This window comes from Photobacterium ganghwense, from assembly GCF_003025595.1.
Taxonomy (GTDB): Bacteria; Pseudomonadota; Gammaproteobacteria; order Enterobacterales; family Vibrionaceae; genus Photobacterium; species Photobacterium ganghwense.
The window spans coordinates 980,416-1,037,759 of record NZ_PYMI01000002.1; the positions used below are offsets into that span (position 1 = coordinate 980,416).

Annotated in this window: 60 protein-coding genes and 1 pseudogene (1 of these 61 running past the window's edge); 48 read left to right on the forward strand and 13 right to left on the reverse strand. The window is 46.1% G+C overall.

Going from position 1 to position 57,344, the window contains the following annotated elements; translation table 11 throughout:
• The 3 genes from C9I92_RS10205 to C9I92_RS10215 form a co-directional block, all read right to left on the reverse strand.
• Window positions 1-548, reverse strand: partial view of an alpha/beta fold hydrolase gene (locus C9I92_RS10205; protein ID WP_047884421.1) — the 5' portion only. 250 nt of this gene lie to the left of the window's left edge; 548 of the gene's 798 nt are visible here — the first part of the coding sequence; its start codon is at window positions 546-548; its stop codon lies off the left edge, out of view.
• A gap of 256 nt (window positions 549-804) precedes the next feature.
• Window positions 805-1,173 (reverse strand): YgiW/YdeI family stress tolerance OB fold protein, encoded by a 369-nt coding sequence (locus tag C9I92_RS10210; RefSeq protein ID WP_047884420.1) that lies wholly within the window; start codon window positions 1,171-1,173, stop codon window positions 805-807.
• A gap of 271 nt (window positions 1,174-1,444) precedes the next feature.
• Window positions 1,445-2,338 (reverse strand): CPBP family intramembrane glutamic endopeptidase, encoded by an 894-nt coding sequence (locus C9I92_RS10215; protein ID WP_248827367.1) that lies wholly within the window; start codon window positions 2,336-2,338, stop codon window positions 1,445-1,447.
• A 203-nt stretch (window positions 2,339-2,541) separates the two neighbouring features.
• On the opposite strand from C9I92_RS10215, the gene cobU reads away from it, so the two are divergent.
• The 4 genes from cobU (at window position 2,542) to C9I92_RS10235 (ending at window position 5,886) form a co-directional block, all read left to right on the forward strand.
• Window positions 2,542-3,075: a bifunctional adenosylcobinamide kinase/adenosylcobinamide-phosphate guanylyltransferase gene (gene cobU / locus C9I92_RS10220; RefSeq protein WP_047884419.1), complete on the forward strand. Its 534-nt coding sequence runs from the start codon at window positions 2,542-2,544 to the stop codon at window positions 3,073-3,075.
• 82 nt (window positions 3,076-3,157) lie between these two features.
• Window positions 3,158-3,781, forward strand: coding sequence for a histidine phosphatase family protein (locus C9I92_RS10225; RefSeq protein WP_107193840.1), 624 nt, complete (start codon window positions 3,158-3,160; stop codon window positions 3,779-3,781).
• A gap of 11 nt (window positions 3,782-3,792) precedes the next feature.
• A complete protein-coding gene (locus C9I92_RS10230) occupies window positions 3,793-5,271 on the forward strand; it encodes a cobyric acid synthase (RefSeq protein WP_047884418.1) in 1,479 nt (492 codons plus the stop codon).
• 81 nt (window positions 5,272-5,352) lie between these two features.
• Window positions 5,353-5,886 carry a GNAT family N-acetyltransferase gene (locus C9I92_RS10235; protein WP_084712502.1) on the forward strand — a complete coding sequence of 178 codons (534 nt, stop codon included), beginning with the start codon at window positions 5,353-5,355 and terminating at the stop codon, window positions 5,884-5,886.
• Window positions 5,887-5,955: 69 nt separating this feature from the next.
• On the opposite strand, the gene C9I92_RS10240 is transcribed toward C9I92_RS10235, so the two are convergent.
• Both C9I92_RS10240 and C9I92_RS10245 read right to left on the reverse strand, forming a co-directional pair.
• Window positions 5,956-6,918: an amino acid ABC transporter permease gene (locus C9I92_RS10240; RefSeq protein ID WP_047884417.1), complete on the reverse strand. Its 963-nt coding sequence runs from the start codon at window positions 6,916-6,918 to the stop codon at window positions 5,956-5,958.
• A gap of 6 nt (window positions 6,919-6,924) precedes the next feature.
• Window positions 6,925-7,746 carry a transporter substrate-binding domain-containing protein gene (locus C9I92_RS10245; RefSeq protein WP_047884416.1) on the reverse strand — a complete coding sequence of 274 codons (822 nt, stop codon included), beginning with the start codon at window positions 7,744-7,746 and terminating at the stop codon, window positions 6,925-6,927.
• A 735-nt stretch (window positions 7,747-8,481) separates the two neighbouring features.
• On the opposite strand from C9I92_RS10245, the gene C9I92_RS10250 reads away from it, so the two are divergent.
• Together C9I92_RS10250 and C9I92_RS10255 are read left to right on the forward strand one after the other, a co-directional pair.
• Window positions 8,482-9,198: a methyltransferase family protein gene (locus C9I92_RS10250; protein ID WP_047884415.1), complete on the forward strand. Its 717-nt coding sequence runs from the start codon at window positions 8,482-8,484 to the stop codon at window positions 9,196-9,198.
• Between the two features lie 198 nt (window positions 9,199-9,396).
• Window positions 9,397-9,828: a GNAT family N-acetyltransferase gene (locus C9I92_RS10255; protein ID WP_047884414.1), complete on the forward strand. Its 432-nt coding sequence runs from the start codon at window positions 9,397-9,399 to the stop codon at window positions 9,826-9,828.
• Between the two features lie 121 nt (window positions 9,829-9,949).
• Here the strand turns inward: C9I92_RS10255 and cspE (C9I92_RS10260) are convergent, their stop codons facing one another.
• Entirely contained in the window at window positions 9,950-10,159 is a 210-nt protein-coding gene (cspE, locus tag C9I92_RS10260; protein ID WP_047884413.1) for a transcription antiterminator/RNA stability regulator CspE, read from the reverse strand.
• A 603-nt stretch (window positions 10,160-10,762) separates the two neighbouring features.
• Window positions 10,763-10,963: pseudogene (locus C9I92_RS10265) on the reverse strand (amino acid ABC transporter permease); the annotation flags it as partial.
• 296 nt (window positions 10,964-11,259) lie between these two features.
• Here C9I92_RS10265 and C9I92_RS10270 point away from each other — a divergent pair.
• On the forward strand, window positions 11,260-12,921 hold the full coding sequence (locus tag C9I92_RS10270) for a site-specific integrase (RefSeq protein WP_047884412.1): 1,662 nt from the start codon (window positions 11,260-11,262) through the stop codon (window positions 12,919-12,921).
• A gap of 191 nt (window positions 12,922-13,112) precedes the next feature.
• On the opposite strand, the gene C9I92_RS10275 is transcribed toward C9I92_RS10270, so the two are convergent.
• Complete coding sequence (locus tag C9I92_RS10275) at window positions 13,113-13,532, reverse strand: helix-turn-helix domain-containing protein (protein WP_053061760.1); 420 nt, start codon at window positions 13,530-13,532, stop codon at window positions 13,113-13,115.
• 492 nt (window positions 13,533-14,024) lie between these two features.
• Here C9I92_RS10275 and C9I92_RS10280 point away from each other — a divergent pair, with 492 nt between their 5' ends.
• The 15 genes from C9I92_RS10280 (at window position 14,025) to C9I92_RS10345 (ending at window position 27,443) form a co-directional block, all read left to right on the forward strand.
• A complete protein-coding gene (locus C9I92_RS10280; protein ID WP_047884411.1) occupies window positions 14,025-14,261 on the forward strand; it encodes a hypothetical protein in 237 nt (78 codons plus the stop codon).
• Window positions 14,262-14,377: 116 nt separating this feature from the next.
• Complete coding sequence (locus C9I92_RS10285; RefSeq protein WP_047884410.1) at window positions 14,378-16,486, forward strand: cobaltochelatase CobT-related protein; 2,109 nt, start codon at window positions 14,378-14,380, stop codon at window positions 16,484-16,486.
• Window positions 16,487-16,599: 113 nt separating this feature from the next.
• A complete protein-coding gene (locus C9I92_RS10290; RefSeq protein WP_047884409.1) occupies window positions 16,600-17,856 on the forward strand; it encodes an AAA family ATPase in 1,257 nt (418 codons plus the stop codon).
• Between the two features lie 23 nt (window positions 17,857-17,879).
• Window positions 17,880-18,053, forward strand: coding sequence for a hypothetical protein (locus C9I92_RS25420; protein WP_157038309.1), 174 nt, complete (start codon window positions 17,880-17,882; stop codon window positions 18,051-18,053).
• Window positions 18,050-18,259: a hypothetical protein gene (locus tag C9I92_RS10295; RefSeq protein ID WP_047884408.1), complete on the forward strand. Its 210-nt coding sequence runs from the start codon at window positions 18,050-18,052 to the stop codon at window positions 18,257-18,259. Before C9I92_RS25420 ends, C9I92_RS10295 begins: the two co-directional genes overlap by 4 nt.
• Entirely contained in the window at window positions 18,256-21,612 is a 3,357-nt protein-coding gene (dnaE, locus tag C9I92_RS10300; protein WP_047884407.1) for a DNA polymerase III subunit alpha, read from the forward strand. Before C9I92_RS10295 ends, dnaE begins: the two co-directional genes overlap by 4 nt.
• 182 nt (window positions 21,613-21,794) lie before the next feature.
• Entirely contained in the window at window positions 21,795-22,235 is a 441-nt protein-coding gene (locus C9I92_RS10305) for a hypothetical protein (RefSeq protein ID WP_047884406.1), read from the forward strand.
• 128 nt (window positions 22,236-22,363) lie between these two features.
• Complete coding sequence (locus C9I92_RS10310; RefSeq protein WP_047884405.1) at window positions 22,364-23,311, forward strand: hypothetical protein; 948 nt, start codon at window positions 22,364-22,366, stop codon at window positions 23,309-23,311.
• A gap of 70 nt (window positions 23,312-23,381) precedes the next feature.
• Window positions 23,382-24,320, forward strand: coding sequence for a 5'-3' exonuclease H3TH domain-containing protein (locus tag C9I92_RS10315; RefSeq protein WP_047884817.1), 939 nt, complete (start codon window positions 23,382-23,384; stop codon window positions 24,318-24,320).
• Window positions 24,317-24,538 (forward strand): hypothetical protein, encoded by a 222-nt coding sequence (locus C9I92_RS10320; RefSeq protein WP_047884404.1) that lies wholly within the window; start codon window positions 24,317-24,319, stop codon window positions 24,536-24,538. The genes C9I92_RS10315 and C9I92_RS10320 overlap by 4 nt, the downstream gene beginning before the upstream one ends.
• 2 nt (window positions 24,539-24,540) lie before the next feature.
• Window positions 24,541-25,575: a recombinase RecA gene (locus tag C9I92_RS10325; RefSeq protein ID WP_047884403.1), complete on the forward strand. Its 1,035-nt coding sequence runs from the start codon at window positions 24,541-24,543 to the stop codon at window positions 25,573-25,575.
• 50 nt (window positions 25,576-25,625) lie between these two features.
• Entirely contained in the window at window positions 25,626-26,048 is a 423-nt protein-coding gene (locus tag C9I92_RS10330) for a hypothetical protein (protein ID WP_047884402.1), read from the forward strand.
• A gap of 96 nt (window positions 26,049-26,144) precedes the next feature.
• Window positions 26,145-26,453, forward strand: a complete 309-nt coding sequence (locus tag C9I92_RS10335) for a hypothetical protein (RefSeq protein ID WP_047884401.1) — start codon at window positions 26,145-26,147, stop codon at window positions 26,451-26,453.
• Between the two features lie 68 nt (window positions 26,454-26,521).
• The gene (locus tag C9I92_RS10340) at window positions 26,522-27,112 is read left to right on the forward strand and encodes a hypothetical protein (protein WP_047884400.1); all 591 of its coding nucleotides are present in this window, start codon (window positions 26,522-26,524) and stop codon (window positions 27,110-27,112) included.
• Window positions 27,113-27,158: 46 nt separating this feature from the next.
• Window positions 27,159-27,443, forward strand: coding sequence for a hypothetical protein (locus C9I92_RS10345; protein ID WP_047884399.1), 285 nt, complete (start codon window positions 27,159-27,161; stop codon window positions 27,441-27,443).
• Window positions 27,444-27,568: 125 nt separating this feature from the next.
• On the opposite strand, the gene cspE (C9I92_RS10350) is transcribed toward C9I92_RS10345, so the two are convergent.
• On the reverse strand, window positions 27,569-27,778 hold the full coding sequence (gene cspE, locus C9I92_RS10350; protein ID WP_047884398.1) for a transcription antiterminator/RNA stability regulator CspE: 210 nt from the start codon (window positions 27,776-27,778) through the stop codon (window positions 27,569-27,571).
• 1,053 nt (window positions 27,779-28,831) lie between these two features.
• Between cspE (C9I92_RS10350) and C9I92_RS10355 the strand changes: the two genes are divergently transcribed.
• On the forward strand, window positions 28,832-29,944 hold the full coding sequence (locus C9I92_RS10355) for a response regulator (RefSeq protein ID WP_047884397.1): 1,113 nt from the start codon (window positions 28,832-28,834) through the stop codon (window positions 29,942-29,944).
• 32 nt (window positions 29,945-29,976) lie between these two features.
• Entirely contained in the window at window positions 29,977-32,403 is a 2,427-nt protein-coding gene (locus C9I92_RS10360; protein ID WP_047884396.1) for a sensor histidine kinase, read from the forward strand.
• Window positions 32,404-32,531: 128 nt separating this feature from the next.
• Here the strand turns inward: C9I92_RS10360 and C9I92_RS10365 are convergent, their stop codons facing one another.
• The 4 genes from C9I92_RS10365 to C9I92_RS10375 all read right to left on the reverse strand — a co-directional run bounded on the left by C9I92_RS10365 (window position 32,532) and on the right by C9I92_RS10375 (window position 34,253).
• Window positions 32,532-32,792 carry a hypothetical protein gene (locus C9I92_RS10365; protein WP_146149684.1) on the reverse strand — a complete coding sequence of 87 codons (261 nt, stop codon included), beginning with the start codon at window positions 32,790-32,792 and terminating at the stop codon, window positions 32,532-32,534.
• A 188-nt stretch (window positions 32,793-32,980) separates the two neighbouring features.
• Window positions 32,981-33,382 carry an H-NS family histone-like protein gene (locus tag C9I92_RS10370; protein WP_047884394.1) on the reverse strand — a complete coding sequence of 134 codons (402 nt, stop codon included), beginning with the start codon at window positions 33,380-33,382 and terminating at the stop codon, window positions 32,981-32,983.
• Window positions 33,383-33,648: 266 nt separating this feature from the next.
• Window positions 33,649-33,810: a DUF3927 family protein gene (locus tag C9I92_RS25885; protein ID WP_169776015.1), complete on the reverse strand. Its 162-nt coding sequence runs from the start codon at window positions 33,808-33,810 to the stop codon at window positions 33,649-33,651.
• Window positions 33,807-34,253: a tellurite resistance TerB family protein gene (locus tag C9I92_RS10375; protein ID WP_047884393.1), complete on the reverse strand. Its 447-nt coding sequence runs from the start codon at window positions 34,251-34,253 to the stop codon at window positions 33,807-33,809. Before C9I92_RS10375 ends, C9I92_RS25885 begins: the two co-directional genes overlap by 4 nt.
• Window positions 34,254-34,412: 159 nt before the next feature.
• Here C9I92_RS10375 and C9I92_RS10380 point away from each other — a divergent pair, with 159 nt between their 5' ends.
• From C9I92_RS10380 to C9I92_RS10495, 24 genes are all read left to right on the forward strand, one after another.
• Window positions 34,413-34,742 carry a hypothetical protein gene (locus C9I92_RS10380; protein ID WP_047884392.1) on the forward strand — a complete coding sequence of 110 codons (330 nt, stop codon included), beginning with the start codon at window positions 34,413-34,415 and terminating at the stop codon, window positions 34,740-34,742.
• A 328-nt stretch (window positions 34,743-35,070) separates the two neighbouring features.
• Window positions 35,071-36,123 carry a metallophosphoesterase family protein gene (locus C9I92_RS10385; protein WP_047884391.1) on the forward strand — a complete coding sequence of 351 codons (1,053 nt, stop codon included), beginning with the start codon at window positions 35,071-35,073 and terminating at the stop codon, window positions 36,121-36,123.
• Complete coding sequence (locus C9I92_RS10390) at window positions 36,120-38,039, forward strand: AAA family ATPase (protein ID WP_047884390.1); 1,920 nt, start codon at window positions 36,120-36,122, stop codon at window positions 38,037-38,039. The genes C9I92_RS10385 and C9I92_RS10390 overlap by 4 nt, the downstream gene beginning before the upstream one ends.
• On the forward strand, window positions 38,039-38,896 hold the full coding sequence (locus C9I92_RS10395; protein ID WP_047884389.1) for a hypothetical protein: 858 nt from the start codon (window positions 38,039-38,041) through the stop codon (window positions 38,894-38,896). The genes C9I92_RS10390 and C9I92_RS10395 overlap by 1 nt, the downstream gene beginning before the upstream one ends.
• Window positions 38,897-38,900: 4 nt before the next feature.
• A complete protein-coding gene (locus C9I92_RS10400) occupies window positions 38,901-39,470 on the forward strand; it encodes a RuvC family protein (protein ID WP_047884388.1) in 570 nt (189 codons plus the stop codon).
• A 142-nt stretch (window positions 39,471-39,612) separates the two neighbouring features.
• On the forward strand, window positions 39,613-41,874 hold the full coding sequence (nrdA, locus tag C9I92_RS10405; protein ID WP_047884387.1) for a class 1a ribonucleoside-diphosphate reductase subunit alpha: 2,262 nt from the start codon (window positions 39,613-39,615) through the stop codon (window positions 41,872-41,874).
• Window positions 41,875-41,967: 93 nt separating this feature from the next.
• Window positions 41,968-43,074, forward strand: coding sequence for a class Ia ribonucleoside-diphosphate reductase subunit beta (gene nrdB, locus C9I92_RS10410; protein WP_047884386.1), 1,107 nt, complete (start codon window positions 41,968-41,970; stop codon window positions 43,072-43,074).
• 18 nt (window positions 43,075-43,092) lie between these two features.
• Entirely contained in the window at window positions 43,093-43,821 is a 729-nt protein-coding gene (locus tag C9I92_RS10415) for a nucleoside triphosphate pyrophosphohydrolase family protein (RefSeq protein WP_047884385.1), read from the forward strand.
• A 224-nt stretch (window positions 43,822-44,045) separates the two neighbouring features.
• The gene (locus C9I92_RS10420; RefSeq protein WP_047884384.1) at window positions 44,046-45,107 is read left to right on the forward strand and encodes a thymidylate synthase; all 1,062 of its coding nucleotides are present in this window, start codon (window positions 44,046-44,048) and stop codon (window positions 45,105-45,107) included.
• Between the two features lie 13 nt (window positions 45,108-45,120).
• Window positions 45,121-45,561 (forward strand): phosphatase domain-containing protein, encoded by a 441-nt coding sequence (locus tag C9I92_RS10425; protein ID WP_053061758.1) that lies wholly within the window; start codon window positions 45,121-45,123, stop codon window positions 45,559-45,561.
• A complete protein-coding gene (locus C9I92_RS10430) occupies window positions 45,554-46,675 on the forward strand; it encodes a dihydrofolate reductase (protein ID WP_053061757.1) in 1,122 nt (373 codons plus the stop codon). Before C9I92_RS10425 ends, C9I92_RS10430 begins: the two co-directional genes overlap by 8 nt.
• Before the next feature lie 64 nt (window positions 46,676-46,739).
• Window positions 46,740-47,189 carry a hypothetical protein gene (locus tag C9I92_RS10435; protein WP_146149685.1) on the forward strand — a complete coding sequence of 150 codons (450 nt, stop codon included), beginning with the start codon at window positions 46,740-46,742 and terminating at the stop codon, window positions 47,187-47,189.
• Window positions 47,186-47,761 (forward strand): 3'-5' exonuclease, encoded by a 576-nt coding sequence (locus C9I92_RS10440; RefSeq protein WP_047884382.1) that lies wholly within the window; start codon window positions 47,186-47,188, stop codon window positions 47,759-47,761. Before C9I92_RS10435 ends, C9I92_RS10440 begins: the two co-directional genes overlap by 4 nt.
• A gap of 158 nt (window positions 47,762-47,919) precedes the next feature.
• Window positions 47,920-48,528 carry a hypothetical protein gene (locus C9I92_RS10445; RefSeq protein WP_047884381.1) on the forward strand — a complete coding sequence of 203 codons (609 nt, stop codon included), beginning with the start codon at window positions 47,920-47,922 and terminating at the stop codon, window positions 48,526-48,528.
• 238 nt (window positions 48,529-48,766) lie between these two features.
• The gene (locus C9I92_RS10450) at window positions 48,767-49,612 is read left to right on the forward strand and encodes a hypothetical protein (protein WP_047884380.1); all 846 of its coding nucleotides are present in this window, start codon (window positions 48,767-48,769) and stop codon (window positions 49,610-49,612) included.
• A 63-nt stretch (window positions 49,613-49,675) separates the two neighbouring features.
• On the forward strand, window positions 49,676-50,383 hold the full coding sequence (locus C9I92_RS10455; protein ID WP_047884379.1) for an N-6 DNA methylase: 708 nt from the start codon (window positions 49,676-49,678) through the stop codon (window positions 50,381-50,383).
• A 19-nt stretch (window positions 50,384-50,402) separates the two neighbouring features.
• Window positions 50,403-50,747 carry a hypothetical protein gene (locus C9I92_RS10460; RefSeq protein WP_047884378.1) on the forward strand — a complete coding sequence of 115 codons (345 nt, stop codon included), beginning with the start codon at window positions 50,403-50,405 and terminating at the stop codon, window positions 50,745-50,747.
• 12 nt (window positions 50,748-50,759) lie between these two features.
• Window positions 50,760-51,155: a hypothetical protein gene (locus C9I92_RS10465; protein ID WP_047884377.1), complete on the forward strand. Its 396-nt coding sequence runs from the start codon at window positions 50,760-50,762 to the stop codon at window positions 51,153-51,155.
• A gap of 530 nt (window positions 51,156-51,685) precedes the next feature.
• On the forward strand, window positions 51,686-52,402 hold the full coding sequence (locus tag C9I92_RS10470) for an RNase H family protein (RefSeq protein ID WP_084712500.1): 717 nt from the start codon (window positions 51,686-51,688) through the stop codon (window positions 52,400-52,402).
• Between the two features lie 113 nt (window positions 52,403-52,515).
• The gene (locus tag C9I92_RS10475) at window positions 52,516-52,803 is read left to right on the forward strand and encodes a hypothetical protein (protein WP_047884376.1); all 288 of its coding nucleotides are present in this window, start codon (window positions 52,516-52,518) and stop codon (window positions 52,801-52,803) included.
• 130 nt (window positions 52,804-52,933) lie between these two features.
• A complete protein-coding gene (locus C9I92_RS10480) occupies window positions 52,934-53,170 on the forward strand; it encodes a hypothetical protein (protein ID WP_047884375.1) in 237 nt (78 codons plus the stop codon).
• Between the two features lie 2,531 nt (window positions 53,171-55,701).
• Entirely contained in the window at window positions 55,702-55,944 is a 243-nt protein-coding gene (locus C9I92_RS10485) for a hypothetical protein (RefSeq protein ID WP_047884374.1), read from the forward strand.
• A gap of 122 nt (window positions 55,945-56,066) precedes the next feature.
• A complete protein-coding gene (locus tag C9I92_RS10490; RefSeq protein WP_047884373.1) occupies window positions 56,067-56,417 on the forward strand; it encodes a hypothetical protein in 351 nt (116 codons plus the stop codon).
• 435 nt (window positions 56,418-56,852) lie between these two features.
• Window positions 56,853-57,257, forward strand: a complete 405-nt coding sequence (locus tag C9I92_RS10495; protein WP_047884372.1) for an NUMOD4 domain-containing protein — start codon at window positions 56,853-56,855, stop codon at window positions 57,255-57,257.
• Window positions 57,258-57,344: the final 87 nt, after the last annotated feature.

Consider the following 57,344-nt stretch of genomic DNA (forward strand, 5'->3'; position numbering starts at 1 on the left):
CGCTTAAATTCTTTTTGGCACAGCTTTCTGGCTTCGTTAATAAACAGATGCCGTGATTCTTTCTGCGCTTTCTGTGGCATCACAATGTACGCGAACAAGCGGTAGAGCCACATATACGGAATGATGTGTTTGCAAAGATTCCCCGCCTTCACTAAACACTGTGATCGAATATCCAGCCGGGTGACAGCGCCACCTAAGACCATGGTTTTCACTCGGTCTGGTGACAATTCGGCTAACTTACGGATGATGATGGTGCCAAGTGATATCCCGACGAAATGGGCCGACTGAATTTTCAGGTGGTTGAGGACATGCACAATGTCTGTCGTGACCGTTTTGAAGGTATAGGGATTTCTGACAACGTCCTGGAAGAGATTGTTAGAACGACCGTGACCGCGCAAATCGAGAAGCAACAGATTGAAATGCTGGCGGTAGGCTTTGAGCTGCTTAAACCAAATAGCCGAGCTGCCTCCGGCACCATGAACAAAAACCACCCACTCCTGGCTGGTTGGATGACGGTAAGTTTTGTGAAACAGTAGGGTACTTGACATCATTTTCCTTCAATAAGTCTGTTGTCGAACTGCATACAACAGGCAGAGGGAGTCTATCACGCTTTCTGGTTTGCTGGTGTCAGGTCGTTTTTTGCTTCTGTCAAAATGTGAGGGGACATCAAGAATAACTTGGGTTTGTTAGCGTGCTGGGGCGAAAATAAGCAGCATCTGTAGCGCGAACGTATGTCTGTTGTTGCAAGAAACGGGAAACAAGAAACAAGCAAGCCCGGTGTGGTGCACCGGGCTTGCTTGTCGCTTACAAAATTTCGATTTTATCGACTTCAATTTCCGGCGTTTTACCACCTTCATATTCACCAAACAATCGGACTTTGGTGTTCGCATCGATTTTCTGTGGCAGATGGATGTCGTCGTCCAGATCAACCTGAATCTGTTGAGTCCCGTCGCTGAAAAGGAACTTCTCTGCGCTAATCTGCTTAATGAGATGGCCTTCGACCACTGCATTGTGTTCCGTAAACATATTGGATGATTCCAGCAAAGACGCGACAGTCACTTTTTCTATCGGGCCGGTGTACTGTACCTGCGTGTTGTGAGCGTTGTTGTCCGCCCATACAGCGGCAGAAGAAAGCAGGGCGGCAGTTGTCATCATCAATACTGTTTTTTTCATTGTTAGTTCTCCGTTTGGTGTATGACTGTATTACACACCATGCGGGCTGAATCCATGATGATCCGGTTGTTCAGCTTCCGTTCATTTTTCCATGAGTTATCATCAACATCGTTATTCATAGTGAGTCATTGAACGTGAAAAACGCCACAGAGGCGACATGTAATAAAGTCGCTTCTGTTGCATGTGGTTTCTACTGTGTAGTTATGACAGCATCTTTTTTGATAGCACCGTTAGACAGTACGGTTGTGAGAGCGTGCCTAAGCAACGTTTTTTATTGCCAGTGGATAGGTAAAAAACACCAGATGAACCAGATTAAAGGCAAAATGAATAAGTACGGCCCAGTGCAACCGACCGCTCCAGTAATAACAGAGGCCGTATAACACCCCAGCCAGTTAGCCAGCAGGATAAACAGTGGACCGCCGGAAAAATGGGCGAACCCAAACAACAGGCTGGCGACCACAATACCGACAGGGGCGCTGAAACGTTGAATTAACAGGCGCTGGATATACCCCCTGAACAGGGCTTCTTCTGCGACACAGGTCAGAAAGAGATTGTTCAGAACAAACAGCCACAGCCATTCAGGTAATGAAAACTCGGGGGCAACCAGTCCTAGTCCCCACGCCAGTGCAGGCAATGCGGCAAACAGGCAGACAAGTATCCAGCGCTGAGACGTTGATGGCACGATACGTTGTCCAAGCATTCCCGGCACCAGTAATAGAAGCGCAAAAAATAATAGCGGCTTATCCAGATTCAGGTGCATGTTGAACGGAACGCTGGCTGGCCCCGTTATCGCTTTTTCCACGACTCTCAGGTTCATGAAGCCGGGAACCAGATGCAAGGCCAGCGACAGTCCCCAGAGAATCACAGCAATATGAATGGCAATACGGATGCCTGCCGGAACAGGTCGTCTGAACACTTGGTGGCTACACGCAGCCAGTCCGATTCCGGTGAGACTGAACAGCAGCGCAGACAATGAGATCTTGCCTAATACCACTGCAAGTATGCCTGTTACAGTGAGCAGAAAAGGCCAGCTCAGCGCGAGTAGTATCTTGCTGGTCTTGGGCTGTAATTCGGTGGGTTGAGGCTGGATAAAAGCCGACATGATGGCAGTGGCCAGGAAGAGCCAGATCAGGCCATATGGCCATAGTTCGTGAGCATAAAACATAAATAGACGTGTTCCGATACGCGAGCTTATTTAAAGGTTTGTTTTTGTTATATTGCGCTGTTTTGTTCAGGCTGCAGGAATATACATCAGTTAATCATTTAAGACTCAACAATCATGGCAGGATTTTGATGAAAAAATGAAGCTGTAAGGTAAACTCCTTAACATTCGTCTTAGTTATTCTGCAAGCGGGAAAGACAACAGTTTTGTTTAGAGTAAACACTGAGTTAGTGCTGGGCGGAGCCCGGAGCGGGAAAAGCAGTCATGCTGAATATCTGGCGCAGACTTCCGGCCTCGATGTCATTTACATTGCGACGGCTACCGCGGGCGATGAGGAAATGGCTGCCCGTATCGCTCATCATCAACAAACAAGACCCAACCATTGGGCGTTGGTGGAAGAGGCGGTCGATCTGGCGGGAGCGATAAGGCGGCACAGTTTGCCGGATAATTGCCTGCTGATTGATTGCCTGACGCTGTGGTTGACGAATTGTCTGTTTAACGATGAGTTAGCACTCGATTGGCCGGGCCAGAAAGCGGCGTTGCTTGCTGCGCTGGCTGAGGCGCAGGGAAGAGTGATTCTGGTGAGTAATGAAGTCGGACAGGGAATTGTGCCTATGGGGGCGATGTCGCGTCGATTCGTTGATGAAAGTGGCTGGCTGCACCAGACTATAGCCCGACAGGTGGACAGAGTGACATTTGTGACAGCAGGTATCCCTCAAATATTGAAAGGCGAGGCATAGCCGTATGGCATCGCATGGAACTGCATGGCATACCTCTATTTTGGGCCGGCTGTGAAAAATAGTTACAAAGACTGGATCTGGTATGGATAAAGGCATTACAACGCGGGTCGATATTTTGCGCCACGGGTTGCCGGAAGGGCATCGTTGTCTCCGGGGACATACGGATTTTGCGATCACCGCCACCGGGCTTGAGCAAATGACTCTGGCCGTCGCAGGGCTGGAAGATATTGAGCAGGTTGTCTGCTCACCGCTGCAACGCTGCAGCCATTTTGCACAAACTTACGCTCGCCGTTTTACGCTGCCGTGTCAGGAAAGCGAATTATGGATGGAAATGAATTTCGGAAACTGGGACGGCCAACCCCATGACACACTCTGGCAGTCTCACGGACAACACCTGACAGATTATTGGGAGAACCCGTGGCAGTCTACACCGCATGGTGGTGAATCACTGCGTGAATTTGACGGCCGGATCGCGGACGCCTGGAAGCAGCTATTGGCTGATCATGCCGGAAAGCGGATTTTACTGGTGACCCATGCCGGAGTGATGAAACAGTTAATGCGCATTTTGCTGGAGATGCCAGAAAACGCCGGTTATCTGCAGCGGATTGAATTACCGTATGCGGCTCGTTACCGCGTCACAAACTTTACGGATGCCAACGGGCAGGAGTGGCCACAACTTCAATGGCCCAAAGAACAACAATTTTGAGTGAGAAACAGATGCAACCGACTACTCGAGCCCTCATGGTGCAGGGAACCACGTCTGACGCCGGAAAAAGTGTACTGGCCGCCGGGCTTTGCCGTGTACTTGCCCGAAAGGGTATTCATGTCGCGCCTTTCAAGTCGCAAAATATGGCGCTGAATAGTGCGGTGACCCGTGATGGCGGTGAAATCGGCCGGGCACAGGCAGTACAGGCACAGGCATGTGGCATTGAGCCAACCGTGCATATGAATCCGGTACTGCTCAAACCCAATACCGATATTGGTGCTCAGGTTATCGTGCAGGGCAAAGCACTGGCCGACATGGACGCGGTAGGGTATCACGGCTATAAGAAGGTCGTGATGGGACCCATCATGGAGTCATTTGGTCTGCTGCAACAAGAGTTTGAAACGGTCATCATTGAAGGCGCTGGTAGCCCTGCAGAAATTAACCTGCGCGAAAACGATGTTGCCAATATGGGTTTTGCAGAGAATGCCGATGTGCCGGTCATTATTGTCGCAGATATCGACCGCGGCGGTGTGTTTGCACATCTGTATGGCACGCTGGCGCTGCTCTCGCAAAGCGAGCAGGATCGGGTTATTGGTTTTGTTATCAACCGTTTCCGCGGGGATATAAAACTGCTGGAGTCCGGGCTCGATTGGCTGGAGCAGAAAACCGGTAAACCTGTGCTGGGTGTATTGCCTTATCTGCACGGTTTGATGCTGGAAGCTGAAGATGCCATTGATGTGCAGCAATCAGCACCAGCTGAACATCAATTGCAGGTTGCTGTCCCTGTTTTGACCCGGGTTAGCAATCATACTGATTTTGATCCTTTACGCATGCACCCTCAGGTAAATCTACGATTTGTAGGCAAAGGGCAGCAAATTCCGCCATCTGATCTTATCATTATTCCAGGGACTAAAAGTGTTCGCAGTGATCTTGCGTTTTTGAAATCTCAGGGATGGGACACGCAAATTGCCCGCCACCTTCGCTTGGGAGGAAAAGTTATGGGCATTTGTGGCGGCTATCAGATGCTCGGAGAATCCATCTCAGACCCGAACGGTATCGAAGGTGAGTCAGGCATCAGTGCCGGATTAGGCTATCTTCAAACTTCCACCGTGTTAGCACCAGAAAAACAACTAAAACAGGTAAGCGGTACGCTGACCATGCCCGGACAACAGCCGGTGGCCGTGCGCGGTTATGAAATTCATGCCGGAGTAACGGAGGGTGTGAAGGAAGACGCGCCAGTTCGTTTGGCTGATGGGCCGGATGGTCAGTTTGGGCTTGATGGTCAGGTGTTTGGTACTTATCTGCATGGTATTTTTGAGCAACAGTCAGCCTGTGATGCCATTTTGAACTGGGCCGGATTAACCGCGACGCAAACCCCGGACTTTGACCAGCTTCGGGAACAGGGCATTGATCGTGTTGCGGACATGTTGGAAGCACATATGGATCTTGCCAGGTTGTGGCCACAATGGGCAGACAGATTTCAACGTTAAGGGCGCGTAAATACAAAGAAATGTGACACCGGGCTAACATGTCCAGGGAAGGCTAGCCAGCTCAGACAGAGAGGGACGAGTATGATTCTAGATATATCACCGAGTATCAGAACACCACGATTGTATGTTCGGCCTTGGCACGAGGGTGATTTACCTAGCCTTCACAGGATAATGTCAAACCAGTCTGTTCACACTTATACGGGGGATGCCCCCTGGACAGAAGAGAAAGCGCGCACTGAGCTTGAATGGTATCAGGCAAATAAAATGGGCTGGAAATGGAAAGGCGGCTATTTTAACTGCCCCCTTGTATTGGTGGACTGCGATACCCTGATTGGTAAAGTCGGGCTGAATCCTTACGACGAAAGTGAGCAGGTTGCTCAAATTGAGTGGACAATCAGTGAGGAACACTGGCACCAGGGATATGCAACTGAAATTGGCCGGGCGATTCTGGAATACGCTTTCCGTGAGGGTGGATTCAAACGAATTGTGGGCTTTACGACCAGCCGGAATATGTCTGCGCGGCAGGTGATGAAAAAGATCGGCATGGTGCATATCGGCGATCAGGAGCACAACAACCGGAAACTGTGCGTTTTTCAAATACAGCGGGAGTCGTAGGACTCCCTTTTTGTTTAGCTTGTGTTTTTTCGCATGTTAACGCTTCACCGTCAGCTTAACGCTTTAGCGTCATTGTAGTAAATGGCGTCGGCTATGATGCTCTAACTTGCTGAATAACAATGAAAGACTGAAACACAACAGAAAATAGCCCGCGCCAACCAGCAGCCATATTTCGAAAATTAGCCCGGACGAGTTCGCGATTTCACTACCAACAAACGTCAGTTCCTGAATGGATATCAACGAGATGATCGACGAATCCTTAACCAGCGAGATAAATTGGCCTGCCAGAGGTGGTACGATCCCGCTTAATGCCTGAGGGAAAATGACATCTCTGAACTGTGACCAGCGTGACAGCCCCAGAGAGTTTGCCGCTTCCCATTGTCCTTTATCAATAGCGTCTATTCCCGCCCGGACAATTTCTGCAATATAGGCCGCAGAAATCAGGCCGACACATAACACGCCGGAAAAAAGGTTTTCCCACAGAGCGGGCGGGCCAAACAACCCGTTCTGTACAAGGTTAACGGATGAAGGAGACTGTCTGAGTATCGACTCAAGTCCCAATAGCGGAACCAATTGGCTGGAAATGAAAAAATAGAAGATAAAGACAAACACCAACGGCGGAATGTTTCGCACCAGTTGGATATAAGCTTGTGCTGGCAAGCGAAACAGCCAGAACGAAGAGCGTCTCGCCAGTCCCAGCAGCAAGCCTAATGAGGCAGCAAGCAGCATTCCCCATAAACTTAAACGCAGAGTGGCGATTAACCCCTGAAAAAAGTAGGGCAGTTCACCATTTTTCCCGTTAGTGAGAATCAGGTTAAAGGCTTTGTCCCATTGCCAGTGGTAATGGATACCAATGGCCGAACGATACCAAAGCCAACCCAAGATAGCCGCCAGAAACGCCAGCAGCAACCAATCCAGACGGTTCAGAGGAATCCGCCGTGAACGTCTTCGGCTCTTTTCCTCTGAGCCCTGGGAAGTCTGATGGACGACTGACTGTTGGCCAGGAGAAATCTTTTTGTGATTCACTGGCATGGCGAGTTATTGCCCTTCGGCAACTTGATCCTGCCAATCCAGCGTTGTGAACCAGAAGTCATGGCGTTCTTTGAGCCAACCATCTTCATTGCGCAGCAGAATCCAGTTATTGAAGAAATTGAGCAGGTCAAATTCACCATGGCGAATAGCAAACGCTTCTGAACCACGGCTCAGGCGCTCAGTGAAAGGCAGGTATAATTTATTGCCGTACTGAATTGTCATCTGTTCAGGTTTCGGTGAAGAGGCGAGTACGGCCTGCGCATTTCCGTTTAGCACTTCCTGAAAGGCTTGTGCATCATCATCAAACTGACGTAATTGTGCTTTTGGGAAGTACTTCTTAGCAGTCTGAACGGTAAAAGCTCCACGTCGTACCGCCAATGTTACACTGCGTTTGTTGAAGTCATCTAATGTGGTTTTACCTCCGGCTATATCCCGGTTGGCGGCCAATTGTACCCCGGAGTGCGCATAGGGTGTGGTGAAGAGTACGCTCATATTTCGCTCAGGGGTAATTGACATACCACCAATGATCACGTCAAATTTGCCCGCCAGTAAGGCCGGAATAATTCCATCCCAGGCCGTTGGGATGAATTCCACTTTCAGCCCGGCATCTTTGGCAAGGCGTCGTGCAACATCGACTTCAAATCCAATCAATTCTCCCTGTTTGTCTCGCATAGCCCAGGGAACAAAAGTCGATAAACCGACCCGTAATGTACCGCGTTCTTTTATTTCGGTCAGCGTGCTCTTTTCAGAGGGAGAGTTTGCGGCCGAAGCCAAAGTGGGGGCAAGCAGTGAGGTTATGGCCACCATCATTAACAGAAATTTTTTCATGCTTCCTTTTTCCTCAGTATCCTTTTCGTTGGTCGAATTATGGCTTTGTTGTTTGTTGTTTGTTTTGTTGTGTTTGGCTTGGCGCTATATAAGACTTCAAACGGCATCGTGGTTTAGGTAACAGTACTGCGCCTAACTGTGCAGCGCCTAACTGCGCAGTGTCTTACAGTGGTTAGGTCAAAATGGCCATTACATAAACAGTAGACGAATTCTAGGGTTAGGTAAGGTAAATTCATTTAAAATCATGGCGTTGCTGGAGAATGGGTGTCATAAGTAAGAGCTGACGTAGCGCCAGTTGCCCAACTAACAAGGTATTGAGCGCCGACAAGACCAATATAACCAACAAGGTAAATAACACCAACAAGATAAGCAAATCATTTCTTAAGGATGTTAAGCCGATGATCTACGCCTTAGATATGTTTTTCAACATGGTTGCGGCGACAGCTTAAAACGAAGGGGAGAAATTTTCTTTCTTATATGCGAATCAGTTTGAAGAGGGGAGAAATTAGTTACCTGATTTGTTTTGCCCCAATCAATTAAGAATAATCGATACCTACAATGGACTTGTCTGTTAATTGGCCTAAATTATCTAATGATTCTGTATGTATTTAGTTGGTTAAAGCTCTAACCCATCGGTGGGTTAGAAAATTGGGTGCAGGTTAACCTCGTTGTGACGTGTGGCACCTGAACGGAGCTTTAGAGGCACACATAAATCCACTTCATTTTGGGGATGATATGTCAGCAAAGGCTAATGAAGAAGCAGCTCAAACAGTATCCCCCCGTCATTGGTTCGGATTAGTTGTGGTATATCTCTTAATCCCTCTAATTTTACTGATATGCGGTGGGGACCTTGGCTGGTGGCAGGCGTGGCTATTTTCTATTCTGATCTTGGCCGCCGGTATCGGTGGACTCATGTGGGCGGAACAACGACATCCTGGATTAACAGCTGAAAGACATAATATTGAAAATATCAAAAACGCAAAAGCCTGGGACCGAGTGCTTGCTCCAATGATGGCGGTGAGTGCCGGGTTTCCTATGGTCATCGTGGCGGGGCTGGACCACCGCTATAACTGGTCCCCCGAATTTGCTCAATGGCTCATCGTAATTGGCTTTATTTTGATCTTGCTCGGATACGCTTTCGCTTCATGGGCATTGGCTGAGAACCGCTTTTTCTCAAGTGTTGTGCGCATTCAGACGGATCGAGGCCATGTGGTGTGTGACAGTGGCCCATATCGGTTTGTTCGGCATCCGGGTTATGCCGGAGTTATCTGTGCATCGTTCGGCATTGTTCTTGCTTTGAACTCGGTATGGACACTGATTCCTGCGGCGGTTGCATCAATCATCACGGTGATTAGAACTTTACTCGAAGACCAGACTTTACAGGAAGAGTTGCCGGGTTATCGAAGCTACGCCCGACGCGTGCGCTATCGGTTGATTCCAGGGGTATACTGAAATAGATTGAGTAGTGATCTTCCAGAGCAGAGATTGAGATCCAACAGAAAGAGTTACGCGCTGCCTTACTAAGCTGAATTTTTTCGGCCCCAAAGTGAGTCAGAGCCTACCACATAAGATTAAACTGCGTAATGGTTTGGCAATAATATGTCCACTCGCGGCTGTACATGAATTTCAGCCAACTCTAGAGAAAATATTATGACTGTAGAAAATGTGCTTCCTGAGTATTACGCAGAAATGCTTGATGTTTGGGAAGACTCAGTCCGAGCAACTCATCACTTCATATCAGAAGAAGATATTGAGTTTTTTAAGCCGATAATCATCGAACAGGCTTTTCCTACTGTCATATTGAAATGCGTAAAGAGTGAAAGTGGTTCAATTTTAGGCTTTATAGGTACCTATGATTCAAAGGTTGAAATGCTTTTCATCTTAAACGAAGCCAGAGGTAAAGGCGTTGGGAAGGTGTTGCTGAGATATGCTATTGATCAGCTAGGAGCGACCAAAGTTGACGTGAATGAAAAAAATTTATTGGCTGTGGGCTTTTACGAACAGATGGGTTTTAAAGTAACTTCCCGTTCACCAGTTGATGATGTGGGTAAAGCGTTTCCAATTCTGCGCATGGCATTGTAAGGCTAGGTTTGTCGTAAACAAACTTGCTAGAAGCAACTCTTAAGGCTAATAACTTTCTCAGTGCAGCGTTGCTGATTGTTAGTTGGCGTAAGTGGGTTATCCACTTACGCCAAAATCTCAATTATAGAGCAACAACGTTAGCTGCTTGAGGGCCTTTTTGACCTTGCTCTACATCGAAAGATACTTTTTGGCCTTCAGAAAGAGTTTTGAAACCTTCTGAAGCAATTGAACGGAAGTGAACGAATACGTCAGCACCGCCGTTGTCTTGAGTAATGAAACCAAAACCTTTCTCTTCGTTAAACCACTTTACGATACCAGTTGACTTAGACATATAGTGTCCCTTTTATTTTGAAATTAATAATGTTACTTCGATTCTCTGAAGATTGAATTATTTAATGTGACGATAAAGCTAAGGGAAACACAGAGGATAACAACATTAACGAAGAAATTCTTAGGGTTTACTTTTACTTGGAGTTTCATTAATAAGTCTGAACATCAGAGCAGGTAAGATAATACCCCATTACATAGTAAAGTAAAGGTATATTTTAACTGGTCTTTAAAAATCTGATTCAGACATGCTAAACAGTAGGATTCTTATAGCATTCACTTCTCTAGCTGAAACGAGTCGATCAGACATGTGTTGCGAATAGCCACCAATCAGTAGATACGATTTAACTTAATCTCATATCGCTTTTCATACTCTTCTGGCAGCCGCTGATTATTGGGACCATATTCTACTAAGAAACTAACTCGCTTCTGTCCAGTTTTGAGTTACTACGCCTCCTGTTTGCCTGAGTTTAATGATATGTTACAGGGTAACTTGTGGTGGCTTGTCTCGCAAATCGACGAGAGGAGTGCGTCGTTTTACGAATTGTTCTCATCTATAAAATCATTGGAATAAATGAATAGCAAAAAGTGAGATTACCAATGACTGTTAGTGACTGCCACCATTCTGGCCTGCTTTAAGCCTATGTTCTAACCATGCAGCCAGTGCTGAAAGTAAAAGTGTCGCGCACAAATAGATGGCCGCGACGGTAAACCAGATCTCAAACGGCATGGCGGTATCAGCCACAATATTGCGTCCTTCGGTGGTCAGGTCAAAAATGGCCATATAATGACTAATGGAATGGTTTTTGTTTTCAACCTCATTAATCTGAATAAAATCAATGTGTTAATGTTTTTTTGATATTGCTAAACCGACGAAACCCGTCGGTTTGTCGGTTTGTGAACGGTGTTTTTTGTGATTTTTATCACAATTCCCGTCGGTTTGACTTTCTTTCAATACCCTATTTCTCCTTCTTTTGGCCTTTCCAGTCAATTTTGTGCCTATAACCTTCATTTTGTTAGTTAAAGTCCTCCGGATTACAGCCTTCCAGTCAGTTGTTTTACGCTATTGGGTTGCGGTATTGATAGCCTCGGAGGACTACTGAAATGAAAAACAAAGAGCTGTTATTCAGCATCACCCCTAGAGGAAATGGCAGGTTTACAATTCGCTCTAGTTACTACCGTCTTCTTGGAGATGAGGTATGCGGCCGGATAGGTGAATCCAAGAAAAAGGAAGTATCTTTCACCTTGGCCGGAACAAGCGAGAAGGCTACCGCTATCGCAATCGAGGCCACCCGAATCTTTAGACGGGTTCGTGAAGTAACCGAAAAGTTGAGTAGTCTGGATGCCGACTCAGAGAGCTTCACTTCTATCTTTGACTTTGCCGTTGTCTACTGCAAAACCGGCATTCACGATCTTGAAGAGCTTAAAGACTCAGAGTTCAGAGCTGTCTTTAAGCAAAAAGCCGTTACCGCTCTTAAACAAGCGATATCCGAAGAGGCCGAAGAGGTCGTTAGCATTCGAGATATAGAGGTAAAGACCGCAATCAGCACTTTTGGTGATTTGATAAGAGGTTACTTTGCCAGTGAAAGGGACTCGGGAGAAATTGCTCACGTAACAGTAAAGCAGAATTACGGACACGTGAATAAATTACTGGATGTCCTCGATGAGAACACGCCCTTAGAGCACCTTTGCAAAAAGACTATCCGAACCATTATGGGGAAGCTGAAAGTCTATCCAGCGAGAAAAGAAGCGTATCACGGGGATATTCCATTCGAGATAATTGTTGCCACCGAGGCTGGCCGGTATACCGCCATTAACGAAACAACCTACAGCTATGTCTTGAGTTTCCTCCGGAGAGCACTCGGCTGGGGATATGATGAAGGTCATATGTCGGTTGATTTGCGAAAAGCCTGTTCGGAGAAAAGCAAATCAAGGAACGGGGTTCATAAAAGCAAGGGCGCTTTTACTATACCCGAAAGCGAGATCGACACCGCCTCTACGTTCTTGTCTCAAAGCAAGAAGGTAAAGCCGTTTGATTCAGAAATGTTGGACGCCATTTACCGGACTCACTTTTTCCGTAGCAAAAGACGAAGAGGGCATATTGCTCGTTACGGCTATTACCCGTTGCACTTTTGGCTTTATCCGATTTGCCAGTTCACCGGTATGCGCAGTCGCGAAGTCGCCCAGCTATCAATAGATGACGTGGTGTGTGTCGGGAGCATCTGGTGCTTAGTGGTTAACGATGCCAAGTTCTACCAGCGCGTGAAGTCCGTAAATGGGCGCAGGATTATTCCCGTGCATAATATGTTGCTCGAATTGGGTTTGCTGGATTATGTAGAGTGGCGGAAGAATCTGAAGGGGGTGCCGGAGATTTACGACCCTCTGCTGATGACTCCTGTGGTTGATAAGTTCATCTTCTCGAATGCAGGAAAGAACCTGGATGTGTCCAGAGCCATTAGAAAAGAGGCAGACATACCTTACGGGAGACAATACACCTGCCATTCATTCCGGCACTTGTTTATTGATGTTATTCGGTCGAAGAACATACCTGAATGGAAAATAGCACAGATAGTCGGCCATGATGGGAGAACCAGCGGCGAGGTAGCTCTGACAACGACCAAGTATGGTCACAGGGCGCTGAGCGTTGCGGAGCTGCAAAAGATCGTCAACTTATATGAGTCTCCGGTCGATGTGTCATTTCTTAATTGGGAGAGATTCAGGGACAATTTGCTACAGGATTGGAAAGAGTATCGGCACGTAAGATGAAGGCACCAAAATTACCGAAATGTATGGTTGGCTAGTAGGGGCAAAGACCTAGTTTTGCAGCGCTAGATACTAAAAAGCACCGTTTAAACGGTGCTTTCTTGTATGGAAGGGCTTGTAGAGGTAGAGAGTTGATGAAGCTCTAATTAGTTGTCGATCGTTAACTGATAACAAAGTGAAACTATTCGGGAAAATTAATCCAGCCCTTTAACGAACTCATCAAAGAAATCTTGCATTTCCTTCAACTTCTCCTGAGTAAGTTCGACATCCACTTTGCCAGCTCTAATCAGTGAGTTTTCAAAAGCATTAGCGGCATGTCTGCCGATAGAGTTAACGTTTGTTTTTCTTTTAATCCAGTCAGCAAGATGAGGCTCATCTTGCTCCAGAACAAGCATCATTAAATCGGTTTCATCAACCTCCAGACTTCTAGCAAGAGCAGGGACACGAGCTTTGTTCAGCTTAGATCTACCACTTTTCAGCATTGTGATGTTGTTTGCGTTAGCATAACCAGCCTCTTTAGCAATGGTGATCTGGCTCTTACCGCATTCCTCAATCGCTTTAGTAAGGAATTGAGCGACGATCGCATTCGGATTTTGCTTGTCTGTTGGAATCATAACGTTATCTCGTTCTTTAGTTAGTTCATTATGTTCGGTGGAGTCGCTTCATAAAGCGCGTCAATACGCATCCGCCGCAACTCACCAACTTCCATAATCTGCATTTTACTAATTTTATTAATTAATTCTTTCAGCGTAGTGTTAGTGCAGTTCTAACTCATCGCTTATTTATCATTATGTTTCTTATAATACCACATGGTCAATTCTGTATGGATATACAGTGTTTGTTCTGTAGCTCAGTATTCATGGGTTTGTGATCTCGTCATGTGAGATGTTTTATTTTTAAGTATATGAAAAATATGTATTTAATTTAATAATCTCCATATGTTTTGCAACTTTAAAGCAAGGAGCTGCTTTGAAAAAAAATGCAAAATATATGTTCCTTGCTCATGATTTTTTCCTGTTGACTCAATTATTGCTAGGCATATATCATGATGTGTCTAAGTAATTAGTTAGTTAGTATCCTTGTTTCAGACAAAGGCAACATCAGCGATGAACGAAAACAACAAATCAAGCTACTTTGATTTAGGTGGAGTATCGGTTGAGTTGATGGAGAAGGGAGGAAAGCTGATGCTTGTTCTATCTGGCGCGGTGACCCCTGTTTCCGAAGATCTTGATGATACTGTATTGGAAATTGTTACCTCAGAAGATGGCAGCCCGTATATGCGACTGGCCGACCGAGAGGAATCGTTAGAGCTTATAGCTGACCGAGTATCCATGTTGCACTAAACCAAAAGCAGCTAGTTGACCTCATGTAACCTTTGACTGGTGCGGCGCAAGTATTCCTTGCCTGCACCATTTTTTTATCATTTCCATAAATAAACACTCGTTAAAAGTATTTGGCTATGGCAATCGTAAGAAAAGAAATTATCCAAATGCGTGAATCAGTAGCGAAGGTTGTTTCGCTGCTGTCACGAACCTCTGTAAAAGTCTCTATGTCCGGAACTCGCGCTTATGTCGAGAACGATATGGAGGGCAAAACAGTTCGCGTGAATATTCCTGCTCTGCCTGACGACGCTAGTGATTTAGCCATTATGGCAGTCCGAGGCTTCGTCGATCACGAGGTCGCGCACATCCTATTTACTGACTTCAAAACGCGATGCTCAATTCCAACAGCGTTGGAGCCAATGTGGAACTCGGTGGAGGATATCTTTATCGAGCGGAAGATGAGCCAGGTATTCACCGGTTCTCGCTCAAACCTGAGCAAAGTTCGTCACCACCTACTTGAGACAGTCTTTGACAACGCCTACAAGAAAGCCGTGGACTCTGGCATGAAGGGCGTCGAGCTGTTCAACCGAATCCTTGCCGTTCCTGCATTACGTGCGATGGCAGGGCAGACAGAGTTTGCCGATTGGATGGGGGACAAGTGGGATCGCATTGATATCTTGAAGACCCGCATCGAAGACGCTCGAATCCCTAAAAAGCTGACGCTTACGGAAAGCACCTCTGACTGCATTGAGGTTGCGCGTGTCCTTTTGTCGCTGATCATCGACGAAACCCAAAAGGAGCAAGAGCGCGAAGAAGAGGATAAGCCGGAAGAGTCAGAGGGCAAAGTGAAGTCACCTGACTTGCCTAAGACAGAGAGCAAGGATGAGGGCGAGGATGAATCCGGCGACGACCAACCATCGGAGGCCAAGGACGACGAAAAGCCGGAGGAATCCATTGAGATTGAAGTGGATGCCGGTAGCGCGGACGAAGAAGGTGAAGACTGCGACAAAGACGAAGAGAATGATGAAATTGAGGTTTCCGGCTCATCAGACGGAAAGAGCGAAGAGAGTGACGAAGAAGATCAGGGCAGAAGTAAGTCTGACTCAACAGCTACCGATACCGACACGGATATGGGCTTTGACTTCGACCTTAAAGATCTTGATGAGCTAGAGGGAATCGACGACAAAGTTGAACCTCTGTCTATCGAAGATGCGCTTGAAGAGGCACTTTCTGATGCGATTGATGACAGCATGAGTAGCTACCGCCCATTGACCGACCAGTTCGATATTTATGATGTTGTTGAGAACATTGGGAAACAGGCGGCACAAGTCCAGACCCATGAGTATTTCGGTGAAAATAAGGAGGGTGCTGAGCGTTATCGCAAATACTTCGACGATCTGTTTGTGAACGGCGAGCGAGCCTTTAAACGTCGCATTGAGGCTCATCTTGGCGATACCTCAAAGAACATGGCAAAACAGCTTGAAAGGGTTGTTCGCAGCCAAAACAAGTCTCAGTGGCTTGGCGGCCAAAAGAAAGGTCGTATTCATGGGGCGAGCCTATTTAAGCTCAAAACCGGTGATGTTCGTGTATTCCGCACCAAAGAAGAGCACCGTAGCCGAGAAGCTGCTGTTCAGATTGCGGTGGACTTCTCCGGCTCAATGCACAGTGGAGACAGAATAGGGACTTCTCTTAGGTCGGCTTATGTCATGGCTGAGGCTCTTGGCCGATGTGGCATCGCATGTCGCGTTGTCGGTTTTACTTCACTGTTTGATTTGGATGTCCGCGGCTTCGAGCGCTATCTAATGTCCAAGAAAATAAAGCCCGGAACTTTGTCTTTCTCGCGCCTTGAGCCATTGCTGCTGCCGATCTTGAAGGATTGGGACGACAAGGCCAATACCAAACTTGTGAAGAAACGGTTTGGCGCTCTGGCCGGTAATTTCCCTTTGGCAAACAACGCTGACGGGGAGTGCATCCTGCGGTTTATCCCAAGCCTGATGAGCCGACCTGAATCATTGAAGATGATGGTTGTTCTGTCGGACGGCGAGCCATGCGCAAGGGGTAGAGGAATGGCCGAGCACTTGAGAGCTGTCACTCGGTTTATTGAGCAGAAAACCGATATCAAGCTACTTGGCATCGGCATTCAGACAGACTCGGTTAAGCGCTTCTACGCCAAACATGCCGTGGTAAATGACCTGTCAGAGCTACCAGCCGTTGTCTGCGGCAAAATCAGAGAGCTTGTAGCCTAGCCATTCTTTAGTGACCTGCGAATATTTGAAAAATAGTTAGATCACCGCTTACTTATTATTTAATATTCGCAGTGTCCAATTTACAAAGAAACAAGTTTACGTGAGGTAACAACATGTCAGCATTAGCAGATAAAGCATCATTGGCAGAGTCTAAAATTTCATGCCGCCTTTGCGGTGAACTTACCCATGCGATCAAACCACACCTTGAGAGAGAGCATGAAGGGTGGGGCGATATCGAAAAATACAAAGCTGAATTTCCAGAGGCTCCAACCCTGTCTGAATATGCGCTACACATGATCCGCCAGAAAGAGGCGCTGCGTGGAGCCGCTACCCAAGCCCCTGAGAGGAAGTCTGAAACCAAGAAAAGCGAAATGGCTACTACCTCCGCTGCTACTGAGGAAAAGGTTGTTCCTATCCATGGCCATATTGGTGAAACCGAGTATCGCACAGAGAAAGTTGCTCTCCATGAGGCACTTGGCCTGCCGTTGAAAGCGCTACAGTCTTCAACCGGCAAGCCAATTATGATGACCGCATTCCTGAACTCGCCTTTTCCTGAGTTTTTTCCTAAGCGCACCTCTGGCTATGTGTTCCAGCCAGAAGTGACCAAGGACGCGGCTATGGCTATCGAGCTTGGTATGCCTGCTTACTTTTGGGGACATGCCGGAACTGGCAAAACCTCACTATCTACTCAAATTTGCGCTGCGCTGAACCGTCCTTTAATTCGCGCCCAGCATACCGGTTCTACAGAAGAGTCCGAGATCGTCGGCCAAATCTTGGCGAGCCAAGAGGGCACTTATTTCGAACCTGGCTTATTGGCAATGGCAATGCGTCACGGCTTTGTTTACGTCGCGGATGAATACGATTTTGCCTTTGCTCAAGTGCTATCGGCTTATCAGGCGGTTCTGGAGGGTGAAGCGCTGGTCATCAAGAATGCTACTCCTGAGTGGCGCAAGGTAAACCCACACAAGCACTTTGCCTTTATTGGCACTGGTAACACCAATGGTTCTGGCGATGAAACTGGTTTGTATCAGGGCACTAATATCCAGAACGCGGCTAACTACTCACGCTTTGCGATTGTTGAGAAAGTTGAATACATGGATCGCAAGTCAGAGGCGGCACTTATCCGTGCGCATGTTCCACTACGCGAAGAGGATGCCTTGAAGATGTGCGACTTTGCCAAGCGAGTTCGAGAGGCATATGAGCGCCAAGACCTGCCAATGACTATCGGCCCTCGTGAGCTAATCAACGCCGCCAAAGTGGGAATGTTACGAGGTAACTTAGCTGCTGGTCTTGAAAAGGCATGGGTTAACAAGCTGCCTGCCGACAGCATCACGGCTGCTAAAGAAACATTACAGCGCATTTTTGGGTGATTGATTAGTAAGCGGTGATTTAAGTGTTGGGTTGTTTTGGTTCGATTCTAACAGCAAGAAAAAAGGGCAAGCCATGTGAGGCTTGCTCTCACTTCCCAGAGTGTCAGGAAGAGGCGATGCGTCGCGTAAAAGACATTTTTGGTGAAGATACCGCGACCCTGCCAATGGACGGAATCAGCAAAGGTAAAAAGAAATGAGAGAGGTAAGAACAAGCCTTGAGTGGCTGGAAGAGGCTATGGAAGAGAGCGGATTGGTGATTTTAGATCCCGATGGCTGGGATCGCGTCAACTTCAGCTACTCATTCTATCAAGAGTTAATTAGCAAAGCAGAGTTTGAAAAGCGGGTGGGCTTCTCAACTTGTTTTTATGTTCCAGAAAAAGCGCCAAAGGATAAAGAAAAATGAAAGCGTTACTGTGTCGCACCGAGTTTTCGTTGGGTGAATCTGTTTTAAAGGCTGATAAGCTGGCTCCGAAAGCCGCTGAAATGGGATATGAGGCCATTGTTGTTGCCGATACCATGTCAATCAGCTCGATCATTCCGGCACAGCTTGGCTCAACTGACACTGATGTAAAAGTAATCTGCGGTGTCCGACTGACGATTGTTCCAGATCCGCAACTGGAATACCGCACCAAGGAAGCGGGGGAAAGCGCCAAAGGCATCAGACAAGATGAGTTCTCAATGACCCTGCTAATCAAGAACGATCAGGGCTTTGTGGACGTTTGCGAGCTGCTGACACTTGGCAACCGCGAAGAGCAGTTCTATTTCAAACCTCGCGTAAGTCCGGAGCAAGTGGCGGAGTGTTTCGCAAAGGGCAACGTTCTGATGCTTTCCAGCGACAAAGGGAGTGTGTTTAAGCTGCCAACCCATGCGGAGCTATTAGATAAAATGATTGGCGCAGGGAATGCGTCTGACTGCGTTATGGCGCTATACCCGATTGAAACGCCACTGTATGACCAAATCAACAAGAAGGCGCTTGAATACGCCAATCAAAAAGAGCTGGTTGTAGCCGCGTTCTATCCTGCCTACTACGAAACCATTGAAGATGCCGATATCAAGGACTTTGCGTATCTGGTTATCAACAACGTTAAGGCAGACCAGCCATATCGCGCTCTTGTTCCATACAACCGTGAGTCCTGCATCCAAGAGCGCTCACGCCTGCTGAAATCACTGAAAGAGTTCGCCGTTCGCATGGGTGTTCGGGTATCGCCGGACTACGTATCAGCAAACCAAGACCTGATCATCGAGCAATGCAACTGGCGCTGGCATAAGCTGGACGTGTCATTGCCGAAAATGGCAGATGATGAAGACAAGACACTGGCAGAGTTGGCGGTGAAAGGCTTGAAGGATCGTTTTGTCGAACCTTGTTTTGGCTATGTTCCGCCTGAGTCTGAGCGCCCCAAATACATCGAGGCGGTAAAGTATGAGCTTGGCATTCTGAAAAAACTTGGCTTTGCACCTTACTTTCTGCTGGTTAACGATCTGATTCAGGCTTCAAAAACGCGCAAAATTCCATTGGGCTGCGGTCGTGGTTCCGTAGGGGGTTCTGTCGTTGCCTGGTCGTTAGGCATTACTGAAACTGACCCTATCCGGCATGGTCTTCTGTTTGAACGCTTCATTAACCCTGAGCGTTTGGACTTGCCCGATGCTGACTTGGACTTTTCACAATCCCGCCGTCATGAAGTGCTTGAGTATCTTGAGAGCAAATACGGTGAAGAGTATGTGGCCGGCATTCCAAACTACATGTATTTAGGCTCCGCTTCTGCGTTGCGTGATGCCGGACGTATCTATGGTATTGACCAGACTGAACTGGCCGTTACCAAGGAAATTACCGGTGACGGTGACAATTTGCCTTTGGAAGATGCGAAAGAAGAGCTGGGTGGCATCGGTAAGTTTGCAGCCAAGTATCCTGCCGTGTTTGATTTGGCCTGTAAGTTACAAAACACGATGCGAGGCTATGGGCGACATGCGGCGGGTGTGATTGTTGCCGGGGACAAACTTACCAACCGTTCTGTCGTTGAGCGACGTGGCGGCGAGCGCACTATCAATTGGGACAAACGGCACTGTGAGGACATGGGGCTGGTTAAACTCGATGTTCTAGGCTTGGCGACACTCGATTTGCTTCAACTGGCCTGTGACTACGTAAAAGAGCGTCACGGGAAGGACATTGATATTTACTCAGTCCCGCTTGATGACGAGAAGACGCTGAAAACGCTATCGGAAGGCAGAACAACAGCCGTGTTTCAGCTTGAATCTTCGGGCATGAAGAAAACACTTCGTGACCTTGGGAATGGTATTGAGCCATTCACGTTTGAAACGGTAACAGCGACAACAGCACTGTTCCGACCGGGTCCAATGCAGTCAGGCGCACTTGATACTTTCGTGTCCGTTGCCAAAGGCTATGAGCGCGCAGAGGCGATTCATCCGCTGCTTGATGAACTGCTTAGCGAAACCAACGGCGTAATGGTTTATCAGGAGCAAACCATGAAAGCCTGTCAGATCATGGCAGGGTTCTCTATGACTGAGGCGGATAAGGTTCGCAAGGCTATGGGTAAGAAAGATGCTGAGCTAATGGCAAAAATGAAAGCATCGTTCGTTGAAGGCTGCGAGAAGGTCAATGGTATTCCGGAAGCTGTCGCCGGTGATGTATGGGACAAGATCGAGAAGTTTGCAGGCTATGGCTTCAACAAATCTCACTCGGTGGCTTACTCGCTACTGTCATTCTGCTCTGCATACCTCAAGACATACTATCCTGCTGAGTTCTTTGCCGCAGCACTGACTATCTTGGGCAGTGACAAACATCCGGCCATTGTTCGTGATGCGCGTGAGCACGGTATCGAAGTTGTTCCGCCTTGTATCAACCACAGCTCAGATCGCCTAGAAATTGGCTATGACAGCAAGCGAGAGCAAACGGTGCTGTATGCGCCATTCTCCGCTGTTAAAGGCTGTAGTGCTGCGGGTGCGAAAGCCATTATTGAGGCTCGTGCCAAATGCGGTGGTCGTTTCTCTACTGTGGAGCAGTTCGAAGAGGTGGTTTTAAAGCGAGCCTGTAATGCTCGCGTTCGTGAGGCACTTCGGAAAGTAGGGGCATTTGCTGACATTGACCCAAAGGAGCTGGACGCTCGACACCCTGACAGACGCAAAGACCAAGCGGCTTTAATGGGCGATATCATGATTGATGCTGTCGGTGTTGAGCGTGACTTTATCTGTGACGCCAAGGTTTGCGCCCAAGTGAATGCTTTGCATAGTCGCATTGAGAAGGAGACTGAGCTAGGGGAAGCCATTGTGCGTCCGACTATTGGCAGAAAGCCCAAAGTGATGATCGTGCTTGACGCCCCTAATGGATGGGATGAGAAATCCGGCTATATCATGTCAGAAGGTCACGATGACTTTAAGGCAGCGCTTACTAATGCAGGGTTCAAAATGGGGGATATTTACGCCACCAGTTTGATGAAGATTGTGAAGGGTAAGGATGAGCAATTCACCTCCGAGCAAATCAACCTGTTTAAGGACTACTTTGCGCATGAATTGGAATACACCAAGCCTACGGTGGTGATCGCAATGGGTTCGCTGGCGGCTGGGTATTTCAATACCTCCAAGCTCAAGCCAAGTGAGCTGTCCGGTCGCAACGAGTATGATTCTGCAAGGGATTGCAACATCATATTCGGCTTTAATCCAGGTATGTTGCACTTCAAACCTGAGAAGAAAACCGAGCTGGAAGATATCTGCAAAAAAGCCTATGAGATAGTCAACGGCTAAATCAATCAATAGAAAGATAGGTCTGATTTTGCTTTGCACAAGATTCTACTTTTAACTTTAATTTATAGTCATCGGTGACTTACTTTTGTGAGGTTGGGGCTTTTACCCCTTTATTGTTTCTGTATAGTTTGATGTGTCCCAACAAGGACGACAAGCCCAACATCTTATTGAGGGTGTGCAAGATGTTTAACGTAGAACAAACGCTGTCAGATTTAGCATTCGACCGCTCAAATCTCGATGAAGTATGGAGTAATCAGGCGATCTTATTCTTCCAATACGCCGACAAACTTACTCAATCTGAGCGACGAGTGGCGAAGGCCAAGCAAGTGATGGAAGAAGTGGAGGCAAGGCTATACAACACTATCCGAGCTGACTTGAGCCTATCTGGCATCCGTCCGACTGAGTCGTTAATTGAATCGAAAATGAAGAATCACGAGAAGATGAGAGCAGCACGCGAAGCATATGATGCGGCCAAGTCTGATTGTGAGAAGGCGAAGTATGCACTTGAGGCTTTCCGTCATCGCCGAGACATGATTGTGCAGGCTTCTAAACGTGAATTTTTGGAGTTGGAGAAGACCGGTTCATCGACTTTTACTGCTCTCAAAAAGCACCCGCAAGAGTGATCAAAAAAATCTTGAAAAATAATTAAGCGCTGACTTATTATTGGCGCGAAGTCAAAGAGAGCACTCGCGCAAGACGCACAGCTCTTGGAGATACCGTAGAGAACTGAAAAAAATCAAGGAAATCAAAAATGTCAAACATCCTAGAACTACTAAAGGCCAACAAAAAACGCGAAGAGGAAAAACGCGCATCATCCCGCATCGACACTTACAAGCTGAAAGACGGCGAGAACGTCATTCGTCTTCTGGGTTCGAAAGATGGCGGTCTTCCGTTTAAAACATACGGACAGCATTTCGTTAAGAAAGATGGCGAGAAAATGTCTGTATACCTATGCACCAAACAGACCCACGATGAGCAGTGCCCGATTTGTGAAGCGGTTTACGAAGGCTTGGCTCGCTACAAAGGCGACAAAGCTATGGAAAACACAATCAACAAAATGCGCTCTGCCAAGCGTTACCTGTGGAATGGTATTGTTGAAGGCCAAGAAGACAAGGGTGTTCAGCTAATCGAACTTGCGTCTACCTGTTTCGATCAGATTCAAGACCGTCTGATTGAGCACATGGATGAAGGCTTTGGTGATCCGCTATCACTGGAAGAAGGCTATCCGTTCGTGATTACTCGCACCGGGACAGGCACAGACACCAAATACACTGTTTCTGCCTCTCCTAAGCGTAAGAAAGCACTGGCTGCCGACACTATGGACAAGCTAATCAATATCGAGCTGCTGACTGAGCGTGTTGATGAGGCACGTCTGCTAACCACACTAAACAAGGCAAATGCTGTTATCGGTTTGCCACTGGTTTCAAGTGTTCCGGCTATCGGCTACGCATCTTCTGCATCAAGTGCGGGGACTGGCACTCACGGCGTTGCAGCAACAACATCCGTGAGCACCACCTCAACTGCTGTTGACGAAGATCTGGATTCACTGCTAGATGAAGAATTGAAAGCCGCTATGGAAACGGAGTTCAAGCCAGAACCGACACCAACCTCTGATGTTGAGATCGAGGATGCTACCACTGCTGAGGCAGACTCTTCAAGCGACCTAGACGATCTTGACGCTCTACTAGCTGACCTTTAATCGCAAGTGGGTGGGGGAAACCTCACCCATTCCTTCCTAATTCCCAATTTAATTTAGTGAGGTGATGGGTATGAACCTATTGCTTGTTGACGCACATTCGCTTGGCTACTTCTGCCAGCAAGGAGCGACACTGACGGCGGGTGGAAGACAAGTCCAAGCGATTTTCGGGATGCTTCGTAATATCCGCAAATACTGCCGTGAGCTGAATGCTCGACCTTATGTTCTATGGGACGGCGAACCAATCAAACGACCCGCTTTCTATCCGGAATACAAGGGTAAGCGCAGCGACAATCCGAAGCTGAAAGAAATGCGAATCCAATTCAGACAGCAAAGGGACGATATCAAGCTGATGCTGTCCTTGCTTGGTGTCCGTCAGTTGGTAGCGCATGACGGAGAAGCTGATGATCTGGCGGGTATGCTTTGCCGGAGATTCAAAAGCCACGTAGAGCACATCTACTTATACACGGGCGATAACGACTGGCTGACTTTGCTGGATGATAACGTAAGCCTGCTGAATGTTCGGAAAGACGAAATTACCAGGCTGTCTTACTTAGGCGAGAAAACGGGTCTTCAAACACCACGTCAGTATTTGGAATTTAAAGCTCTGGTCGGCGATAAGTCGGATGAAATTGATGGTGTAGGTGGTATTGGTGAGTCTGGTGCGCTGGAGCTATTGAATGAGTGCGGCTCTGTTATTGAGTTCGTTAAAAAGGCCAGAAGCGGAGAAATTACCGTTGATGACTTCAAAGGGCGTGGCCGTAGGAAGTATTTCGCCTTAGCCAACAATGAATTTAACAAGAAGGTGGAAATGGGGATGCTCGATATCTTCCGGCGCAATGTGAAGCTGATGAACTTGGCCGATCTAGAAATGATGCCGGAGAACATCGAAACAATCCCTCCTCGCTATGACGAGGCTGAGTTTGAGAACAAATGCCTTGAGCTGAGCTTTCAGTCCATCGTGGATGAAATTGAGGTGTTCGTGACTCCATTCAAGAGGTTCTGCTTGTGATTAAAAGCATTCTTGAAAAAGACGCCATTGCTACGCCAGCGGGTTTAGCCAAAGAGATTGTTTACCTGTATGGCGTTGGTGTAATGGCAAGTATCCCAATGCTTTACCAAGCAAGAACGGGCAAAACGCTAACCAATGGTGAGCTATCAAAGGTTAGCGAGCAATACGAAAAAATCAGTGAACGAGTAAAGAAATACCTGAAAATCGGAGAGAAGTAATAATGGCAGTATCACCTCTAGCAGCGGCATTGAAAAAGGCAGTTGGCGGAAACGACACTATCCAAGGCGTTAAAGTTTGGCTTTCGACTGGCTTCCCTCCGCTAAATAAGGCTATCTCTGGTTCTTACCGTGGCGGTTTCCCAAGTGGTCGCATTATCGAAATGTTCGGCCCATCTTCAGCAGGTAAAACCCTGCTTGCTACTCAGGCAATGATTTCTGTTCAGCGCATGGGTGGGATTGCGGTGTTCCTTGACCATGAAAACTCATTCGTCAGTGAGCTGGCCGCCAAGTATGGCTTAAACATTGACGAGGATGATGGTCAATGGGTTTACAAGCAGCCTGATACGTTTGAGGACTCGGTAGAGCTGACTGGCAAGCTGCTTAAAACAGTTCGTGAGAATAAGCTGATTCCGGATGAAGCGCCGATCATCATCGTCTATGACTCACTGGCCTCAATGGTTCCGAGATCTAAATTCGCCAAGATGGAAGCCGGTGATGATTTGGGTATGAATGACAATACGGCGCTGGCGCGTGCTACTGCCGCAAACTTCCCAACACTGGCGGCTTGGGCGCGTAAATACAATTGCTGCATGTTATTCCTAAACCAGATTCGCACGAAAATCGGGGTGATGTTTGGTGATCCTACTACAAGCCCAGGCGGTAATGCTCCGGAGTTCTATGCCTCTGTTCGAATCAAGCTAGGTCGCTCTCAAATCAAAGAGGGTTCGGAGAAAACAGGGCAGTCCATTGGCGCCGAGTGTATCAAGAACAAAGTGTCAGAGCCGTTCCAGCGCGCAACATGGGATTACTACTTCGATACAGACCGAGGATTCGATGTTATCGGTAGCTCAATTGACCACCTATGCGAAGTTGGCATTCTTGAGAAGTCTTCTGGATACATCAAGTATGGCGAGAAGAAATATCGCCGGAAAGAGCTGGTTTCTTTCTTCGAAGAGCGTGGGGTAGAGGCAATGCTGCCACTGTTCGACAAAGCTGAGAAGAAGACGGCTTTGGTGGAAGCATCAGAGGAAGAATAAGCCGCTAATTGAGAGTTGGGGGCGTAAGCCCCCTTTTTGGGAGTTTCATTATGAACTGGATTACACAATTGCTGAATAGCCAAGGCAGACGTGATCCGCTTGGACGTGCGGATATGGAAAGCACCGTGCCGCGCAAACTGGTAGAGGAAGAAGCGTTTTCTTTGTTTGGCGACCGTGAGTTGGCCACACTAATGAGCCGTGCCTTTCTTTACCGCTATCACAAGTCAGATTTGGAAGCTGATACTCGTCAGCGAGTGCGGGATGATTTGAAGTCACGGCTTGAGCGAGCGTATCTAGGCTACGACAACAAGGCTGAAATCATTGAAGTGGTGAGTCAGGTTCAGAGTAAAGATTTGACTGTGGAGCAGTCTATTAAAGTGATTGAGAACATCACGGGCAAGCGGATTAGCGAGTCAACCTATCAACGTTATCGTTCGATCTTAGCCATTAAAGATAAAATCAGTCACCAATGACTTACTTATACAAGGTGTAGAGCTTATTTACCTTGTATATCCGCAATAAGATAAACACAAGCAACAAGCGCAATAAGAGCAACAAGAGAGGTAAAAATGGAAATCGGTTCGCGTGTTATTGGACTTTACAGACCAGTGAAGAAAGAAGGTGTAAGACACTGGGAAACAATCGGTTTTGGCACTTTCATTGGTGAACAAGTGCCGCACTCAGAAGCCGCTGGCATGGTCACTCGTATGCGTCGCGATGCGAATGAAACAACCTATGCGTTTGCGATGGACGATGGGGTAGTAGTCTTTGACACCGAGCTGGCATTCTATCCGGCTGGCTCAGAACATACGTTCGGACTAAGCGAACGCTTAATTCCTATTTCAATCAAGGACATTAGGGCGAAAGCTGTCGCTTAATAACCTTGACTTACTTGGCTCATCGGTTGGAATATCCTCGAAAAACATAGAGTAGAGTGATTCCGACCATGAGCCTTGATGTTAAGAAAGCCCGTTGGGTTCGTAAGACTGAAGATGGTGTTTACACCATTGAGCCGCAGTCCGTTCTGGCAAGAACTGGACTTATTTGTAACTCCTGCGGCATCAAGACCGGCTGTCCAATTTACAAAGTTGTCGAGAAAGCCGAACCTCATGCTGACGTTCATATCAGAACATGCCAGCGCTATGTGCCGATCTTATCCTTCCGCAAGCCGTTCATCGGCTTAAATCAATCCTCCTTCAATACCATGAGGGCCGGAACAACTTGGATGGATAGGCTGGAGATCGGCAAGACAGTTGCACTGGTAGGGGCGGATGATGGAGAGATTATCCGGTTCATGAAGGTTCGGAAGCTGTATAGTGGCGATTTTGACGCAATGGTTGCCAAGCATTCGATGTTTAATCACCTGGCTATGGGCGGAAAACCGGTTGATAAGGTCGGTGAAATACTGCGGAAGTCTTACGGGCATTTCTTAAATGAGCAGTCGAAGTTGACCGCTATTTACTTAGAGCCAGTAGCCGATGATGATCAAATACGAGAAAAAGTGCTTAGAGGTAGAGCATCTAAGGAAGAAGCGTAAGCTATACGGGGCATTTTGGACGCTTAAATCAGGCAGGAGGCTTTATGTGGCTTATCGCTCACGCAAAGAGATATTCCGCAACGGTGAATCCAGTTTACTTGCGGCAATTCGCCAAGGGTGTGCATGCTGGGCTCTGGACGTTGAGACGATCCGCGAGATTGATGCGCGAGGGGTAAAACATGTGGGCGTTTTGGTAAAGGAAAGCCAAGAGCTTTATGTAACAACAGTTGATAGATTCATGGATAGGGCATTAGTCATGAACTACGAGTCTCAAGGCGGTGCCCTGCAGCGGTATTTGCCGCTGAAATACTTCAAGAAGAAAGCGCTTTAGGCGTGGAGAACAAATTTTTGAAGAGTGTAGTCTTGGAGTAAGGTATTACGTTTTGACTTTCTCAGTGCAGCGTTGCTGATTCTTAGTTGGCGTAAGTGGGTTATCCACTTACGCCAAAATTTCAATTATAGAGCTACAACATTAGCTGCTTGAGGGCCTTTTTGACCTTGCTCTACATCGAAAGATACTTTTTGGCCTTCAGAAAGAGTTTTGAAACCTTCTGAAGCAATTGCGCGGAAATGAACGAATACGTCAGCACCGCCATTGTCTTGAGTAATGAAACCAAAACCTTTCTCTTCGTTAAACCACTTTACGATACCAGTTGCTTTAGACATGTAGTGTCCCTTATATATTAAAAATTAATAATGTTACTTCGATTCTCTGAAGATTGAATTATTGAATGTGACGATGAAGCTAAGGGAAACACAGAGGATAACAACATTAACGAAGAAATTCTTAGGGTTTACTTTGACTTGGTGTTTCATTAATAAGTCTGAACATCAGAGCAGCCAAAATCATACCTCATTACTTAGTAAAGTAAAGATAAATTTCATCCGGTATAAAAAATCAGATGTCAGATATGCTAAATGGCGAGAGTTCATACAGCACTCATTTCTCTAGTTGAAACGACTTGATCAGACATGTGCCTCTAACACAGTGTCAAAATGGCGGCATTAGTTTAAACGAGTCAGTGTGACTATTGAACTTAGCGTATTGTTGGCCATTTGCAAAAAGAATGAGGCAGTAAAACCCTTTAAAATCATTGTTTTATGATCATAATCAAATAATATCAAGATGAAAACACTTGAAGCCAAATCGAAAGGGAACCTACGAGTTAGATTAGCTGAAAGACCAGAATCAGCGTAGGTCACGAGATTACCGCGAACTAGTCGCATTATTTACGACACGTGATCAGTAACTGTAGCTGCTGCTGAATGGATATGGTTTCTTTGCAATACTAGATAATGCTCCAGACCGCATCCCCAATAATTAGTAGGAATCGTTAAAATGAACAGGTATTCGTATGGGGCGTGCATGGGTTTCGTTCCGCATCTTTATGCGAATATTATTTGTCATCAAAATGTCATAAAGTAAAGGTATAAGACCAAGCAATTAATTGGCATATCACTCATTAAAATTGGATAACATAAATCATTGAATCAAGCAAGAAATATCTTCCATTTAAAATCTGTTGAATAAAAAAACTACGAGGGGAAAAATCAAGAAAGTCAATTTGACTACAAAAACAATAAATAGATACCTCTCACTATATACAATAAGAACCTATGCTAATTTTTACTATTATCAAATCATACGTCTTATTTATTAACTCATTACTTTAGTTTCGAAAGAATCATTCTGACTCATAGCCGCCGAAAGGAGAACGGATGTTATCTATCTCTTCATCTAAGCCAACTGTGTTGGTTATTGACGATATCCCTGAAAATCTCACTTTGATGTATCAGCTACTTAAAGATGATTATAAGGTGAAAGGGGCAAGTAGTGGCGTGCGAGGTATCGCTCTTGCTGAAACTGCTAACCCAAGTTTAATCTTGCTGGATATCATGATGCCGGAAATGGATGGCTATCAAGTCTGTCAAAGACTTAAATCAAATCCAGCAACACGTGATATACCTGTCATATTTTTGACAGCAAAAGCTGAGCGAGTAGATGAGCAAAGAGGTTTTGAGTTGGGCGCTGCCGACTACATCACAAAACCTATTAATCCAAAAATCGTTCAAGCTCGTGTTAAAACACATGTTTCGCTGAAAATTGCTTCAGATATTCTAAAGAGTGAAAAAGAAAAACTAGAAAATGAAGTCAAAATACGAACCGCTGAAGCACTACGGCAAAAAGAGGAACTTCATGCCATCCAAGACATTGCTTTCTACGCGATGGTTTCTTTGGCTGAAACTCGAGATAACGAGACGGGAAACCATATTCGCCGCACTCAAATTTACATTAAACGATTAGCGGAAACTTTACGGCAAAATCCGAGTTATACGGAAGAGCTTTCTGATGAATTCATTGAACTACTTTACAAATCGGCTCCGCTTCATGACATCGGAAAAATAGGTATTCCAGACGCAATTCTACTGAAAAAAGGCAGCTTAACAGAGGATGAGTTTGAAGTCATGAAAACCCACACTACGATTGGTTATGAGGCGATTAAAAACGCGGAAAAAGTGAGTGGTCGACAAATGTGTTTCCTAAAAGTTGCCAAAGAGATTGCTTACTCGCACCATGAGCGATGGGACGGAAATGGCTATCCTCTAGGTCTTTCAGGTGAATCTATACCATTATCTGCCCGCCTTATGGCAATAGCTGATGTCTATGATGCACTGATTTCTAAACGAGTTTACAAACCTGCATTTACTCATCAGGACGCAGTTCAAATCATACTATCAGGTAAGGGAACTCATTTTGATCCTTTTATTGTCGACGCATTTACTGAAATAAGCGATGAGCTGTATGACATTGCACTTACGTATACGAACTAAATATCTTGCTGGTTTATGGTGGTTGGAATTGAATGAAAGAAAAGACGATTAATACCCAAACATGGGTATGGAGATCAATGGTAAGAACCGGGATTATCCCTCTTATTCTGGTGGAATCAGGTCTCATCGCAGTTTACTTGGTAAGTAATCACCTTATCAGTAATGATAACATGGCTTATATATACACCCAGGTTAATGAAGAGCTAAAAATATCTTCTGAGCGTGAATCCAATATCATCCGTGAAAAGTTGTTATCAATAGAAAGTTTAACAACGTTGTATCGAAATGAAACCGAACGTGTTTTATCAGGCAATGACGTGATTGACGCTTCTGAAAGCTCTAACCTTGCTGTTAGTGAAGACGGTGTGATTTATTCTAAAAATGACTTAGGAGGCTCAGCTTCTTTTTACTCAGGTTTAACTGACAAAAAAGATTGGGAGAAAATATATCGACTTGCACATCTTGACCCACTAATGAAGCAAATCGAAAAAAACAATGATTTGGTTTCTTCTATTTACGTTAATACATGGGATTCTTACAACCGAATTTATCCTTGGTTTTATACTGTAGATCAGTATCCTCCTAAAATGGATATTCCTGAATACAACTTTTACTATTTGGCCAATGAAGAATATAACCCAAATAGAGAAACTGTTTGGACTGATGTTTATATTGATCCTGCTGGTCACGGTTGGATGGCATCTGCAATTTCTCCGGTTTATATAATAGATTTTCTAGAAGGTGTAGTGGGATTAGATATAAAGGTTAGCGCTATTATCGATAGCATTCAAAATTTGATTATACCATGGGATGGCTATGCGATACTGGCTAGTAGTAATGGCACAATAATGGCTTTGCCCCCTCAAGGCGAATATGACTTTGGTTTGAAAGAGTTGACAGAGCATAGCTACCAACAAGCTATAACCAAAGAAGTATTTAAACCGGATGATTTTAATTTATTTAAACGTGATGATACTGCTGATTTATCTAGCCAATTATTGAAGAATAACAACGGGCTCACACAGATAACACTCAACGGTGAGAAAAAGCTTATATCATGGTCAACAATACCTGAAACACAATGGCGATTAATGGTAATTGTTGATGAAAATAAGATGTATGCATCATCTCGAGCTTTAGAAAATAAATATCAAAATATTGGTTATGTTCTTATATTTGGTTTGATTTCATTTTATGCTCTTTTCTTGATATTTATATGGCGTTCGTCAAAACAGATGAGTGAGTTTATTGCTGAGCCTTTAAAGAAAATTCAGAATATGGTTAATAAAGCTGGCCTTGGGGACTTCAATTTAACTAATGACGGATTCCGGCTAAAAGAGCTCAATGAAACCGCGAACTCAATCATCAGTATGGGTAGTAAATTGGATAGGCTGACAACTGAGCTCAAAGAAGCAAAGTTATCGGCTGAGAATGCAAACATAGCCAAAAGTCAGTTCATTTCAAATGTAAGCCATGAGATAAGAACACCGATGAACTCGATTCTAGGTTTATCCCATATACTGTTGAACTCAGATCTTACTGTTGATCAAAAAAGCAACTTGGTAAAAATCGACAAGTCAGGAAAGCATCTATTAACTCTTATTAATGATATTCTAGACCTTTCTAAGCTTGAAGCGAATAAAATTGAAATTGAGAAAACTTTATTTGATATCCGAACCATTATTCAAGATGTCTATGATATTTTTGAGTATAAAGCGAATCAGCGTGGTGTTCACCTTACTACTGAAGTAGATGAGTCTATTCCACAACTCGTCGGAGATACGCTACGAATCAAACAAATTATTTTAAACTTTGTTAGTAATGCTATTAAATTTACTGATGAAGGAGAAGTCTCCATTATTGTTGATGCAATGCAGCGAACAAAAGACAACATTAACTTACGCATAAGTGTATTGGACACCGGTGTTGGATTATCTAAATATGACCAGGCATTGGTGTTTGATAGCTATCAACAGGCGGATGCTTCAACCACTCGAAAATACGGTGGAACAGGTCTTGGGCTGACGATCTCTAAACGTATTGCTGAACTAATGGGAGGTAAGGTCGGAGTTGAAAGTGAGTATGGAAAAGGAAGTATTTTCTGGTTCACTATTGAACTCGAAATAGATCACTCTGGTGCGTATATTCCTTGTGCAAATACAGAGATATCTGAAATTAGTTATGTTAACGAGCCTTCCCCAAAGTTAGATTGTGACATTAAATCTATCGAAGAATTTGAATCTAAAGTAGACCATTTGGTCTTTTTACTTGAAGAATGTGACTTAGAATCTGAATATTTTTACACTAAACATCGATTATGCTTTGAGAAGTTAGATTTAGGGCTGAGTAATGATTTATATCAAGCCGTATCAACTTATGATTTTGAAAGTGCCCTTGCGGTGATGATTAGAATAAAAGAAGAACTTAATCAATATAAAGAGATGATGGTCGAAAATTAGAGACGAACTTAATAAGTTTGATATGAAAGGCACAACGTTAAAATGTAGTGCCTTTCATCACACGGTTAAAAATTGAAACATTTTTTCGATAGGGTATATATAGATAAGTGAATCATTGTAAATTACAACTAAACTTCAATATGCCCACTCCATATTTTTCTAATAATTAAATTATTCCTGTTTTTCTCGTAACCTACAGCACAGCAGCACCGTTTTCCTTGATAAACTCCTTCAATAACAAGATTACGGGAAGATTTACTATCACCACCCAAGTCGTAAACTTTTAGATGCCCTTCAAAACCTGCTCTTTCAAGTTGCTCTGTAATCCTATCTTGTTCTTCATTCTTGATTACATGGTTAAGTCTATAAAAAACCACATTATTAATCATAATTTCCTTCATGTAATCAAAATCTATACAGTTATTTGGTTCATTCTTATAAGTTTAGTTTCTTTTTAGGAAAAAAACCTTTTTATATTATATGTTCATAATTTTGATTATTAATCAATAAAGCATATGATTAATGGGGATAATGAAAAGCCGCTTGGTTTCAGCGGCTTGCAACAGATTTTTATATGTTAAATTTTATAGTCACGTAACTTGGCGCCTTCATCGAGAGCTTTTCTTAAAAATTTAGGCATTCGTCCAAATCCAGTCCACGTTTTAACCTCACCTTTTTCATTAGTAAATCTATATTTTTCTTGGTTTTCTTGTCGAGGTTTTTTCTTTGCGGCTGTAATTGACTTAGACAAAAGTTCTTCTGGTTCTATACCGTCATCCATAAGCATTTGGCGATACGCTTCCAGCTTCTCTGTCCGTTCTTTATTTTCCGCTTTTAGTTGTTCTTCTTCGGCTTCGCGTTCATTTACAACTTGAGTCAACTTTTCTAGGGCATCTTTTAGCTGATCCAGAGTCATAGACTCACGAGCAAAGGCACGTAAACTACGGAGATTCGTTAATAACTTTATAGTATTACTCATGATTTGTTTTTTTGATGGTCTGAATCTTTATATTACAGCACAAATACTTTTTTATCTAACCTCTGTTTCTTAACGGTCGTTTTGTTTTCAATAATTTGTTTCAATGTTGTTGCTGTAATAGAGCGAATAATTGTGATTATTTAAAAGAACTGATTTATGGTCTTCACTAACAAAAAAGCCCACTTCGGTGGGCTTTGACTTACGGAAAATAGACGAAATGGCTAAGGTCAACGCACCAACTGGTGGCTAACGGTCTGTCGTCGTTTCTATTGAATACGGTCTTTTCGATATAGCGGAAAGAGAATGCACAAAGCTGCTGTAATTAAGGCTCCATCAACCACAATCGAAAGGAATTTGCTGGCAAAGTCCACGGTGATCACCGCAAACGTCAGTAGCAAAACCAATGAAAATCTTAGGTTATCGCTCATTGAATCCAATCGTCAATATGCAAGCCTAGTGTCATAGCGATTTGCTCAAGAACGGCATACTCCGCCTCGTCAACATCACCATCTGCCAGCGCAATGGTAATGACGTTAGCCATTACATCCTGTGCCTGCTCAGTGTCATCCGCAATATCTTCAATCTCACGCATGATCTCAAGACGGGCTGCGATAAACGAAGCCTCAAGACGAGCCTTGGTTCGGGTGATAATCTCTTGGATTTCAGCGCCGAAGTGCTCCAGGTTCTTATTGGTGCGGATCAGATTGTGGATACGTGTCATTTCAGACTCGTCAACCTTACCGTTCTTATCATTTGCAGCCGCAACCAGTAGGCAGCCGCCCACGATTGCTTCCATTAGGTCGCGGTTCTCAATGCGTTTAAGCTCTACACCTGCTGCTTTTGCTTTTTTACTGAAAAAACGTCCGAGCATTGCTGATACCTATCAAATAAAATGAATTGTTATGTCTTGCTATCTGCCGGATTTTATATGACATACTACAAAAATAAGTCAACGCTTATTTATTTTTATTGATCGCCTTATCGTCAGAAAGTAGACTCGCCACCACTTGAAACAAGTAGAGTTACACCAATGCAAAAAGTATTAGACCGAGTTGATTTCACTCTTAACTGTGCTCTTTACGCAGCATTTAAGGTGAAGTTTGATGGGGTGGATAGGGACACTGCCTGCTACTGGTATGCGGCGAAATCAATCAGCCGTTGTGATAAGTGGTCGTTCCCAATAGCGCAAAAAATGTGTCAGCATCCGGATCGTGCGGCGTTTATCTTAGACCAGTATTACTACTGGATTTTCAACGAAACACCACATGCGGACAGCACCGAGATTTTGCCGGAAGTTCGAGGAATAGCGACAGTTCACAAGAAAGGTTGGGTTGGTGAAGCATTGACGAAGAGGGCGTGATGGCGACGGTTCCTTTCTGTGAATTTTGCGGCGGAGACTGCCACTGTGATGAGATTCCCGCGATGTCTTTAGTTCAAATTGACTGGCCTTTGTCCTCCGTTGAATCCCTATGTGGCTATGAGAAGATTGCAGCCAATAGCTTAGATGACCAACAAGAGGACAAACAAAATGATAGAAGCTGCAATCTGCTATGCGTTCATCGCTCTGGCGTTATACCTTGCATACATCCTTCGCTCTAAAATTGGGGATTAAATTTAGCTGTTAAGTTGGTAAGCGGTGACTTATTACTTGCCAGCTTTGTAATCGTAACATGCAGTAGAGAGGTATCATGTTCGGTATCATTTCAGACACTCATTACCATGCGTTTACTCAGTTCGCCAAAACATCAGCGGCAGGAGAAAACTCTCGCCTTGCTGAGCAACTGAGCGCGACCATTGAGGCGGCTAAGCTGATGAAAAAGGCTGGCTGTGACCGTCTTTATCATGCCGGAGATATGTTCCATGTAAGGGGCAACGTTTCTCCCCTGGTTCTAAACCGCGTTATCGAGTGTTACTCCAAGATTATCAACGAAGTCGGCTTGGAAGTTCGGGTTCTGGCTGGCAACCACGACCTTGAAACTAAAGAGTCGGTTTTCTACGCGAGCACATCATCAGCTCTGCAATCCATTGGGGCGGAAATTGTATGTGGCTCCACGCCTAAATTCTTCCATGACGACAAGGTGATGATGCTGTCATGGCATGACAATAACGCCGAGCTGCTTAGCAAACTCAAAAAGGCCAAAAGTGAGCTGGACGAGGATGCCTGTAATTGGAACGCGATCATTCATGCGCCGGTCAATGGCGTGATCATGGGGCTGCCGGATGTCGGCATTGATGCCGGAGAGTTGGCGGAAATTGGCTTTGGAAAAGTGTTTTCAGGCCATTACCACAACCACAAACGGATGAATGACACGGTGATATCCGTAGGTGCTCTGACTCACCACAATTGGGGCGATATTGGTTCGCTGGCCGGATGCGTGATTGTGGGCGGGACCGGGATAACTCATTTCGAAACCTCAGCGCCTAAGTTCCTTGATTTGGCCGATTGTGATGAAAGAGAGATCGTGGGCAACTACGTCCGAGCCAAGGGAACTGTAGAGTCTGACGAAGAGGCGCTACTAAGACGCAAATCACTTGAAGCGTTAGGCGCAAAAGGTATTGTCTGCTCTTTTGTGAAGTCCACCACTGTCGTTAAATCCAGTTCGGAAACGTCCAAAATCGACTCCCTGCGCGATTCTGTGGGCGCTTACTGCAAAAGTTATGCAGTGACAGGGGGCGTTGATGAAAAGCGCTTATTTGGCGTTTGTGAAGACATTTTGACAGAGGCGGAGGGTTTGGCGTGAAGCTGCTTTCTTTAGACATTGAAAAGTTCATGACGATTGGCGAAGCCAAGGTTTCGCTAAGTGATCGCGGATTGGTTTTGATTCAAGGTCGAAACGAAGATGACAGTTCCGCCGAGTCCAATGGCGCAGGCAAGTCCACACTGCTTAATGCGTTGTGCTGGGTGCTTTATGGTGAAACCGCTCATGGCCTGAAAGCCGACCAAGTCGTAAACCGCAAGTCAGGAAAGGGCACTCGGGTCTGCGCGACAGTCGAGGATGATGGAAAGCGCTATTCGATTGTCCGTCACCGCAAGCATCCAACCGGCAAGAACCATGTTCAAGTGTTTAGTGAAGACGGCGAAATCACTAAAGGCACAGATAGGCTCACTCAGGAAATGATTGTCCGGTTGTTTGGCTGTTCAAAAGACGTGTTTCTTGCCTCGATTTATGCGAGTCAGGAAGGCATGGCTGATTTGCCTGGTATGACTGACAAGAACCTGAAAGCCATCGTTGAGGAAGCCGCTGGCATTGATCGTCTGACCCGTGCTTACGACATTGCCCGTGATCGTCACAATACCGCAGCCACTCGTCTTGCATCGGAGGAAACTAAGTTGGAGTCCACTGCCGACCAACTGCGCTCTCTGGTTGGCGAAATCAAGCTGTTAAAGGACAAAGTGACTGAGTGGGATGCACAGCGAGAAGAGCGAAAGGCCAATGCGCTCAAGGAAGCGGGGCGACTGGATGCTGAGGCTGCTGAATACGAGTTGTCTTTGGATACGGATAGATCCAGCGAGGATATCCGTGCCGAGATTGAGCGAGTAAAAGCAACCATTGCCGGTGCTGACAAACATCGTGACCTTGAGTTTGATGCGCGAGGCGCTGTAGTGTCTGCCGAGAGCAATAAAGACCGTCTCAGTCGTGAATATTCCAGCTTTGTAGAAGCTGCGAAAAAGGCTGCATTGGATGCAAGGGGCGTTGCCGATCAGGTTGGCAAGCCATGCGGAGAGTGTGGTAAGCCATATGGGGCGGGTGATTTAGATGCGGTTTGCTCAAACCACAAGAAGCGTGCAGGGGATTTCGTTGCTAAGGCCAATGAGCTAAAGCCTCAGATTGAAGCTGCTGACAAGGCCATTGAGAATGCCAAGGCTAATCTCGAAAAGGTGATTGCTGCCCGTCCGGATACAACCGCTGCCACTGAGCAGATTTCAAAGCTGAATAACGAGCTGTTGTCGGTTTCACGTATCGAAGCCTCCGCAAAAGTAGCAAAAGACCGTGCCAAGGATGCCCGTGCGCAAGCGGACAGCATTGCCCGTGAGACAAACCCATATCTGAGCATGATCAGCACGAAACAAGAAAGAGCCAAAGAGCTACGTTCAAGCCTTGGTGAGCTGAAAGCCAATGTTGAAGTTGGACGACGGAATATCAAAGAGCTGGCGGCAGCGCGTGAGGTGTTTTCTCCGAAGGGGGTTCGCAACCATATCCTCGAAGCGGTAACGCCATTCCTAAATGAGAGGACAGCGCATTACCTGAATGCTCTTTCAGATGGGGCGATCTCCGCAGTGTGGCAGACGGTTGAGCTAACGAAGAAAGGCGAATCAAAGGATAAGTTCGGCATTTCGGTTAACAACGTGTATGGCGCTGATTCCTTTGCCGGACTATCTGGCGGTGAGAAGCGCAAGGTTCGTATCGCGACGACATTGGCACTTCAAGATCTGGTAGCGAGCCGGGCGACCAAGAATATTGAGTTGTTTGTCGGCGATGAAATTGACGATGCGCTTGATGAGTCCGGCTTGGAGCGCTTGATGGGGATTCTGGAAGAGAAGGCCATTGAGCGAGGAACGGTAATGGTGATCAGCCACAACGACCTTAAATCTTGGATTCGCCAGACTATAACGGTCGTGAAGAAAGACGGCCAATCCCGAATGGAGGAAGCGTGATGACTGCCTTTATCACTCCTTCTGTTCGTGCGCTTGGTCAGTGGTTCGCGGGTGTGATGGCTGATGCCATTACACTCGGTATCGTTTCTGGCGACAAAGAGGGGACGATTATTGATAGCGTTATTGCGGAGAGAGGCGTTCCGCGAGGCTATGAAGAAATGTTGATGGAAGTCGGCTTGAAGATGTTTGACACACTCCAGGTTAACTTCAAAAGCCAAATTGACCGTGTTACCGGTGGCGGAGAAAAGGGGCCTTGTGATGCGGCTATTGGCCTCGAAGGCATTGGCGATTTAGACATTAACGTTCAGAACGGTGCTGATGTTGAGCGCTGGCGATACCTGATGCCCGTGGTGGCCTCCAGCGAAAAGATCTTCTACTCGATATCTGACGAAGCTGGGAAGCACCTAACGTTCGCGTCATCGACTTTAACAGCCGTTTCGTTGGAAGCTCTAATGAGACGCAACCGGCTGATTGCCGATATCGCTGATGAACTGGCGGATGATTTTTCGGTTGGCTATCAAGATCTCGATGAATTCGCCATGAATATTGCTCAGTCCCGCAAGACCATTGCCCTTTCCAATGTGGACGACGAGAAGAGCAAATGTGCCTTTGGATACTGCGAGCTGCAAAGTGGCTCGGAAATCGTGGTGGCGTCAATATCAGGGGAAGAGAGTGGGCTTGTTGCCGATCTCGTTAGCTACATGGCTGCGATTGGAGCCAAGAGAAAGACGCTGGCAAGGGACGAAATCTCCGGATATACGGTTTCATCCATTGCAATTGACGATTGTGTGCCGGATGAACCAAGCAAAAATATAACTACTGGATACGAGGATAACGAGCTTTTCGGCTCATGGTGATGCTATGAAGTTAGATATTATTGGACTTGACCCTTCGATGAGCAATTTTGGCTTGGTTAAGGGTGTTTATGACATTGAAACGGGCAAGGTTGAGATTCGAGATATGATCTTGACTGAGACAAAGAAAGGATCGAATAAGCAGGTTCGTCAAAACTCCGATGATCTCCGCCGTGCTACCGAGATTGTTCGCGCTTCCAAGCACCATATTCAGCAGGCATCGGTGGTATTTGCAGAGTTGCCGGTTGGCAGTCAATCCAGCCGTGGACAAACCAACTACGGTGTATGCCTTGGGATTTTGGCCTCTATCGACAAGCCTCTTATCCAGATTACGCCTAACCAGATTAAGAAATTGGTTGGTGGTAAACTGACAACGTCCAAACAAGAGGTTATCGAGTGGGCTATGGAAAGGCATCCGGAAGCCCCTTGGTTAACTCAGAAGCGTAAAGGCGAAACCATTGTGCTTGGAAAGAATGAGCATTTGGCTGATGCCATTGCCGCGATTTATGTCGGTCTGCAAGAAGACCAGTTCAGACAGTTAGTTGATAGCCTCAAAAACTTCATCAAAGTTGCATAAGCTGTAGCTTATCAACCCCCTCAAAAGAAGCACATCTTGTAAACCAAGCCACCTGAAAGGCAAAATATGGTGGTTTGGTTATTTACGATAAGTAAGCTATGACTTATTATCCCGTTCAGAGTTATAAGGGATAACAGACAACATGCTTACAGTTACAAAGCGCGATGGCTCTAAGCAGCCGTTCGACTCTGAAAAAATCAATGCAGTAATCAAGTTCGCCTGCCAAGGATACGAGAGCAAAGTCTCGGTATCGGCGATTGCTATGGCGGCGAAAATCAGTCTGAGCGATGGAATGAAGACTGACGACATCCACAAAGCTCTGATTAAAGCTGCGGCTGATAAAATCAACCAGCTAAACCCTGAGTATGCGATTGTGGCGGCTAAGCTGGCTCTTTATCGCATCCGCAAGCTGGCGTTTGGTCAGTATGATTACCCTGATTTTTCCGCCCATGTTCGCAATCTATCTGCGAAAGGTATCTATGACGCCGAAATCCAGCAGAAGTGGACGGCGGAAGAAATTGCCGAACTTGGCGCTTACATCAAGCCTGAGCGTGATGATCTGTTTCAGTATGCGGCGGTAAGCCAGCTTGAAAGTAAATATCTGATTCAAAACCGTGTAACAAAAGAGCTTTACGAGGCTCCGCAGCAGGCTTACATGCTTATCTCAATGTGTCTGTTCCAAGACTGGAAATATGACCGCATGGGTATAGTGAAAGAGTTCTACGATGCGGTTTCTACCTTTGAGATCTCACTGCCAACTCCAATTATGGCGGGTGTTCGCACGCCGACTCGCCAATACAGCTCATGCGTTGTTATTGAGTCAGGGGACTGTCTGGACTCTATTAACGCCACAACATCAGCGATTGTTAGATACGTTTCTCAGCGTGCAGGGATTGGCATTGGCGCAAGCAACATACGTGCGCTTGGCTCGAAAATCCGTAATGGTGAAGCGTTCCATACTGGCTGCATCCCGTTCTACAAAATGTTCCAAGCTGCAGTGAAGTCATGCTCTCAGGGTGGGGTGCGTGGCGGTGCTGCGACTATCACCTATCCAATTTGGCATCTTGAGATCGAAGATCTGGTTGTTCTGAAAAACAACCGAGGCACTGAGGACAACCGTGTTCGTCACGTTGACTACTCAGTGGCTATCTCTCGCCTGTTCTACGAGCGTCTGATTAAAGGTGCAGACATTACTCTGTTTAGCCCAGGTGATGTGCCTGACCTGCTGGATGCGTTCAGCCGCGACCAAGCGAAATTTGTGGAGCTATACGAGAAATACGAGCAAGACTCGTCTATCCGTAAGAAGACTATCTCCGCAACCAACCTGTTCTCTCTGATCATGCAAGAGCGTGCGGGAACCGGTCGTCTGTATATCTTCAACATCGACCACTGCAACACACACAGTTCATTTGATCCTGCTGTTGCGCCTGTTAAGCAGTCCAACCTATGCCAAGAGATTACGCTGCCAACTAAGCCTCTGAATCATATTTTCGATGAGGAAGGCGAAATTGCGCTTTGCACACTGGCGGCATTCAACCTTGGTGCGCTAAGTGACCTGAAGCGTCTTGAGCGTCTGTCATACCTGCTAGTTGCTGCTCTGGATAACCTGTTCGACTACCAGAACTATCCGGTTAAAGCCGCAGAGATTGGCACGAAGGCGCGTCGTTCGCTAGGTGTTGGTGTCGTTAACTTGGCTTACTACTTGGCTAAGAACGGTCGTCGCTACTCTGACGGCTCTGGCCTGCCACTGGTTCATGAAACCTTTGAGGCAATTCAGTTCTATTTGCTGAAAGCATCAAACGAGCTTGCTAAGACGAAAGGCAAGTGTGAGTGGTTTGAAGAAACCAAGTATGCGAAAGGCTTACTGCCGATTGATCACTATGCAAAAGCGGTTGATTCAATCTGTAGCCATGAGCTGAAACTTGATTGGGAATGGCTGCGCGGTGAAATCAAAGCACATGGTCTGCGCAACTCAGCGCTGACGGCTCTGATGCCATCTGAAACGTCTTCCCAGATTTCGAATGCGACAAACGGTATTGAGCCGCCTCGTGGCCTTGTGTCTGTGAAATCAAGCAAGGACGGCATGATTAAGCAGGTAGTTCCGGATGTTGCGAGCCTATCTTGGCAATACGAGCTGCTGTGGGAAATGCCAAGCAACAAAGGCTATCTGGAAATTGTTGCTGTTATTCAGAAGTTCGTTGATCAGGCTATCTCGGCTAACACCAACTATGACCCTCGTGCATTTGGTGGTGCTGTCCCGATGCAACAACTTCTACGCGACCTGCTAACTGCATACCGTCTTGGCATCAAGACGCTTTACTACCACAACACCCGTGATGGTGCTGGCGAAGTGGACTCTGATGGCAGTAAAGACAGTGATTGCGACGGTGGCTGCAAAATCTAATTGATTAGGGTGGGGAGCAATCCCCACTTTTCTGCCTACTTCACTGCGTCAAAATGGCGCTATCGAAACAACAAGTAACAAGAGAAACAAACAGTGACTTATACAACGTTTAACCGCAAACAGTTCGACGCAAAACTTGAGCCAATGTTTTTGGGTGAGCCAGTGAATATCGCTCGTTACGATGAGCAGAAATACACGCTATTCGAGCGCCTGATTGAGCGACAGCTATCGTTTTTCTGGCGTCCTGAAGAGGTGGCGATGGATAAGGACTACGCTCAGTTCTGGGCTTTGCCGGAGCATGAGCGCGAGATCTTCATCTCGAACCTGAAATATCAAACTCTGCTTGATAGCGTTCAAGCTCGTGGCGTGAATATCACTCTGCTGCCTATTGTCAGTCTGCCTGAGCTTGAGACATGGGTTGAGACATGGGCGTTTAGTGAGACTATCCATAGCCGTAGCTACACCCATATTGTTCGTGGTCTGTTTAGTCAGCCTCAAGAAGTGTTCGACAAGATCATCATTGATGAGGCGATTATCAAACGTGCTGAGTCGATTACACGGGAATACGACAAGCTGTATGACTTGGTTTGTCGCCACCAGGCTAACGGTGATGTGCCTAAGAACGAACTGGCTACTCAGGTTTATCGCGCTCTGATTGTGCTGAATGCGCTTGAGGCTATCCGCTTCTACGTGAGCTTTGCCTGCACATTTGCCTTTGGTGAGCGTAATGGCCTGCTTGAGTCAAACACGAAGATCATGCGTCTGATTGCCCGTGATGAGGCTCTGCATTGCCACGGCACTCAGGAAATGATTCGATTCATGCGTATTGGTCGTGAAGGTGCGGATTGGCAAGCTATTGCGGCATCCCAAGAGCAATTCCTATGGGATACGATGCGAGAGGTTTCCGAGCAGGAAATGGAGTGGGCGGATCACCTGTTCCGCGATGGCTCTATGATTGGCCTGAACGCTGAAATCCTAAAGGCATATGTTAAACACCGAACAAACGTCTCTATGGCTCGCTTGGGTGTGTCAAAACCTCTGTATCCGGAAGTGACAAGCGATCCTCTGCCTTGGATGGATAACTGGCTGTTGTCTTCTAATGTGCAGGTTGCTCCACAAGAGGCTGAAATGTCCAGCTACCTTGTTGGTCAGATTGATGCGTCTATTGATGTCGGCGCACTGGCCGAAATGGAACTTTAATTACACAAGGGAATGAAAATGTCTTTATACGAGCAGGCATTAGAGATTACGCACGAATTTCATGATGTATTTGGCGACCCAATTGCGGCAGCGCCGACACTGGGACTTTTGCAGACTCGACACAATCTTGTTCTGGAGGAGGCAAAAGAGCTAAAGGAAGCTATCGAGTCGGGCGACGAAGAGGGCGTGATCGACGCGCTAGGAGACTTAGTTTATGTGGCGGCAGGCTCAATCACGGCTATGAAGTCGAGCTGGTTGAGCTTAGAAAGCCACGTTGACGCTAACGCAGGCTATATCTTGGCTAAGTCCGTGCGAAATACATTCCGCACCGACCTTGAAATGGTTGTGGCGATTGCTCTGTCGAGCTGTGAAACGCTAATGAACGGAGTCAAAGTGACTAGCGACGTTCAGAACTTGGCTGACCGTTTCCTGATTGGCTGTGGAGTGCTGATTAAAGTCATTGAAGCCGTGATGACATGCGGGAAGATCGACCACAAGAGCGTGATGGAGGATATCCACGCCTCTAATATGTCAAAGCTATGGCCGGCAGATGCGGAAATGCGTCTTGAGTTGGCTGGTAGTGACACTGAGCGTTATGGAGACATTGCATTCCGCCCTTGTTTGAATCGCGACGAGTATGTTGGATACCGTCTTTCGGATAATAAAATCCTCAAGTGTCCGACGTATAACGAAGTGAAACTTGGCGGTTACGTCTCTGGTGTATTGAGAGAGGCGCTAAGCGCGTAAACTGTGAAAGGGAAGTAGCGTTATGACATGGAAGTTAACTGCATTTGTCATTCTATCAATTCCTTACGCAGTGATGGCCGCAGGTCTCTCCGCACTGTAAAAAGGCGTTGAAAGGTAAGTAAGCTGTGACTTATAATTGCCTTGGAATCAATTGCTTTATGTTTCGTAACAGTAAGTGCCAGCCGACTTTCTTAGGCTGGCATTTTTTTTAATAGGATAATTACATGGCAGATTACGCCTATAACGAGATAGCAAAAGCCACCTTTAACTGTGGTTTCAAATCAGATGACCGCACAAATACCGGAACTGTGTCTCTGCCGTTCCAAATGTCCAAGTATGACCTGAGTGGTCTACGTGTGCCGCTACTGTCCATGAAAAAAGTCAATGAACGTGCGGTGCGTGTAGAGCTGGAGTGGTATCTGCGCGGCGAAAGCAATATTAAATTCTTGCAGGATAACGGCGTTCACATTTGGGATGCTTGGGCTGACGAAAATCTCGAACTGGGGCCCGTTTATGGTTGTCAGTGGCGTAAGTGGGAAGACACCCGCGCTGTTGCTGCCGAAGAGGTTCCGGAGCTGGAGAAAATTGGCTATCAGGTTGTGGGCGTTCTCGGCGATGAGCGGGTAGTGGTGCAGCGCTTTGTCGATCAGCTACAGGATATGGTTAATACGCTTCGCAATACGCCGGATGCCCGTCGAATCATTTTGACAGCCTGGAACGTCGGTAAACTGCGAGACATGAAGCTGCCACCATGCCATATGACCTTCCAAGTTTGTAGCAAGGTGTTGCCGGAGGAAGACCGTTCAATCCACGGCTACAACATTGGTCTGACCCACTTGAAGTATGGCTATGAGTCGAACTACGCCGAGTTCGTTGAGTATGTAAATTCCCACTTGCAGGGGCGCTATGAGTTTGCAACCCATGAAGCGATGGATGAATTCAAGATCCCGCGTCGTGGCTTGTTCTCTGGCTTGTATCAGCGCTCAGTTGATGTGATGGTCGGAATGCCATTCAATATCTCGGGATACGCGATTCTGACTCACTTTATCGCCCAAATTACTGATCACATGGCTGTGGAATTCACGCACTTTGGCGGTGATGTTCATATTTACAGCGATCACTTCGAGGGTTATGAAACACAAATGGCGCGTGAGCCGATTGGCGACAATGATCCTGTCGTCCTGTTCCCTGATCACTATTGGGAAATTGACGATTTCGCTTTCGAAGAGGTTGTGATTGAAGGCTACAAGCATCACCCGTTTATCAAGTTCCCTGTAGCGGTCTGATAGAGAGGGGCAGATGAAAGTTGTAGTTTGTGATTTAGATGGTGGTATCGCCAACACAAAACACCGCGATTATCTGTTGCACAAGAAAGATTGGGAACGTTACAACAAGGCGTGTCGTGATGACGCGCCTGTTCGCTCTCTAATCGCGGTTCTGAATGGACTGGCATTGCAAGGTTACGTCGTTGTTTTGTTATCTGGTCGCTCTAATGCGGTTAGAGACGAGACTGTTGAGTGGCTGATGGAAAATGGCGTTTCCTACCACCACTTGCTGCTAAGAGCTGCTGACAACCGCAAGCCCAATGACAAATTCAAAATGGACTTGATTAACGCCTTTCTGAAAAGCACCGGAGCAACGCTGGAATTTGTCATAGAGCCTTTCCAGAAGACCGCCCGAGCTTGGCTGTCACATCCCCATAAGCCTACCGTCCTGATTACTGGTGAACTCAATGCTTAAACTGATTGCTGCAGCCGATCGTGCCTATGGAATTGGGAAGCAGAATGCGCTTCCCTTTAAACTTTCCGACGACATGGCTTTCTTTAAGCGAATGACCTCCGGCTCAATTGTTGTCATGGGGCGGAAGACCTTTGACTCAATTGGCCGTCCACTCCCTAATCGAACCAATATCGTCCTGACTCGTGATGGCAACTGGCATAAACCTGACGTGTGGGCGACCGGTGAAATCCAGCCGGTTATTGACCTGTCGAATGAATTTGATGTGTGGGTAATTGGCGGAAGCGAGATTTACGCTCAATTCCTGCCTTATGCTTCGCAAATATATCTGACAGAGGTGGATGCGGAGCTTGATTGCGATACGTTTTTCCCTTGCTTTGACAAGTCTCTATGCAGGGTTGAGACGCTTGAAGATCATGAGGCAAATGAGCGTAATCAGTTTTGGCTTTGCTATCCGCAAGTATTCAAAGGAAGACCAATGCGAATCGGTTTAATTGGTGCTCAAGGCACTGGAAAAACAACACTGGCAAAAGCATTTTCTGCCCGATGGAAAACGCCTTTCGTTGAAACCTCTCTAAGTCGCTTGTTTAAGGTTCGCGGCTTAGAGGTTCGTTCTGAAATGGACTTTGATACGCGCCTTGATATCCAGCGCGATATGCTTGACTACTTGGTTGAGCAGTTGAAAAACAACCCTGAAATGATTGCTGACCGGACACCGATTGATATTGCTGCTTACTCAATTGCGATTGCGCCTTACGGTGCAACGCCGGAGCAATGTGAGCGATTGGAGCAGCATGTTTTCGAGTGCTTGGAGGCAGCAGAGCAACTGTTCGACAGTCTTGTTCTGATTCAACCAGGTATCGAGCTGACCGAAGAAGATATCAGGCGAACCGACCGAGGCTTGATTAACTTCGTTGCTCAGGAGCGCATTACCTCATCCAGCTACTACCTGCTTTCCAAAGTAGGGGTGTCAAAAGAGGGCAAGTCTGTGCGCTGCGGCGTTATTCCTCTGTTCCTGACAGAGCTTGAAGATCGCCTTCGAGTTCTGGATAAGTTTACAACCGGCGTGACGCACAAAGCCTGCTACGTGAGCGCCGAGTCTAAAACCCTTCACTGAGTCTTTTCTGCCTAACTGCTTGGCGCAGAATGAATGTAAACAGCACCAAGCAGAGGCAATTGATGTGAGTATTATTATGTGTGACGAGTATTTGTCTGTAGAAGAAGAGCTGAACCGCAAAGTAAACGACACGCTAATCGACATCCTGACAAAGCGTGACGGCAAAAGAATTTCACCCGCTCAGGCCAGAGAGCGCATTGCGGTCGTTCATGATGTGGCTATGGGTTTAGTAAACGATGACTTATCAAAACTGATTGAGGCTGCTCTGCGAGAAGCTGGCACTCAGCAAGAGAATGGCGCACGTCGCTTGTTCCCCGTTCTGCTAAGAAAAGACAGCAATATGCTTTCGCTGGACATTGACGAGTGCAACCCTAAGCGCTTGGTGTTGAAAGGTGTCGTTGGTGGCAGTTTTACTGACAAGAGCAGTTTCTTTGATGCAGAAACGGATGCTTTCAGAGCTACAGCCGAGACACTGAGCAAGTTGCTGAAAAGTGGGTGGAGTAAAGAGGTATGAGTCGTATTTTGGTCGGTGGTCTGGATATTGAAACTACAGGTCTGGATAAGAGCGATCACCGTGTAATTGAAATTGCCGTAAGCATTCGTGACTTAATGACGGGGGAGCGTCTTGGTGGTTTTGAGCAGCGGTTCAATCCGCGTCGTTCCATTGATGCTAAGGCGCAGGCTGTTCATGGCATTTCGCTGGCCGACTTACATGGCTGTCCGTTGTGGGAAGACCAGGCTGATCGCATTCATCGAATCCTGTCTAAGTGCTCGGTTCTTGTTGGTCACAACGGTATTGAGTTTGACTTCCCGTTCTTGGATGCGGAGTTTAAGCGTGCCGGTCTGAAACTGCCGGAGGTTTATCAGTTCGATACAATGCAAGAAGGGCGTTGGGCTTGTGAGGACGGCAAAATTCCTCGTCTGGGCGAACTGGCCTATGCTTGTGGCTTTGACTATGATACAGAGAAGGCTCATAGCGCTCTATATGATACCGAGCTGATGATAGATTGCTTCTTCTACGCTAGAGAAAAATACAATCTGTTTCAGATACCTGATTTGATAGTAGAGTCCAATAAAGTAGTGTGAGGTGAGGACTAGGAATGTCCTGCTATTACGTATTCAATTGATTTGTGGAGGGTGGCTTTTGCATCCTCCTACGCACTAGTTCTCATAAAGCTATAATTTACACAGACATAAGTCGTTCAATTTGACTTCGATAGGAATTGCTTCTAATCAAAATTCTGATGGCCAGCTATTTAAATGTGCATATGGATAATTTTAAAATCAAACCTGATGCTTATGTGACATTCTCATGGAAAGGCCGAACAATGGAAGGTGAATTTTTCCGTGTTTCCAAAGGGAGTAATAGCGGAGTAATTCGTCCTTTTGATCGCGCACTTAGACAAGAATTAGTTGATGACAAGCTAATCTCACGAGTGAACTGTCTTGAAAAGAACATATTAATTGATGAGTTAGTAACTTGTGACGGCATAGCTACGGATGAGAGCGTTAAGGTTGGGGATGGAACTTATAATACCGTTCAAGGCTATGATTTTATTGGAGAAGGTGAGCTGAAATCTAATGACTTGGTTATAGCTGATTGCAGATTAGAACTCTTGCGACGACAATTACATGCTGTTTACTCAAAATTAAAGTATACGGAAAGCACGTATGCAGACAGAAAAGAAATCGAAGCACTAAAATTTGAGTTCAAAAAATATTCTTTGGATAAATTTAAGCCTCTTAGATATAAATTAACGCGCAAAAAAAGAGTATGGCAGTATGTGTCCACACATCCATTATGGTCACTTTTATTAATTGTGATTTTATTGGTTTTAGTCTTGTTAAATTAATTAAAATCGCACTCATAGTATGTATTCTATGATAATTGTCATTAACTTCTCACCTTTTTTCTCCATCTGTGTGCAATATTTTTTTATTTATCCTTTTCTTTTTGTTAGGCAATTGTTGTTATTCATATATCCGACAATCTAATACCTTGCCAAATCCTTTTATACCTATCCGCAAATGCGAAAATAATTCCATCGAAAAGATAGACGATTTATCGAACTCGGAAAAAGGAATAAGCAAATGACACAAGTAACAAGCAACCCAATTTCTGACTTAGACGAACTGGACGCGCTAATGGCAGATCTCAACAACCTGAGCATTTCCGCTGATGATCTAGACGCGCTTGAAAAGACATCTGCCGACAAGAATGCCTGCGACATTGATGATCTCGACATGCTACTTGGCGAATTGGATATGCCGGAGGTCGAAGAGCAAAAGATCGAAGAGCCAGTTGCGGCTGCAGATAATGAAGATGACTCGCTTTCATACCTTGATGAAATGCTGGATGAGCTGAATGAAAGTTCTAAGGATATCGGCAAGCTATCTGACGGTGAGTTGGCAGCCCAATCAGCTAAAGAGGCTCAACATCAACAAGATGTAGAGGCTGTTGCGTCTAAACAAGATGATGAGTTTGTAGAAGGTGAAGCAAAGCCAAAGCCAAAGCCAAAGCGCAAGCGTGTAGCGACTGGCGGTAAGACGGCAGAGGAATACGTTGCCGACAAATCTGACGCTGCCTTTGAGGCTGTGGGTATCGCCACAGAAGAATTTGCTCTGATGCTCAATGCACTGCCGAAAAAAGTGAAGGACAAGGCGAAGAACATTCTGGCTTGGGCGAATGATGAGGCTGAGCTTTCCATCTACACCCGTCTTTGCTTGGAATACCTGGTGAAAAACGGTAGCGCAACTTCGGGTGACTTACGGACTTACCTAATGAGCAATCCAGAGAAGCCATACACGGTGGGAACTGCTGGCTCTCAGGCTGGACAGATGATGGCGCTACTGCCTGCTATTGGAATGGCAACCAAGGACGGCAAATCCATCACTCTAAATCGAGAAAACCCACTGTCGGCAAAATTCATTGGTTGATAGAAGTTAGCGAGCGCCCTTGGTGGCGCTCCGGAAATAGTGTGTTGGTTAGGGGGAGAAAATATGTATTCGGTTATTCAGGCTCAGTCAGTAGCGGAAAAGATTTCACGTTTGATGTTTGATATCCGGCTGTCACAGTCCAATGCTTTTGAGGATTGGGTAAAGGCCATGCTCAACGGTTTCATCGGGGGTGACAATTGCCGTGACCACTTGAGTTGGGGAGATCACGAAGTGACAAAGGCAGTTGAGGCAGAAAAGCTGTTTTTCGGGTTCGTTGAAAGTTATCCAGGTATTGATTTGCTGGGGCGGGTTATGTGTGAGCTGAACTTGGCAGGCCATAGCAAAAACCTTGGTGCGTTCTACACGCCTTACTCTGTCAGCAAGGCAATAGCGCAAATGCAGTTTCATGATCTCAAATTGGACAACTATCCGGACGGATTCTCTGTTCTTGAGCCGTGCGTAGGGGCTGGTTCTATGGCACTTGCTGTCGTGGAAACGCTATTTGAGAAATATGGACAGGCTGGGCTGGATAAACTGCGACTCACTATTAACGATATCGACAGATGCGCGGTTTACTGTGCAACCATCCAGCGATTGAAAACCGTTGAAGTGTTGTCTCCGACCAAATCATTACGCGAGATCATCGTCTACTGCGGGAATGCGCTGACAGTCGAACATGAGCTTTTGTATCACATTACTGCAGTGCCGATTCGGTCTACTACAGAGGAATTGAATGCCTTTGTAGAAATGCCATCATTTGCTTGTGCTTAATATTAAGGAAGTTCGTGGTATGAGTTGTATTCAATGGGGAATAGTTGCGCCGGAAAGAAGCAAAGCGTGGTTTGGCGCTCGCATGAATATCGTTTTTACCGATGGCAAATATAATGTTGAGTTTTCCCAGCATCGCGCCGGACTGTATGGCAATACGGAATCGGAAGAGGGCAAGTTGATTCAGCGCCTTATTTGGGGACAGGATCTTTCGTTGGCGATCAGCACGATCAACCGAGTTCTCAATGAACGTCGAGAAGAGGACATACGCGGCTTTCGGTATGAGTGGGAATTACCTTTGGGTGTAAAAGCGGTGGCTGATACCAAGGGGCATAGCGAATATATTTTTTTCTGTGTGTATAAGTAATCGGTGACTTAAGTGATTGCTGTAACCAAAATCATAATTACTCGCTTGGAGGGCGAGTTCAAATTGTGCAACAAGCCTGAAATTTTTGACAAGCCATCCGCCATTCTCGATTCGACGAACTGGATGCTGCGACAAGCACCAACCTTGTCGAAAGTAGGCTACGACAAGCATGACGTAGAGGTTCATTGGGAAGATGGCGAATCAATCAACTTTGTGTTTAACGGCACAAGTGCCAAGAACCGAGGCCACATTACCTACAGTGTGCTTGGGTATTTGAGAAAGCTCTTTGCCTATGAGCTTGAAAACGGCCTTCCGTTCTACGGCGAAAAGGACACACCTCTCATCGCCGTGAGATTGCAAAATTCGCCCATAACCGCGAAGGGTTCAAGTTACTCGTGGCCTCTGTAAACGACGTTCTCAAGCAAGCAGCGTAAGAGCACAAAAACAGACTACACCCCCCCAGAAAAGCGCCCAGAATCACTCAGGGGCGCTTTTTTCGTATTTACCCAAGCCAACCCACAGCTACAGTGTCCCGAATCGTCTGAGAGCGTTTTGGAGAAGAGGCAAGTCCGGAACGATTTCCTATTGAATTAAGTAAGCGCTAGGTTACTATTTGGAGGGAGCGGCAGGGTAATCCGCAAGGTTCTTCCCTATATAAATAATTAAAAGAATATTTATATATTGGAAGCTAGGTTTTTTGTCCGAAGGTAATCGTGAAGGAGTTACGGAGTTATCTCAGGAAACTAGGCTCTGCAAGAGCCTAGTTTCCTGAGATAGATTTCAATATCCGGAACTACCTAACACTGAATAAAAACCGCGTTTCCATAAATAATATATTTATTCCTTTTAATTTATATAAAAGGGGTGATCGACAATTTGCTTGGATGCCTTGTCTGCGGAGTCAAAATCTAACTAAGCACTAGCAACAAGTGAGGGTTATGATGAATAAGTCCGGAATGCCTGATTATGTAAAGCGAATTGACGATCTGATCCGGAAATCCTTTCCGTCCACCCACCCAGTCAGCGAGGATTGGGGAAAGTTAATATCGGACGTGGCGAAATTCGCTTCCCTGCGCGATTTAGAAGTGATTAAAGCCATAGAGAGCCACCACAGCACCAAGTTACCACCAAAAGCGCTCAGAAGCGGATACAGCGAGCACCCTCTGTTCACAGACATGAACAAGATGATTGAGCATGTGAAAGGACTTGCGGAGTTCGACAAATCGACAGTCTGTGCAGCCTTGGAAGTGGTAACGCCGTCAGTTGGTAATACGACAACGGCATTTTGCATCTACAACGGCGCAGAGCTTTACTACAAGTTCAAAATGCCTGGCACCTTTTCTGGCGAGATTCAGGCTGGTCTATACGCGATTATTGCCGCGATGAAGATTTTCAACGAGTGTGAGCTGGAGCAGGCGATGATCTTCACCTCATCAACGGCCATGCAAAATGGTTTTAGACATTGGGTGCCTAACTGGAAACGCAATGGCTGGAAGACCAAAGCAGGGGATGAAGTTAAGTTCCAAGCCTTATGGAAGAATGCCTACGCGACATTACACTGCTTCCGTTATCACGAAGTGAGCGAGCCAACCTGCGCGGATACACTTGGCTACCTGCGGATTGCTAAGGAGTTGGCTGAAGACAACTCCAAGTAGTTTTGCATTCAAAAGGTAAGTCATTGCTTACTTAAAATAAGTGTTGACTTACTTTTTAAAAAGCCGCTATCTTCCCGAACGGTATGAGAGCAAACGACATGGATAGCCCTGTAATGACTGATAAAACACTGCCTGTTTTTGAGGTGCAGTTGTCACCTATTCGAGTTCAGGCTGAGAACCCTGTTCAGGCTGAGAACCCTGTTCAGGCGGCTTTGATTGCAGCCAATGTTGCCGGCCAAAAAGGCGCAGACAAGTTCTTGGTTCGTAGCTCGAATGGCGTTGAGAACCAAGTTGATCTTGGCCTGCTTCATGACCTTGGCGTGCTGGTTCAGGAGCAGCCGGAAACTCCTGCTGAAACTGAATCCGAGCAAGCTGTTGAGATTGAAGAAGTAACCGAATAATTGCGTTCGATGGTCTTACTCTGAAACGGAATTGGGCTGCCATTTGGTAGCCCTTTTTCCTATCTGGCGTGCCTATGGCGTTTATTTAATATCTGCGTATTGAAACGAGCAACTGCAAAGGAAACGAGCAATGGCAAAACCTACCAACGTAATTGCCCTGATTGATACTGACTTTTTGAGCCGGATCGACTCGAACTTAGAAACTAGAGACGGGGCATACAACTTCTACAACTGGATGATCCAGAAGGGCATCAAGAGTGAGCAGATGACAAGTGAGTGCATCGGCCACCTGATTAACGAGGTGTTCCGACTGCGCAGCCAGAACAAAGAGCTATACCAGCGAATTGCCAATCGTGACGCTCAGTAAAGGTTGCGGAGTATAGCCAGGTGGAGGCTTCGGGACCGGTGTAGAGCAGCCCCGAAGTCTTGTTGCAGAGCGAGCAACATAAACATTTTAGCCTCGCACACAGCGAGGCTTTGCTTTACTTACCGGACAGCCAATCAAATAACTATCGTTCAGCACCAAATGCCAAGCCTTTTGGAGTGAGCCAAGTGGAAGGTAATTAAAACCGGTCAAATGTTTGCAATTTACGGTCAAAAACCTATACCCACACCAGTCAAAGATATAAGTATGTAGCAAAACTATCTCATAAACACAAAAAGCCTTTAATATCAATTTCTTATCTTTGTTTTTACCAAAGAGAGTCAGAATCAAACCCACTCAAAGAGTTATCAATAAAAAATAAGAAAAAATACTTACTTTTTGATTAACCCCTGACCCCAATTCTTATATCGCCCAAAACCACCCAAACAGAACCGAATAAAACAAAAAAACAACTCAACCCCTAAACACGTAATCCATTAAACGATTCGTAAAACCGCAAGATCCTACCAGCGGGAAGCCATCCCCAAATACCCACCCATTAAACAACATCACCAAGCCCAATAAACTAAACAAACCACATAAGCCCAACACGCTATACACCTTCAATAAGAAAGCTCTAATCACTTCTCCCGCCAGTAAACACAAGGACTCAGCCATAGAACATCACTCTCAACGCTCTATAAAGGGAAAGCAGTAGAGAAGAGAATCGCGGATACCAAATCCCATTAGAGAGCAATAGTCCGTAGATAAGCAGGAGTGATGAAAGACCAGTAGAGAAGAGATATTCACCTTCCATGATAAGGAGTGAAGAAAGCTGTCATTCCATTAGAGAGGAGCAACTATTAAGAGACAGGGAGAAGAGAGAGGAAGCGATATAGGGAGAAGCTGGTGTAAGGGGGAGAGGGAGAGTGGGTTTCGGAAGGCGCGCCGCACAAATTCCCTTTCAATGACTTAATCAAGTTCTCCGCCGTCAGGCGTTTGGAGTCGGGAAGTCTGGCCTGAAAATTTTGAGAAAGGTGACGTTCCGGATATGGACCGAAAGGGAAGCTCTCATTAGGTGAGTTTTTGTCAGGGAGAATTGCCGTTGGTTTGCGGATATTAGCCAGGTATTTCGAATCGGGGTTTCCAGCCGGAAAAATTAGGGAAAGGCTGAGGTCGTATATGGCCGGTTACGGCTTGCTGCCCTCATTGATGAGGGAACTACGATTAGGGACAGTTCCCCGAACTGGTATTAGGGGTTGTGAATGGCCGCGGATTTCTATGGCGCAATGTGGTTCCCGCAAGTGTCCGTTCCCGAGCACATACAGATCGTCTCATGCAGCTTTCACGGCAATCAATGAATTTCGTTAGGCAAAAGCCAACTTTCGATAGGCGATAAATTTCCTCCCGTAGTCTGTTCTGGATACGTTATTTTCCCACATCTGCTCCGGTGAAATAGATGCTCTCGCAAGGGGCTGAGCTTCCCGCAGGGTGCTTGGCCTGTTAGTAGGGAATGAACTGCTAATTTACCTTTCGGGAAATGACTGAATGGGTAAATTGGCGGGGTGTTTAAAAACTTCCGCAAGAAACTCCCGAGAAACTTTCTAGAATCGCTTCCCTGCGTGTTTTTGAGTGTGGGGAATACGGTGGCTCCACTTTTTCTTAAATCGTCTCTGAGCGCGTTCTACAGCGTTTTACTTCACTAGATAAAAAATAAGCAGTTGCTTAGGTATTGGCTGCTAAATGATTGTTTTGTTCTATATGGTGGATGTAAAATAAGTAAGCGGTTAGTGATGTAGTGCAACTCATTGGAACGTGCCGCAGCTAGTCTTTGTTCCTTTGGGCGTTGAGCTTAGTGACGGCTCCCCGATAACACAACCAGTCAGAAACCTAATTGCACTACTCTTGAAAAGCGAAGCCCTTCGAGCGGGGTTCTGGCGAAGAACGACCACTGCCAGTGAAACGCGGGTTAATGTGATGCCACTATAGGCACTAAGTAGCCAAAAGAAACTGTAGAAATCGACCATAAAGCGCGGGTTGGTATCCGCTTAGTCACGGGGTTTGACACACCATGCAATGTGCGCCTAATAAGTAAGCCGCAGCCACTTGGTTCGGCTTCCTGTTTGAATAGGACAGGGCACTGCGCAGAACGATGCCGCGATAAGTCAGCTTTTCAAGAAGACAAAAACTTGTGTGCCGGATAACCGGAAAGAGTGTTGGTTAAAAATTAAGCGCTCGCTCGCAATTTTTCTCCAGAAACCTCTAATTCAGGGTTGGCTTTGGTCTTGGGTAGATTTTGTGATTTCTTGCTGGTATCACATATCGCTCAAAAGACCACTTTTACCTGAAAAAAGCCAAAACAGAGCAAACAGAAGAACAAGTAAAGAGAAACAGCCAAGGCAAAAGCAAAACCTCTCAAAACAGACAGAAGAAAAGCTCAGCCGAGCGAAATCAGACAGCCCTCAGCAATCCACTTCCTTGCCTCTCCAAGTCCGCGAAAATGAGCACATCAACGGAACCACGGAGCGAACACAATGCAAATCGCAAAAGACACAATTCAAGTTATCGGGCTCTGCAAAGACGGAAACGTTGAAGCACGCCTGACCACCTACAACACAGAAAACGGCATTCAGCGTTTTGACCTGGTAGTTATGTCCAAAAAGGCAAAGAGCGGTGCTTATCTGTCTACAGCGAGTCTTGCGGCTATCGAAAGAGCCTGTGTTCGCACCTTGGGGATTCAACCTGAGAAACTATCCCAATTTTTAAATGCCGCTTAATAGGTAAGCGCTTAGTTAATTTTGGTGTTGCATTTACTTTTTCAGTATGCAGAATAGTAAGCGCTGGCTTATCAGGGGGATTTGGTCATTGCCCCTTATCCAGCAAGCGAGAGGACAAAAATATGTTTGCATATACACAAGAACAGGCACGTAAGCGTTCTGAGTATAAGTTAGCTTACATGACTGATTCGGATCGTGAACAGATCCGCACTGAGCAGCGCATTGACAAGCTGCTGGCGAAGACATTAGAGCGTGAACGTAAGCAGCGCAGTAAGCAACTGCGACGCAAGCGCAAAGCGACGGAGAAAGCTGATGCGGTGACTTACTCAGCTCACCCGCTACAGTTCTTCCAGCACAAACAGCTTATGCGCGGCTCTGATGGCCGTTACTACTGGATGGATAAAGCGACCTTTTCCATGACACCTACGACGCTTACTGCGGCGCTAGATGAAATGGAAACCGTTGAAGGCTGACAGCCAGTAAAGAGGACTACGGGAATTATTCCCATATATAGAATTAGGCAGTTCGGTGGTGTTACTTGTCCTCTCACCGAGCCGGACTGCCGCCCATTTTGCTTACCTTGCTTGATGTTGCGTTTCTCCGGTTAGCTTCGCTAAGTTCCTTCCTCGGTGGAGTGCAAGGTAAGCACTTTTTCATTGCTTCTCTTACCGAAAGGGAAGCCACCCGTTTCTCTATTGTAATGCTGCCACTGCCATGACAGGGGATCGGCAAGGAGATAAAACTTCTTCGCCGATCCTTTTGTCTATTTGACCTGACTGATTTAGCACTGTCTTTTCTGCCTTTTCCTTCAGGCAACAGACAAATTAGGCGAAGGTGCTGGCATTGCTTCGATAAGCTCTCAGACATACAATTCCGCCACGCTAACCAAAAAATAAAGATACTGACGTATGAAAGGCGATTATCAAGAATGGCGTGATATTCCGGAGTTCGAGGGATATCAGATTAACGAGGACGGAGAAATCAGGGAGCTGCGGTCGCTAAAGAAGACCAGAGCCAGCAACGGTGATTACTACCACTTCACGCTTATCAGAGAAGACGGCAGCAAGTGGAAGCGACAGTCCAATACCTTTGTCGATGAGTTGTTTACGACTCAAGAGCAAGCCGATGGCAAAGTTGTCTGGAAAGAGGTTCCGGAGTTCAACGGCAAATATTTCCTAAGCAATAAAGGCGACTGCGTCACCATCCGACCAAAGAAGGCGTCCATGAAGGACGGGAAGCCATATGTCGTGAACATCAAAGGCACCAAGAGAACCGTTGCCAAAATCCTAAGAGAAGTATTCGGGGAGCAGTAAGCTCCCTTTCTTTTGCCCGCAACATACCGCAAGGCCATATTCCAAGGGCAACACATTTAACCTGGCTAACTCTCGTCTAAATAACCA

Coding starts and splice junctions, on each gene's coding strand:
- C9I92_RS10210 (WP_047884420.1), bottom strand. CDS start 1,173: ATGAAAAAAACAGTATTGATGATGACAACTGCCGCCCTGCTTTCTTCT.
- C9I92_RS10215 (WP_248827367.1), bottom strand. CDS start 2,338: ATGTTTTATGCTCACGAACTATGGCCATATGGCCTGATCTGGCTCTTC.
- C9I92_RS10225 (WP_107193840.1), top strand. CDS start 3,158: ATGGATAAAGGCATTACAACGCGGGTCGATATTTTGCGCCACGGGTTG.
- C9I92_RS10230 (WP_047884418.1), top strand. CDS start 3,793: ATGCAACCGACTACTCGAGCCCTCATGGTGCAGGGAACCACGTCTGAC.
- C9I92_RS10235 (WP_084712502.1), top strand. CDS start 5,353: ATGATTCTAGATATATCACCGAGTATCAGAACACCACGATTGTATGTT.
- C9I92_RS10240 (WP_047884417.1), bottom strand. CDS start 6,918: ATGCCAGTGAATCACAAAAAGATTTCTCCTGGCCAACAGTCAGTCGTC.
- C9I92_RS10245 (WP_047884416.1), bottom strand. CDS start 7,746: ATGAAAAAATTTCTGTTAATGATGGTGGCCATAACCTCACTGCTTGCC.
- C9I92_RS10250 (WP_047884415.1), top strand. CDS start 8,482: ATGTCAGCAAAGGCTAATGAAGAAGCAGCTCAAACAGTATCCCCCCGT.
- C9I92_RS10255 (WP_047884414.1), top strand. CDS start 9,397: ATGACTGTAGAAAATGTGCTTCCTGAGTATTACGCAGAAATGCTTGAT.
- cspE (WP_047884413.1), bottom strand. CDS start 10,159: ATGTCTAAGTCAACTGGTATCGTAAAGTGGTTTAACGAAGAGAAAGGT.
- C9I92_RS10270 (WP_047884412.1), top strand. CDS start 11,260: ATGAAAAACAAAGAGCTGTTATTCAGCATCACCCCTAGAGGAAATGGC.
- C9I92_RS10275 (WP_053061760.1), bottom strand. CDS start 13,532: ATGATTCCAACAGACAAGCAAAATCCGAATGCGATCGTCGCTCAATTC.
- C9I92_RS10280 (WP_047884411.1), top strand. CDS start 14,025: ATGAACGAAAACAACAAATCAAGCTACTTTGATTTAGGTGGAGTATCG.
- C9I92_RS10285 (WP_047884410.1), top strand. CDS start 14,378: ATGGCAATCGTAAGAAAAGAAATTATCCAAATGCGTGAATCAGTAGCG.
- C9I92_RS10290 (WP_047884409.1), top strand. CDS start 16,600: ATGTCAGCATTAGCAGATAAAGCATCATTGGCAGAGTCTAAAATTTCA.
- C9I92_RS10295 (WP_047884408.1), top strand. CDS start 18,050: ATGAGAGAGGTAAGAACAAGCCTTGAGTGGCTGGAAGAGGCTATGGAA.
- dnaE (WP_047884407.1), top strand. CDS start 18,256: ATGAAAGCGTTACTGTGTCGCACCGAGTTTTCGTTGGGTGAATCTGTT.
- C9I92_RS10305 (WP_047884406.1), top strand. CDS start 21,795: ATGTTTAACGTAGAACAAACGCTGTCAGATTTAGCATTCGACCGCTCA.
- C9I92_RS10310 (WP_047884405.1), top strand. CDS start 22,364: ATGTCAAACATCCTAGAACTACTAAAGGCCAACAAAAAACGCGAAGAG.
- C9I92_RS10315 (WP_047884817.1), top strand. CDS start 23,382: ATGAACCTATTGCTTGTTGACGCACATTCGCTTGGCTACTTCTGCCAG.
- C9I92_RS10325 (WP_047884403.1), top strand. CDS start 24,541: ATGGCAGTATCACCTCTAGCAGCGGCATTGAAAAAGGCAGTTGGCGGA.
- C9I92_RS10330 (WP_047884402.1), top strand. CDS start 25,626: ATGAACTGGATTACACAATTGCTGAATAGCCAAGGCAGACGTGATCCG.
- C9I92_RS10335 (WP_047884401.1), top strand. CDS start 26,145: ATGGAAATCGGTTCGCGTGTTATTGGACTTTACAGACCAGTGAAGAAA.
- C9I92_RS10340 (WP_047884400.1), top strand. CDS start 26,522: ATGAGCCTTGATGTTAAGAAAGCCCGTTGGGTTCGTAAGACTGAAGAT.
- cspE (WP_047884398.1), bottom strand. CDS start 27,778: ATGTCTAAAGCAACTGGTATCGTAAAGTGGTTTAACGAAGAGAAAGGT.
- C9I92_RS10355 (WP_047884397.1), top strand. CDS start 28,832: ATGTTATCTATCTCTTCATCTAAGCCAACTGTGTTGGTTATTGACGAT.
- C9I92_RS10360 (WP_047884396.1), top strand. CDS start 29,977: ATGAAAGAAAAGACGATTAATACCCAAACATGGGTATGGAGATCAATG.
- C9I92_RS10365 (WP_146149684.1), bottom strand. CDS start 32,792: ATGATTAATAATGTGGTTTTTTATAGACTTAACCATGTAATCAAGAAT.
- C9I92_RS10370 (WP_047884394.1), bottom strand. CDS start 33,382: ATGAGTAATACTATAAAGTTATTAACGAATCTCCGTAGTTTACGTGCC.
- C9I92_RS25885 (WP_169776015.1), bottom strand. CDS start 33,810: ATGAGCGATAACCTAAGATTTTCATTGGTTTTGCTACTGACGTTTGCG.
- C9I92_RS10375 (WP_047884393.1), bottom strand. CDS start 34,253: ATGCTCGGACGTTTTTTCAGTAAAAAAGCAAAAGCAGCAGGTGTAGAG.
- C9I92_RS10380 (WP_047884392.1), top strand. CDS start 34,413: ATGCAAAAAGTATTAGACCGAGTTGATTTCACTCTTAACTGTGCTCTT.
- C9I92_RS10385 (WP_047884391.1), top strand. CDS start 35,071: ATGTTCGGTATCATTTCAGACACTCATTACCATGCGTTTACTCAGTTC.
- C9I92_RS10395 (WP_047884389.1), top strand. CDS start 38,039: ATGACTGCCTTTATCACTCCTTCTGTTCGTGCGCTTGGTCAGTGGTTC.
- C9I92_RS10400 (WP_047884388.1), top strand. CDS start 38,901: ATGAAGTTAGATATTATTGGACTTGACCCTTCGATGAGCAATTTTGGC.
- nrdA (WP_047884387.1), top strand. CDS start 39,613: ATGCTTACAGTTACAAAGCGCGATGGCTCTAAGCAGCCGTTCGACTCT.
- C9I92_RS10415 (WP_047884385.1), top strand. CDS start 43,093: ATGTCTTTATACGAGCAGGCATTAGAGATTACGCACGAATTTCATGAT.
- C9I92_RS10420 (WP_047884384.1), top strand. CDS start 44,046: ATGGCAGATTACGCCTATAACGAGATAGCAAAAGCCACCTTTAACTGT.
- C9I92_RS10425 (WP_053061758.1), top strand. CDS start 45,121: ATGAAAGTTGTAGTTTGTGATTTAGATGGTGGTATCGCCAACACAAAA.
- C9I92_RS10430 (WP_053061757.1), top strand. CDS start 45,554: ATGCTTAAACTGATTGCTGCAGCCGATCGTGCCTATGGAATTGGGAAG.
- C9I92_RS10440 (WP_047884382.1), top strand. CDS start 47,186: ATGAGTCGTATTTTGGTCGGTGGTCTGGATATTGAAACTACAGGTCTG.
- C9I92_RS10445 (WP_047884381.1), top strand. CDS start 47,920: ATGGCCAGCTATTTAAATGTGCATATGGATAATTTTAAAATCAAACCT.
- C9I92_RS10450 (WP_047884380.1), top strand. CDS start 48,767: ATGACACAAGTAACAAGCAACCCAATTTCTGACTTAGACGAACTGGAC.
- C9I92_RS10455 (WP_047884379.1), top strand. CDS start 49,676: ATGTATTCGGTTATTCAGGCTCAGTCAGTAGCGGAAAAGATTTCACGT.
- C9I92_RS10460 (WP_047884378.1), top strand. CDS start 50,403: ATGAGTTGTATTCAATGGGGAATAGTTGCGCCGGAAAGAAGCAAAGCG.
- C9I92_RS10470 (WP_084712500.1), top strand. CDS start 51,686: ATGATGAATAAGTCCGGAATGCCTGATTATGTAAAGCGAATTGACGAT.
- C9I92_RS10475 (WP_047884376.1), top strand. CDS start 52,516: ATGACTGATAAAACACTGCCTGTTTTTGAGGTGCAGTTGTCACCTATT.
- C9I92_RS10480 (WP_047884375.1), top strand. CDS start 52,934: ATGGCAAAACCTACCAACGTAATTGCCCTGATTGATACTGACTTTTTG.
- C9I92_RS10485 (WP_047884374.1), top strand. CDS start 55,702: ATGCAAATCGCAAAAGACACAATTCAAGTTATCGGGCTCTGCAAAGAC.
- C9I92_RS10490 (WP_047884373.1), top strand. CDS start 56,067: ATGTTTGCATATACACAAGAACAGGCACGTAAGCGTTCTGAGTATAAG.
- C9I92_RS10495 (WP_047884372.1), top strand. CDS start 56,853: ATGAAAGGCGATTATCAAGAATGGCGTGATATTCCGGAGTTCGAGGGA.